Here is a 55,744-nt window from a genome sequence, read left to right on the forward strand (position 1 = left end):
GGCGCGCAGGTCGCCGTACTCGGCGTCGAACGCGTGCTGCACCAGCTGCGCGCGGTCGCGGACCACCAGTTCCGCCGACCGCTCGCCCGGCACCGCCGTGCGGACGGCTTCCTGCTCGGCGCGGGTGAGTCGTTCGTGGACCGCGCGGGCGAAGCCGTGCAGCCAGGTGCGCCGGTACGCGGCCAGGGACTCGCCGGGGAAGAAGCCGTCCGGCCGGACGCGGGTCAGCTGCGTGCTCGCCTGCAGCAGCAGGCTGGTGAACAGCAGCTCCACCCGGCCGAGGTCGGAGCGGAAGCCGAACACCGTGACGCTCTCGACCTTCTGGCCGAGGCGGTGCAGCAGGGTCCGGCAGCGCAGCGGGTACGCGACCGAGGTGAGCAGGCTCGCCTTGTCGCGGCTGTACGGGTCGTCCATCGGGATCTTCAGCGTGCCGATCTCGTCGGCCCGCGCCCCCGACGCGGCGAGCATCGCCTGGTCGATGCCGTACCGCGCGACGAGCTCGGCGGCCTTCTGGTTGTACGCCTCGGCTTCCGCCTCGGTGACCGCCGGGTCTTCGGCCTTGGCCAGCAGCTTGCGGATGCGCTCGAGCTGCGGGTCTGACTCGGTCATGCCGAGAGGGTATTCGATCAGATGTTCGGGCGCGCGGACCGGGTCGGCGTGTCGCCCACCCGCCGCCGCCCGCCACCCGCTAGGCGAGGTACGCGTCGAGGGTGACAGCCAGTGCCGCTTCCGGCGACGGCGCGAAGCTCGCGCCCGCGAGACCGCCCCACAGCCACAGCTGGGCCAGGCCGTGCAGCGCCGCCCACAGTGACGCGGCGACCAGCCGCAGGTCGGCGCCGGACCGCGCGACCGGTGTCGGCACCGCCGCCACCAGCACGGCGAAGGTGTCGAACACCGCGCTGGAGGCCGCTTTCAGCGCCGGGTCGTCCGGATCGATCAGGTCGCGGCGGAACATCAGCTCGAACATCGCCGGGTTGGTCAAGGCGAAGTCGAGGTAGCTGTGGCAGGCCGCGGTGAGCCGCTCCCGCGGGGAGGTTTCCGGCAAGCGCGTGCGGCGCTCCAGCAACTCGGTGAAGCCCTGGGTGGCCACGGCCGACAGCAGCTCGGCGCGGCCCGCGAAGTGCCGCAGTGGCGCGCCGTGGGAAACCCCGGCGGCCTTGGCGATCCCGCGCAGCGTCACCGCGCCGACGCCGTCGGCGGCGAGCAGTTCCGACGCCGTCGCGATCAGGCGTTGCCGGGTGCCCACGCCTCGTCCAGCGTCATCGGGAGCAGGTCCGGGCGCTTGGGGAGGAAGCCGTCGCCGGGCTGGCGGCCGATCAGCCGGTTGCGCGTGCGCGTCACGGCGACCGGGAGCACCTCCCGCAGCAGCCACTGCAGGTCGGCGCGCCGGCTGCCGGGCGCCGCGGTGCCGGGCAGCGGGGCGAGCCACGCGGGATCGTGGTCGACGCCGAGCCGGGCGAGGACGTAGGCGGCGAGCCGGCGGTGCCCGTGAGCGGACAGGTGGAGCCGGTCGGCGCCGAAGTAGCGCGAGTCCGTGACCGCCTGGTCCGGCCACAGGTCGATGAGCTGGGCCCCGTAGCTGACGGCCGCTTCCCGGATGGCTTCGTTGAGCGCGACGATCCGCGGCCGCATCCGGCTGCCGAGCGGCATCCGCCGGGAGACGTCGCTGAGCGTGAAGGTGACGACCACGGGCGAAATCTCCGTGCACGCGCGGATGGCGGCGTCGACCCGGCGGGCGACCGTGCGCGCGTCCCAGCCGCGGCTCATGACGTCGTTGCCGCCGCCGAAGAGGGCGATCAGGTCGGGTTCGAGCCGCGTCGCGGCCGGCACCTGCTCGGGCACGATCTGGTCGAGCCGGCGCCCGCGGACGGCGAGGTTGGCGTAGCGGAAGCCGGGCCGGTCCTCCGCCAGACGCGCGGCGACGAAGTCGGCCCAGCCGCGGTACTGGCGCTGATCCGGGTACGGGTCGTCGAGGCCTTCGGCGCAGCTGTCGCCGAGGACGACGAAACGGTGGTAGCTCATCCCGATCTCCGTAACCCGTGGTTCACCTGGTGGACACTGTCTATCAAACTGATGTAGACGGTGTCTACTCGACGGCCGCCGGAGTAGGCGAGGTCGAGCAAGTGCCGCCTGACGTTCCCGCGTGCTGCTTCGTCGAAGGAACCGAAGCCAACCGAACAGGGGAGAACGATGACCAAGATCGGGATCTTGCTGGCCAGCACCCGCCCGGGGCGCGTCGGAGACCAGGTGGCCCGCTGGGTCGAGGAGCGGGCCACCGCCCGGGGTGACGCCGAGTTCGCCGCGATCGACCTCCGCGACCACCCGCTGCCCCACCTCGAAGAGCCGCCGGGCTTTTCGGGGCGGTACCAGGACGAGCGCACCCGGGCCTTCGCCGCCGTCATCGCGTCGTGCGACGGGTTCGTCTTCGTCACGCCGGAGTACAACCACTCCGTTCCCGGCGTGCTCAAGAACGCCCTGGACCACGTCCACGTCGAGTGGAACACCAAGGCGGCCGGGTTCGTCTCGTACGGCGGGGTCGGCGGCGCCCGCTCGGTCGAGCAGCTGCGGCTGGTCTGCGGAGCCCTGCAGCTGGCCGACGTGACCCCGCAGGTCACCCTGCCGCTGACGACCGAATTCGAGAACCGCGCGGTCTTCACCCCGGGCGACCACCAGCTCGCCGCGCTGGACACCACGCTGGACCACGTCGTCGCCTGGAGCACCGCGTTGGCGCCGCTGCGGGGCGGGGACGTGGAAGCCGCGGTGCGCGGCCGGCTCGACGAGATCATCGAAGCGCTGCGGGCCAAGGACCTCGACGCGCTGCGGCGGGTCTACGCGCCGGACGTCGTGTCGTTCGACGTCGAACCGCCGTTGCAGCACGTCGGGGTCGACGCCAAGCTGAAGAACTGGGCGAAGGTGTTCACCATCTTCGAAAAGGTGGACTACGAGCTGCGCGACCTGACCGTCACCGCGAGCGGTGACCTCGCCGTCGGGCACGGCTTCGGCCGGGTCAGCGGCACGCTGCCGACCGGGCAGGCCGTCACCGGCATGTGGGTCCGGGCCACGTTCGTCTTCCGGCCCGTCGGGGGCGAGTGGGTGATCGTCCACGACCAGGCGTCCGTGCCGTTCGACCTGGCGAGCGGCCGGGGTGTGGCCGACCTCGAGCCGTGACGCGCGCCGCTCACCGGATCCCCCGCCGCCGGTGGGCCACGACCAGCGCCGCCACGCTCAAGCACGCCGTCAGTACCAGGTAGTACCCCGGCGAGACCGGCGAGCCCGTCGTCGCGATCAGGGCCGCCGCGATCGTCGGGGTGAAGCCACCGAAGATCCCCACTGTCGCGTTGTAGCCGAACGACAGTCCCGTCGCCCTGGTCTGCGGCGGGAACGCGTCGGCCATCACCGACGGCAGCGCCCCGAAGTACGCCGCCTTCAGCAGGCCCAGGATCGTCATCGCGACCGTCAGGGTCAGGAACGACGGCGTCTTCGTGACCCAGACGTAGAGCGGGACCGCGCTCACGCCGATCAGCACCGCCGCCGTCACCATGAGCCGGATCCGGCCGTGGCGGTCGGCGAACCAGCCGGCCACCGGGGTGCCCAGCGTCAGGACCACACCGGTGATCACCAGCGCCACGAACGAAAGCGAGTCGTCGAGGCCGAGCGTCTTGATCGCGAACGCCGGCAGCGACTGGAGGATGAAGTTCAGCGACGTCGACACCACGAGCGCGCCGCCGGCGACGAGCAGCCCGCCCCAGTGGTTCCGGAACAGCTCCTTGATCGGTGCCTTCTCCGCCGGCGCGACGGGCGATTCGTCGACGTGCCGGCGGATGTAGTAGCCGACCGGCCCGACGAGCAGGCCGAAGACGAACGGGACCCGCCAGCCCCACGACGTCATCGCGTCGTTCGAGAGCACCGCGGTCAGGCCGGCCGCGAACCCGGCCGAGAGCAGCGTCGAGAAACCCTGGCTGGCGAACTGGAAACTGCCGAGGAAACCCTTTCGCCGGTCGTCCTGCTCGATCAGGAACGACGTCGCCGCGCCGAACTCGCCGCCGGCGGCGAAGCCCTGCAGCAGCCGCGCGACGATCACGCCGAGCGGGGCGAGCACCCCGATCGTCGCGTAGCCGGGCATGATCGCGAGCAGCAGCGTGCCGAGCACCATCAGCCGGATCGTCAGCACGAGTGCCTTCTTGCGGCCGTGCCGGTCGGCGTACGCGCCGAGGACGAGCCCGCCGAGCGGGCGGATCAGGAACGTGATCCCGAAGACCGCGTACGCCTGGACCAGCTGGATCGCCGCGTTGCCGCCGGGGAAGAACGTCTTGCCGATGTAGGCGGCCATCAGCGCGTACGCGGCGAGGTCGAACCACTCGAGCGCGTTGCCGATGGTCGCCGCGGCGATCGCGCGCCGGTTCGTGACCGGGCGCCGGGTCTGCGTGTCCGTCATCGCCGTTCCCCCAGCGCGTGGAACAGCGCCGTGGCGAGCACGAGGCCTTCGCGGGCGACGGGCGCGAGCAGGTGCTCGTCCGGCGCGTGCTGCAGGCAGCCGGGGTAGGAGTGCGGCAGCCACAGCGTCGGGAGCCCGAGGACGTCGGTGAAGACGTGGTTGGGCAGGCCGCCGCCGAAGTTCGGCAGGATGGCGACCGGTGTCTCGGCGACGTCGTCCAAAGTGGACTTGGCCCAGCTCACCCACGGGTCGTCGACCGGCGTGCGGCTGGCCCGGAAGTTGCCGTCGATGGTCACCGAAACCATCGGGAACCCCCGCTCGGCCAGCCGTTTCGTGACGGCGTCCGCGACCCCGCCGACGTCGGTGCCCACGACGTACCGCAGCTGCAGCACCGCACGGGCCCGGCCGGGGATCGCGTTGACCGGGCGGTCGACGTCGGCCGCGCCGAGGGAGAGGACTTCGAGGGTGTTCCAGCCGTAGAGCCGTTCGGCCGGGGTCAGCCGCGGGTCGCCCCAGCCCTCGTCCGGCACCGGGTCGCCCGGGGTGTTCGCGACGACGACGCCCTCGAGCGCCGCGCGGACGGTGTCCGGCAGCGCGGGCGGCAGCAGTTCGGGCACCTGGATGCGGCCGTGCCCGTCGACCAGGCTCGCGACGGCCGCGGCGAGCGTCGTCGCCGGGTTGCGCAGGATCCCGCCCCAGTTCCCGGAGTGGTGGGAGCCCGGGCGCAGATCGACGTCGAGCGCGATCCGGACGCTGCCCCGCGCGCCGAGGAACAGCGTCGGGGTCGCGGCGTCGAGGCGCGGGCCGTCGGAGGCGATCAGGACGTCGGCGCGCAGCAGTTCCCGGTGCGCTTCGGCGAACTCCGGCAGCCCCGGCGAGCCGATCTCCTCGCCGGTTTCGAAGAGGAACTTCAGGTTGAAGCCCAGCGCTCCCTTCTCCGCCAGCAGCAGGCGCAACGCCGTGAGGTTGACCAGGTGCTGGCCCTTGTTGTCGGCGGTGCCGCGGCCGTACCAGCGCTCGCCGTCGGCGGTCAGGGTCCACGGATCCCGCCCGTCGCTCCACGTTCCGGCTTCCCCGACGACGTCGGCGTGGCCGTAGCAGAGCAGCGTCGGCAGCGCGGGCGACTCCGTGCGGGTGCCGACCAGGAACGGACCGCCCGCCGGGTCCGGGTTGGGGTACGTCTCCACGGCGCAGCCGAGCGCTTCGAGCATCGGCGTCAGCACGTCATCGAGGTATGCCTTGATGGCAATGCGGCCTTCGGGAGCGTCGCTCACCGTCGGATAGCCCACGAGAGTGGCGAGTTCGGCGAAGAAGGCACCGGAGTCGACGTGGGCCTGTGCTTTCGCGAGCAGTTCGGCAGGGATCACGGGGCCTCCCGGGTCGTGTCGGGAAAGCGTAAGGCGCTCTGAGGGCCGTGACCATTGCCGTTTCGGCCGTCGTGCGTTCTCATGAAGGCAAACCAGGAGGAACGATGCGCCTGCTGCCCACGGGGCTGACCTACTTCCTCGAAGTCGCCCGCACCGGCTCGGTGTCCGAGGCCGCCGTCGCGCTGACGGTCGCGCCGTCGGCGATCAGCCGCCAGATCGCCAAGCTCGAATCCGCGATCGGGGTGCCGCTGTTCGTCCGGCACCCGCGCGGCATGATCCCGACCGACGCCGGCAACCGGCTGCTCGACCACGTCCGCCGCAGCGAGGCCGAATCGGCGGCGCTGCTCGACGAACTGCGCACCGGGCGCGGGCTGCAGACCCGCTCGATCACGGTGGCGTGCTCGGAGGGGTTCGCCCGCCGGGTCGTGCCGCGGGCGATCGCCGAATTCCGGCGCGACCACCCGGAAGTGGCGTTCCACGTCGACGTCGTCCGCCGCGACGAGGCGACCCGGCGCGTCCTCGACGGCGAGGCGGACGTCGCCGTCACCTACACGACCGGTCCGCAGCACGGCGTGCGCGTGGAGAGCGCCGTGGTGGTGCCGGTGTACGCGATCGTGCCGGTCGGGCACGAGCTGGCCGGCCGGGCGCGGGTGAGCCTGGCCGAGCTGTGCGCGTACCCGGTCGCGCTGCCGACCACGGGCCAGAGCCTGCGCGAGCTGTTCGACATCGCCGCGCGGATCGAGAACCTGGCTGTGCAGCGGGTGCTGGAGTGTGACGAGCTCGCGCCGCTCTACGAGTTCGTCCGGCAAGGCGGCGGGGTCGCGCTGGTCGGCGGGCTCGGTGACGTCCACCGGGACGCCGAGGCGGAAGGCGTCGCCTACGTCCACCTCGGCAACCGCGCGTTCCGGCAGCGGGAAGCGCAGGTCCAGACGATGGCGGGGCGGACGCTCTCGCTCTCGGTGACGCGCTTCACCGCGATCCTGGTTTCGCTGGTCCGGCCCGCCGAGCCGGGAAATTGAACGAACGATCGTGCTATCTTCGGGTCATGAACGTCGACGGCGTGTTTGTGGGGGAACCGAGCGTCCTGGGTCACCGCCGGGACCGGCCGGTGCTGAGCGCGATCACGAAGGCGCGGGTCACGGCGCCGGAGCTGAACCTGACCGAGCTGAACCTCGACGGCGACCGGCAGGCCGACCTGACCGTGCACGGCGGGGTCGACAAGGCGGTCTACGTCTACCCGGCCGAGCACTACCCGGCCTGGGTGGCGGAGGGTTTCGACGCCGAGCCGGGTGGCTTCGGCGAGAACGTCTCGCTGACCGGCGTCACCGAGGACGACGTCCGGATCGGGGACGTCTGGGCCTGGGGCGACGCGCTGGTCCAGGTCTCGCAGCCGCGGCAGCCGTGCTTCAAGCTGGCGATGAAGACCGGCCGCAAGGACGTCACGCCGCTGATGATCGACAGCGGGCGCAGCGGCTGGTACCTGCGCGTGCTGCGGCCCGGCACGGTCCCGACGTCCGGGCCGGTCGAGCTCGCCGAGCGCGCGGACGGCCCGACGATCACCGAGGTGTACCTCGTCTCCTTCGCCAACTACGGGCAGCTGCCGGAGGACAAGGTCGAGGCCGCGCTCGACCTGGCCGACCGCGTGCTGGCCGCCCCCGCGCTCTCGGCGTCCTACCGCGACGGCGTCCAGTCCACTGTGGACCGCTGGCGGGCGCGGCGTGCCGGGTGACGGTCGCGTCGCCCGCGGCGACGCGACCCGGCGGCTGGTGCTGCGCCGGGCCGTCGACGTCGCTTCGGTCGACGGCCTCGAGGGCCTGTCCCTCGGCAGGCTGGCCGCCGAGCTGGAGCTGAGCAAGAGCGGCGTGTTCGCGTTGTTCGGCTCCAAGGAGGAGCTCCAGCTCGCGACGATCGACGCCGCCTGGGAGATCTTCGCGTCCGCCGTGACCACCCCGGCGCGGGCGGCCGCGCCGGGCCTGCCGCGGCTGCGCGCGGTGTGCGAGAAGTGGCTGGACTATTCGGAGCAGCGCGTCTTCCCCGGCGGGTGCTTCTTCTTCAACGTCGGCGCGGAGTTCGACGCGCGCCGGGGCCGGGTGCACGACGCGGTCGCGGCGGCGAGCGGCTCGTTCGCGGAGTTCATCCGGGAAGCCGCGGTGGAAGCGGTCGCGCTCGGGCACATCGGCGCGGACGCCGAGGTGCTGGCGTTCGAGCTGCACGCGCTGGGGCGCGCGGCCAACGCGGACGCCGTCCTCCACGGCGGGGGCCGGCCCTACGCGCTGGCGCGGCGGGCGATCCGGGCGCGGCTCGACGGTGCCGCCGTGCGTTAGCAGCCGTGCTGTCGGGTTTCTGTTGACTTCGCCGGTGTGTGCTCCGTAAGATCGGTTTCGGATCGGGGATTCGGGGCGGCCGAGGCTGCCTTTTCAGGGGGATGAAACTGTGAAGAAGTTGGCGCGCCCGCTCGTCGCGGGTGCTCTTTCCGCTGCGGTTCTGCCTTTCGTTTCCGGAACCGCGGTGGCGGACGACGTCCCGCCGCCGATCGTCGAGGAATACGACTACCCGGGTGCCGACGCGATCTACGCGCAGTACCACATCCGGCTGCTCAAGGGTGACGGGCACATCCTGTTCACCGACTGCGCCGCGACCGGCCCGCTCGTCAAGGTGTGGAGCCGGATCGCCGAGCGTTCCTACTTCTGCTTCCGCATCACCGGGGAATCCGGCTACCTGACCATGGACGTCCCCGACGTGTTCGCCGTCACCGGCGACACCCACGAGCTCAAGGCCACCGTGATGATCAAGGGCACCGCGACGCCCACCGACGTCATCAAGAACACCTACACGCCGGTCGGCGAGGGTGTCGACCCGCAGAACGGATTCACCCCGCTCGTCGAATTGCGGTCCGGCCGGTCCTGATCCGGCCGGAAATCGATACTACATCCATTTACGCGGTTCGGCCGCGGGCAAATCACCGCGGCCGGGACCGCGATTTCGTCGCGCCCAGGGGGCAACGAGATGCTGTGTCGTTCCTTGCCAATCCGGCCACAGTCACGGCCGAATGGCTTTGTCGCAACGGTTACGTGCCGTGCTGGGGTCGGCCTGCTTTTGGCCGGATTGGCAAGATCGTTCCGCAGACCCGTGGCCGCCGTGCTCGCCGCCGTCGGTTTCCTGTCCGGGGTGACCGCGTTGCCCGCGGCCGCCGCCGAACCGGCGCCGCCGAGCGAGCGGCAGCAGGCCCTCGAACAGCTCCGGACCGGCGGGCCCGGCGTGCAGGTCGCCGCCGAGCGGGCCCTCACCGGCTCCGACGCCGACGTGCACGCCTTCCTCACCACCGGGCTCGCCGTCGCCGCCGAGCAGGACCTGCGCGTGCGCCTTTCGCAGCTCGTCTCGCGCGCGGGCCCGGGGTTGCGGCGCGCCCTGCAGACCGCGTCCGGCGGCACCGTCCCGCAGATGCAGGCCTTCCTCGACACCGGCTGGCAGCAACCCAGCCTCGACGACCTGCGCGTACAGGTCACCCAGGCACTGGCCGCGGGCGGCCCCGGCGTCAAGCGCGCCGCCCAGACGGCACTGGCCGGCACCCCCGAGCAGCAGCGCGCATTCCTCACCACCGGCCGGGCACGGGCCCAGGCCGGCGACGACCGGGTGCGTGTCACCCAGCTGATGGCGGCGGGCGGTCCCCAGGTCAAGCGGGCCGCCCAGATCGCGCTGGACGGCACCGACGAAGACATCTCGCGCTTCCTCACCGCCGGCTACCCGGTCGCGGTCGCGCAGGACCACGAAACCCTGACCGTGGCCCAGCTCGCGGACCTCGCCGCGGACGCGCAGGCACGGGCCGCGACGCAGACGGAGACGGCGAAAGAGGCTGCCGCCCAGGCCCTGCAGGCCGCGGAGCTCGCCAAGCAGGCGGCGCAGCGGGCGGCCCAGGAGACCGAGGCGGCCCGCAACGACTCCCTGACCGCGGCCGCCGCGGCGGGCCGGGCCGCGGACGCGGCGAGGCGTGCCGCCGACGCGGCCAGGACGGCGATCCAGGCGGCGTCCGCGGCCACCGAGTCGGCACGGATCGCCGCGAGCGCGGCGTCCCAGGCCGCCACCGCGGCCGTGCAGGCCGGCCAGGCCGCGACCAACGCGCGCAACGCGGCGGCCGCGGCCGCGTCCGACGCCGGTCAGGCGGACCGGGCGCGGCAGGCCGCGGTCGAGGCCCGTCAGGTCTCGTGGAACGCCCGCAAGGCCGCTGACGCCGCGCGCGGTGCGGTGGCCGCGGCGCTCGCCGCGGCCGGGGCCGCCAGCGCGGCCGCGTCGGCCGGGCAGAACGCCACCGCGGCCGGCGATGCCGCCAACGCCGCCGGCGGGTTCGCCGAGCAGGCCGGCGCGCAGGCCGACCGCGCCCGGCGCGCGGCCCAGCAGGCGAAGCGCCAGGCCGCCGAAGCGACCCGGGCGGCGAACGCCGCCACCGCGCTGGCGAACGAGGCGGTCGGGGCGGCCAACCAGGCCGCCGCGGCCGCGGATTCGGCCGCCGCGCACGCCGATGCGGCGGCCACCGCCGCCGAGGAAGCCGCGGCGCACGCCGGGGAAGCCGCCCACGCGGCCGAACGAGCCGAAGCCGCCGCGCGTGAAGCGGACAACGCCGCGAAGGACGCGAAGACCGCGGCCGACACCGCCGCGGCCGTGGCCGAGACCGCGCGCAAGGCCGACGACGAGCGGCTGGCCCAGCAGGAAGCGCAGGAGACGGCCGAAGCCGAAGCCGCGAAGGACGCCGAAGCGGACGCCCAGGCGGACGCGAGCTGGACCGCCGGCGAAGAGGCCAAGCTCGACGCCGAAACCCAGCGGCTGCTGACCGAAGCGCGGACGCCGGGCGCCGACGCGGCCGTGGTGGTCCGCAACGGCCGCAAGGCCGCGGCCGCGCTGCGCAAGCTCGGCGGCCCGTTCACCCGCACCGCCGCGGACACGGCGCTGACCGGCGACGACTACGACGTCAAGGCGTTCGTCACCACCGTCCAGCCGGCCACCGAGCGCAAGGACGACCGGGCCAGCGTCGCGGCCATCGCGGCGTCCACGGCTCGCCCGGCCGAGGCGACGACCGCGCGGACCGCGATGGTCGGCACCGACGCGCAGGTGCAGGACTTCCTGCGCAACCGCAAGTACCCGGGCAGCGAAACCGACGACCGGGTGCTGGCCACCCAGATCATCGCGGCGGGCGGGCCCGGCGTGCAGGCCGCGGGCCGGCGTGCCCTCGACGGCACCGCCGACGACGTCCGGGCGTTCCTGCGGACCGGGCAGTACACCGCCCGCGAGGCCGACGACCGGGTGCTGGCCACCCAGGCCGTCTCGACCGGCGGGCCGGAGGTGCGCGCCTCCGCGCGGGCCGCGCTGGCCGGGCCGGCGAGCGTCGTCCGGACCTTCCTGGAGTCCGGGCTGCACCGGGCGCGGCAGCGGGACGCGCTGACCGCGACCCACCGGGCCGAGGTCGCCGGGTACGTCGCCGGCGCCGCCCGCTCGGCGGCGCTGGCCCGGCAGAACGCGGCCGAGGCGGCCAAGGCCGCCGCGGTGGCGCGGGGCGCGGCCGACGACGCGGCCCGCTACGCCCAGCAGGCCAAGGACTCCGCGGACCTGGCCAAGACCTACGCCGCGCAGGCCGAGGCGTCGGCCCAGGACGCCAAGAGGTCGGCGGACGCGGCGGTGCAGTCGGCGAACCAGGCCAAGCAGGCCGAGGCCGCCGCCCAGCAGGCGGCCCAGCAGGCCCAGCAGTCTGCGAACCGGGCCCAGGCGTCCGCTTCGGACGCGGCGGCGTCGGCCTCCGACGCCCGGGCGGCCGCCGACGCCGCGGCTGCCTCCGCCGCGGCCGCCAACCTCAGCCGCGACCAGGCCGTGCAGGCCGCGGCCGACGCCTTCCAGCGGACGATCGAGCTCTACCTCCGGGAGATCGCCGAGGCCGCGGGTGGCAGCCGTCCGGACATGACCGACCCCGACGGGCACCCCTACCAGGACGACCAGGCGGGCCACCCGGCCTACCACGAGCCGACGCCGTGGGAACGGGCCGCGCTGCGGGAGTACATCCAGATGCTCTCCATGCAACAAGGCGCGGCCGCGCTGTTCGTCTGCAACAACCGGCCGATCACCTGCGCCCTGTTCAACCACTGGGCGCGGGCGAGCGGCGACGACTACGTCCTCAGCGCCGACCAGATGAGGAGCTTCTACAACGATCCGCAGTGGCAGGCGGCGCTCAACCGCAAGCTGGCGGCCTACGCCAACCAGGCGGCGGCCAAGTGCACCGGGCCGGTCGGCTTCACGTGCTCGCTGAAGCTCGACACGAACTGGCTCGGCGAGCAGTTCACCCAGGTGCCCGACCACATCTTCTCGTTGCACTCGTTCGAGTACCGGGTCACCGGCGACCTCACCGCCCGGGTGACCGGCGACGGGACGGTGCAGCTGACCGGCGGCTACCGCGTGGACCTGAAGAAGGCGTACAACTTCGACCCCGAGAAGCCGCCGATCACCGTGCACGGCGTCGACTACGATGTGAAGGCGCTGTCGCAGATGCCGACCGTCGGCCTCGCGCAGGACTTCACCGTGCAGGGCAGCACCAACCAGAACCTCGACATCGTGGGGCACCGATGAATCCGCCGGATCCGCGAGGAGTGCGATGCGCGCACGGCCGCTGACGGCCGTTCTCGGGCTCCTTGCCGCGGCCGCCGTGCTGGCCGGCTGCGGCAAGGAGCCCGACCCGCGGGCCTACCCGGGCAGCGAGAGCGGGGTGAGCTGGGAGGACGCCGCGGCGCGGTACCGGATCTCGCTCCCGTCGTGCCCGGTCGAGGGCTTCCGCTTCGACGTCCAGCCGCCGCTCACCGACCGGCTGGCCGTCACCTTCACCGCGGCCAAGTCCTGTGTGGACGGTTACCTGAAGCAGTACGGGGTCGACCCCGCCACCCCGTCGGGCCACTGGCCGTCGGGGGCGTCGGGGACCGCGGGCGGGGCGGCGATCCGGCCGGACGACCCGCCGTTCGACCCGGCGGAGATGCGGCAGTTCGGCTGGGTGCTCGACCCCGGCGTGCGGTACGACCTCTACTTCGGCTTCCACTCGCCGGACCGGTGGTCGACGTTCTGGGTGCTCGTCAAGCCCGGCCCGGACCGGGAAGTCGTCTACCTGCGCAGCAAGACCCTGGGCTGAGGCCTCACTTCCAGTCGACCTGCGGCGAGCGGTAGAAGTCGATCCCCTGCGCCACCCAGCGCGGGGACTGCTTCGCCAGCCGGAGCCGGTAAGCGTCCCAGTCGTGAGTGCTCCGCGGCGACCAGCCGATCTCCGCGATCCCCGGCAGCCGCGGGAACGCCATGTACTCGATGTCGTCGCTGGTCCGGATCGTCTCGGTCCACAGCGGCGCTTCGACGCCCGCGACCTGGCTCTCGCCGACGCCGTTGACCAGCGTCGCCGGATCCCAGTCGTAGCCGTCCCGCACCTCGATCAGCGCGACCCAGTCCTGGCCGAGCGGCGTCTGCGGGGTGTACTTCATGTCGAGGTAGGCGTAGTTCGCCGGCGACATGAGGATCTTGTTGCCGCGCGCCGCGGCCGCCGCGACGTCCGGGTCGTCGCCCCCGAAGCCCCAGTACTGCGGGACCGCCGACACCGGCGGGACCGACTTGGCGATCTCGTGCCAGCCGGTGACCTTCTTGCCGTACTTGGCGACGATCGGCTGCACCTTCCGCTCGAACGCCAGGTAGTCCGCGGGCGGCGTCGAGTGGGCCTCGTCGCCGCCGATGTGCAGGTACTCCCCGGGCGTGAGGGCCGCCAGCTCGCGCACGACGTCCTCGACGAACCGGTAGGTGATCGGCGAGGAGATGCACAGCGAGCTGTAGCCGACCTCGGTGTCCGTGCGCGGCGGCACCGCGACGCCGTCGCAGTTCAGCTCCGCGTACGTCGACAGCGCCGCGTTCGTGTGACCCGGCATGTCGATCTCCGGGATCACCGTGATGTGCCGAGAAGCGGCGTACGCGACGATGTCCTTGTACTGCGCCTGCGTGTAGTAGCCGCCCGGGTCGCCGCCGACGGCCGTCTGCCCGCCCACCGTCGCCAGCTTCGGCCAGCTCTTGATCTCGATCCGCCAGCCCTGGTCGTCGGCCAGGTGCAGGTGCAGCGTGTTGACCTTGTACTGGGCGATCTGGTCGATGTACCGCTTCACCTGGTCGGGCTTGAAGAAGTGCCGGGCGACGTCGAGCATCGCGCCGCGCTGCGCGAAGCGCGGGTAGTCGAGGATCGTGCCGCCGGCGACGGTCCACGTCCGGTGCTGCACGCGCGGGGACTCGATGGCCGACGGCAGCAGCTGCCGCAGCGACTGCACGCCTTCGAAGAGCCCGTCGGCGGTGTTGGCGGTCAGCGTGACGCCGTCGCGGGCGACCTTCAGCAGGTAACCCTCGGTGCCGATGCGCGGGTCGTGGCCCAGCTCCAGCGAGATCGCGGGCAGCCCGGCGGCGCGCGGCACGACCGGTAGCGGGTAGCCGGTGGCCGGGCGCAGCAGGCCGCGCAGATAGTCGGCGACCTGGCCGGCCCCGCGGCCGGCGGTGATCACGGTGAACGGCGTGAGCCGGAAGCCGCCGCGGGGGTCGGCCTGCGCCGAGACGGGCGCCGGGACGACGTCGGTCACACTGCGTTCGAGGGCGGCCGGGGCGGCCGCGGCGGAAGCGGGCAGGCCGGCGGCCGCGAGACTCACGACGGCCGCGGTCAGGACGGCTCGGGACAAGCGCATCGAAGCACCTCCGGTCGGGGACTCCCTGCAAAGGTACAGACCAGCCGGTGCATTTGGAACAGTTCTTAACGAAGGGCGGCGCGGATGGCCTCCAGGACGCTGGGGTCCTCGATCGTCGAGGGCACCGCCTCGTCGCGGCCGTCGGCGATCGCGCGCATCGTCTTGCGGAGGATCTTCCCCGACCGCGTCTTCGGCAGCGCGTCCACAATGGACACGTCGCGGAACGCCGCGACCGGGCCGATGTCCCGCCGGACCATCGCCACGAGCTCGTCGCGCAGCTGCTCCGGGGCGATGTCCGCGCCCGACTTCAGCACCACGAACCCGCGCGGCAGCTGGCCCTTGAGCTGGTCGGCGACGCCGATCACGGCGCATTCGGCGACCGCCGGGTGCGCGGCCAGGACGGCTTCCATCGACCCGGTGGAGAGCCGGTGCCCGGCGACGTTGATGACGTCGTCGGTGCGGCCCATGACGAAGAGGTAGCCGTCTTCGTCGAAGTAACCGGAGTCGCCGGTCAGGTAGTGGCCCTCGTAGCGGGAGAGGTAGGCCTCGCGGTACCGCTCGTCGGCGCCCCAGAGCGTCGGCAACGACCCGGGCGGGAGCGGCAGCTTCACGGTGATGGCGCCTTCACGCCCGGCGGGCAGCTCGCCGCCGGCCTGGTCGAGGATCCGGACGTCCCAGCCGGGGACCGGCTTGGTCGCGGACCCGGCCTTGACGGCCATCGGCTCCAGGCCGCGGGGGTTGGCGGCGATCGGCCAGCCGGTCTCGGTCTGCCACCAGTGGTCGACGACCGGGACGCCGAGCTTCTCGTGGGCCCAGTGGTAGGTCTCCGGGTCGAGCCGTTCGCCGGCCATGAACAGCGTCCGGAACTGCTCGAGGTCGTACTTCGCCAGCTCACGGGCGTCCGGGTCGACCTTCTTGACGGCCCGCAGCGCGGTCGGCGCGGTGAACAGCGCCTGGACGCCGTGTTCGGCGATGACGCGCCAGAACGCGCCGGCGTCGGGCGTCCCGACGGGCTTGCCTTCGTACATGACCGTGGTCGCCCCGACGAGCAGCGGCGCGTACACGATGTAGGAGTGGCCGACGACCCAGCCGACGTCGGACGCCGTCCACCAGACGTCGCCGGCGTGGACGTCGTAGACGGCGGCCATCGAGTAGGCGAGCGCGACGGCGTGGCCGCCGGTGTCGCGCACGACGCCCTTCGGCTTCCCGGTCGTCCCGGACGTGTAGAGGATGTACAGCGGGTCGGTGGCCGCCACCGGCACCGGGTCGGCGGGCTCGGCGCCCACCGCCAGCTCGCGCCAGTCGAGGTCGCGCCCGGTCAGCACGGCAGGCGCCTGCTCGCGCTGCAGCACGACGACGTGGTCGGGCTGGTGCTCGGTCATGCCCAGCGCGGCCTCGATGATCGGCTGGTACTCGACGACCCGCGTCGGCTCGATGCCGCAGGACGCGGCGAGGATGACCGTGGGCTTGGCGTCCTCGATCCGCGCGGCCAGCTCCTTGGGCGCGAACCCGCCGAAGACCACCGAGTGCACCGCCCCGATCCGCGCGCAGGCCAGCATCGCGATGGCGGCTTCGGGCACCATCGGGAGGTAGACGATCACCCGGTCACCCTTGGTTACCCCGAGTGAGTGAAGCGCCCCGGCGAAGCGCGCGACCGTGTCCCGCAGCTCCTCGTACGTGTACGTACGTTGCCGCCCGGTCACGGGAGAGTCCCAGATCAGCGCGGCCTGGCCGCCGCGGCCGGCCTCGACGTGCCGGTCCAGCGCGTTGTACGACGTGTTCAGCTCGGCGCCGGGGAACCACCGGTAGAAGGGCGGGTTCGAGTCGTCCAGTGCCCGCTCCGGCGGCTTCGTCCAGCTGATCGACTCCGCCGCGGCCAGCCAGAACGCGTCCGGCTCGGTCAGGCTGCGCCGGTAGGCTTCGGAGTACGCGGCCATGCTCCGCTCCTTCGCGTCGGACGTTGCGCCGATCCCCATCATGGCGCGGGAGCGGCGGGCGCGCCGGATTCCCCGGCGGAAAGACCCGGCAACCTCACGGAGCCCGGGAGCGTCCTAAGCTGGACCGCGGGAAACGCCGCGCGACGGCTACATGGCGAACACGGACAGTGAGGGGAGCCCGGCGGTGAACGGACTCGCGAGCGCGTTGCTCTCGCTAGCCCATTCCTTGTTCGGCCCGGGTTTCTGCCCCGGCGACTGGGTTTGGGCCACGAGTGCGGCCGGCGCGCTCGTCGCGCTGCTCCCGCCGATCGGCGCGGTCGCCGTGTCGATCATCCGGAAGGGCACCGGCAACCGCTACGACGCCACGACGCTGTCGGTGTTCGGCGCGATCGGCCTGTTCAGCGCGCTGGTGCTGCCGTGGCTGCTGTCCAACGGCGTCTCGGGCGTCTACCGGGCGGCGTGGGCGGGCGAGAAGACCGGCCTGAGCAAGGTCGAACTGGCCACGCTCAACGGCCCCGGCGGCTGCTGGGTCGACAACCAGAAGGACTACCTCGGCGGCGGCCAGACCGTCTACGACGTGCTGTTCGCCAAGAACGGCAGCGACCTCCCGTTCTTCGTCTACCTGCTGGCCTTCGCCGTGCTGGGCGCCGGCTCGCTGTTCTTCGTGATCCTGCAGGGCCGCACGGCCTTCCGCCGCGGGCCGAAGTGGCCGTCGCGGTTCTTCTGGATCCCGTTCGCCGCGATGCTGGTGTTCAGCGTCGGCATGGAGGCGAACACCGCGCTGCACTTCTGGCTCGGCTTCCTGCCGTTCAGCGTGCTGGGCCTGATCCCGGTCGCGATGGTCGGCCCGCCGCCGTGGTCGGTGATCAACCGGTCGGACCGGTCGGACGAGCCGCCGCCGCGCCGGCCGGAGCAGGGGCCGCCGCCGTCGCAGGTCCAGCCGCGCCCGACCCCGCCGCCTCCGCCACCGCTCCCGGCCAACCGCCCGTACCCGAAGACGGCCCTGGCCTCGGCGCCCGAGCCGCCGTCCCCGCCGGCCGGCGCGCTGGCGGCGGCCCCGGGCCCGATCCCGCCGCCGCCGGGTTCCCGCAACGCCGGCGGCAGCCGCTACCGCCGCGTCAAGCAGCTGGGCGCGGGCGGGTTCGGCACGGTCTGGCAGGCCGTCGACACCCAGCTCAACCGCACGGTCGCGCTGAAGATCGCGCACGCGCCGGACCGCGACACGGCCGAGCGCATGCAGCGCGAGGCCCGCGCGCTGGCCGTGGTCAGCCACCCGAACTGCGTCAAGGTGTACGACCTCGCCGAGGAGCCGGACGGCCTGGCGCTGGTGATGGAGTACCTGGAGGGCCGTCCGCTGGCCGAGCTGGTCGACGGCCAGGGCCCGATCGACGACGTCGCGGCGGGCCGCCTGTGGGCGACGATGGCGGGTGCCCTGGCGGCGGCCCACGAGAAGGGCGTCCTGCACCGCGACATCAAGCCGTCGAACATCGTGCTGGACCCGAGCGGCCTGGCCCACCTGATCGACTTCGGCATCGCCCGCAGCCAGGGCGACTCGAAGATGACGGCCACCGGGATGATGATCGGCACGCCGGACTTCGTGGCCCCGGAGCAGGCGATGGGCTCCCCGGCCTCCCCGGCGTCGGACGCCTGGCAGCTGGCGGCGACGATCAGTTACGCGCTGTCCGGCCAGCCCCCGCGCGGAACGCGGGAGACCCCGATGGCGGCGCTGATGGCGGCGGCCCGGGCCGAGCCGGTTTCGCGGTTGCCGCAGCGCAGCGCGCACGCCCGGCTGCTGGCGGCGTCCCTGGACCCGGAGCCCCGTCGGCGTCCGACGTTGAACGCCGTGCGGCGCGAGGTGGAGGGCTGGCTGTCGCGGGCGGGCAAGTCCGCCGACGGCCCGGTGACGCGGGTGGTGCCGCGGCAGCCGGGGAGCGGGCTGCCGCGTCGCTAACCGGGCTTGACGGCCGAGAAGCTCACGATCTCCTTCGGGCGGGCCTTGACCTCGACCTGCTCGAAACCGGCCCGCTCCAGGCGCCCGGGCAGGGTCGCCGCGTCGAGCACGTTCATCGTGTCGCCGATGTGCAGGAGCCGGAAGCGGAAACTGAGCTGGCTGTCGGTGCCGCAGAACCGCCCGCCCGGCCGCAGCACCCGGGCGGCCTCGGCGAAGATCGCGTCCTGCAGCGACACCGTCGGGACGTGGTGCAGCATCGTGAAGCAGACGACCGCGGAGAAGCTCCCGGTGCCGAACGGCATCTCGGCGCCGCTGCCTTCGCGGACGTCGGCGCGGTCGCCGAACTTCGTGCGCAGCAGCTCGGTCGACGCGGGATCGATCTCCAGGATCGTCAGCTTCGGGACGACGTCGAGCAGCACCTTCGTGGTGGCGCCGAAGCCGGGGCCGATCTCGAGGACGTCGTCGCCCAGGTCGTGTTTCGCGAGCCAGCCGGGCAGCACGTCCTCGACCATCGAAGCCCACTTGGCCGAGCTGCAGATCTTGCGGTGGATCAGGTTCATCGGCATGCGTCCGACGCTATTCCGGCCCGCCGGTGACTGGTAGCCGATACGCTGCCAACCAATGTCGTCAAACAGCCAAGCCATGCTCCTCGGCGCCTTCGACCTGCCCGCCGGTACCTGGTTCCCGTGGCACGAGCACCCGGTGCACCAGCTGGTCTGGTCGGCCCGCGGCGTCGTCGCGGTCAAGGCGGGCGACGCGGCCTGGGTGCTGCCGCCGACACGCGCCCTGTGGATGCCCGCCGGCGTCCGGCACCGCACCGGCGCGCTCGGGCGGGCGGCGCTGCGGGGCATCTACGCCGACCCGTCGCTGTCGCCGGTGTCCTGGCCGGAGCCGCGGATGGTGGTCGTCCGGCCGCTGCTGCGGGAGCTGCTGGAGTACCTGACCGGCGACGGCGTCGCGCCCGCGGCCCGGCTGCGCGCCGAAGCCGTGGCCTTCGACCTGCTGGAACCCCTGGACGTCGTGCCGATCGTGGTGCCGTCACCGGCCGACCCGCGCGCCCTCGACGTGGCGACGGCGGTGCTCGCGAACCCGGCGGACCCGCGCACCCTGGCCGAGTTCGGCCGGGACGTCGGGGCCGCGGAGCGCACGCTGGCGCGGATCTTCGTCCGCGAGTGCCGGATGCCGTTCGGGACGTGGCGCACGCAGGTGCGGCTGCGTGCGGCGTTGCCGTTGCTGGCGCAAGGGACGCCGCTGGAGCCGGTGGCCTACCGCGTGGGCTACAGCTCGGCGAGCGCGTTCGTCGCGGCCTTCCGGCGCGCGGTGGGTGTCACGCCGGGCGCCTACTTCGCCGGCTGAACCCCGCCCCCGCCCCAAGCGCCCCAATGTGGCCTTCGGTGCGTTGAACGCACCGAAGGCCCCATTGGGTGCGGTGAACGCAACCAAGGCCACATTGGGGCGCGCGCCCGGGGCTGGCTACCGCCAGGAGGGCAGCCAGCGCTCGGCTTCCCACTGGCCGTTCGTGATCGCGATGCCGTTCAGGATCGGCCACAGCCAGGCGAAGTTCGCCACCACCAGTCCGACGTACAGCGACACCACCAGCAGCCCGGTCCCGCGTCTCTCGAACCCGCGCCGGGCGCTGCCCAGGATCTGGCCCAGGCACAACGTCAGCCCCAGCACCAGGAACGCGGCCAGCGGCGTCGCGTAGAAGAAGTACATCTGGCGGTCGATGTTGGTGAACCAGAAGACGTACCCGCCCAGGTACCCGACGAGCACGGCCGCGTAGCGCCAGTCCGCGCGGAAGATCGAGCGCCACGCCGCCCAGCCGAGCATCGGGATCGCCAGCCACCACATCGCCGGCGTGCCGATCAGCATCGTCGCGCTGATGCAGCGGGCCTCGCCGCAGCCGGTGACTTCGCCGTTGTAGCTGTAGAGCATCGGGCGCAGCCCCATCGGCCACGTCCACGGCTTCGACTCCCACGGGTGCGGGCTGTCCTTGGGCGTCACCAGCGTCTCGTGGAAGTGCAGGACGTTCGCCGTGTAGTCGCCCAGCGAGCGCAACGCCGGCGGCATCCACGCCCAGAAGCCCGGCGCGATGTCCTTGATCTCGGTGTAGTGCCGGTCGGTGGCCGTCTCGCTGGCGAACCAGGCCCAGTACGCGGCGAAGTACATCAGGAACGGGATGACCAGGATGGCCCACAGCGCGGGGGCCACGTCCCGGCGGATCGTGCCCAGCCAGGGCCGTTCGACGCCGGCCGCGCGCCGGGCCGCGACGTCGAAGAAGACGGTGAGCAGCCCGAACGCGACGATGTAGTACAGCGCCGACCACTTGACGCCGAAGGTGAGCCCGATCATCAGCCCGGTCGCGAACCGCCACCAGCGGAAGCCCAGCTTGGGGCCCCAGACCGACTCGTTGACCCAGCCCTCGCGGACCGCCGTCGCGAGCCGTTCGCGCACCTGGTCGCGGTCGGCGAGCACGCAGGCGAACGCGGCGAGCACGAACAGCGCGATGAAGATGTCGAGCATGCCCATGCGCGACTGCAGGTGCAGCACGCCGTCGCTGATCACCAGGATGCCGGCGATGCCGCCGAGCAGCGTCGAGCGCGTCAGGCGGCGGGCGATGCGGATGGTCAGCAGCACGATCAGCGTGCCGGCCAGCGCGGGCATGATGCGCCAGCCCCAGCCGTTGTAGCCGAACAGCCACTCGCCGATCGCGATCAGCTGCTTGGCCAGCGGCGGGTGGACGACCAGCTCGTAGCCGTAGTTGTCCTCGTAACCGCCGTTGCGCAGCACCTGCCACGCCTGGGGCACGTAGTGCTTCTCGTCGAAGACCGGGCTGCCCTTGTCGGTCGGCACGCCGAGGTTCTGCAGGCGGACGATGCCGCCGATCACCGTCAGCACCAGGGTGACGACCCAGCCGCGCAGGCGGTCGGCCGGCATGCCGCGGCCGAGCAGCGTCAGCTCGCGGTCGGTGGGCGGCCGGAGCGCCTCGACCGGGTCCGGCCGGACGCTTTCGTCGTCGGGACGGGTCAGCACGGCGGTCACGGGGGCGATCCTACGGGCGAGGCAGGGCGTGCGTCGTGGCGGATCCGCTGATCAGCCTAGGCTGGTGGGGTGACCCAGGGCCGCCTCATCCTCGCCGCCACCCCGCTCGGCGACGTCCGCGACGCTTCCCAGCGCCTGGCCACGGCCCTGGCGGAAGCCGACGTCATCGCGGCCGAGGACACGCGCCGGTTTCGCGCGCTGGCGACGGCGCTGGGCGTGACCCCGCGCGGCCGGGTGGTGAGCTTCTACGAAGACGTCGAATCCGCGCGCCTGCCCAAGCTGCTCGAAGCGTTGCAGGCGGGCGAGACGGTGGTCCTGGTGACGGACGCCGGCATGCCGAGCGTGTCCGACCCGGGCTTCCGCCTGGTGGCGGCTTGTGTCGCGGCGGCCCTGCCGGTGACGTGCCTGCCGGGCCCGTCGGCGGTGACGACGGCGCTCGCGTTGTCCGGGTTGCCCTGCGACCGGTTCTGTTTCGAGGGCTTCGCCCCCCGCAAGCCGGGCGAGCGCACGCGCTGGCTGACGGCGTTGCGCGACGAGCCCCGGACGGCGGTGTTCTTCGAGTCCCCGCACCGGCTGGAGTCGCTGCTGGCGGACGCGGTGTCCGTTTTGGGCGGTTCCCGGCAGGCGGCGGTGTGCCGGGAGCTGACGAAGACGTACGAAGAGGTGAAGCGGGGGACGCTGGCGGAGCTGGCCGCGTGGGCCGAGGAGGGCGTCCGCGGCGAGATCACGGTGGTCCTGTCCGGAGCGGCCCCGCGGGCGGTTTCGGTGGCGGACCTGGTGGCCGAGGTATCGGACCGCGTGGCGGCCGGCGAGCGCCTGAAGTCGGCGGCGGCCGAGGTCGCGGAGGCCGCTGGGGTGTCCAAAAAGGAGCTGTACGACGCCGTGCTGGCGTCCCGGGTCAAGTGAGCAGCGCCGTCACCGCGGCATGCGCCTTCGCCGCGTCCGGCGCGTCCCCGGTGATCACGTCCGTGTACACGAACGACTCGCCGATGCGGACCAGCAGGTAGGCCAGGTCCGGCACGGGCAGCGGTGGCACCAGCCGGCCGGCCGAGACCTCCGCGGCCAGCAGCGTCTCCAGCTCCGCCGTCGTCCGGCGCTGGCACACGCTCGCGCGCGTGGTCAGCAGCCGCAGTGCCCGCTCCGGCTCGCGGCGGAGGAAGTCGCGGAACGGTGGTGCGTCGTTCGCCAGCCGGACGTACCCGCTCACGAAGTCCGCGATCCCCGCCGCGCCGCGGCCGGCGCACGAAGGGAGCAGGCGGGCGATCGTGGCCGAGGACAGCGACCAGAGGATCTCGCCCAGCAAAAGATCGCGGGACCCCACCCGGCGGTGCAGCGTCGCCCGGCTGATCGACAGCTCCTGGGCCAGTTCCCCCATGTCGACCCGGCGGCCGGCGAGGAACCACTCGCGGGCGAGCTCGAACTCCTGAGACATATGTCAGAATGTCTCACAACCACGACGGAGAGGGAACGCGACATGCGCGCAGTGCAGGTGACCGAGTTCGGCGGACCCGAGGTGCTCACGCCGGTCGAGCTGCCCGACCCGGTGGCCGGGCCCGGCGAGGTCCTCATCGACGTCGACCGCGTCGGCGTCAACTACGCCGACACCCACCAGGCCGAGAACAGCTACCTCGCGCCGAGCAAGCTGCCGCTCGTCCCCGGTGGCGAGGTCGTCGGGCGCACGCCGGACGGCAAGCGCGTGGTCGCCCTGCTCAACGGTGGCGGGTACGCCGAGCGGGCCGTCGCCCCGGCGGCCATGACCTTCCCCGTGCCCGACGGCATCGACGACCTGACCGCGCTGTCCATGCTGGTCCAGGGCACCACCGCCTGGGTCCTGCTGCGCAGGAACGCCCACCTCGAAAAGGGCGAGTCGGTCGTCGTGCACGCCGCCGCCGGCGGGGTCGGGACCGTTGCCGTGCAGCTCGCGAAGGCCTGGGGCGCCGGCCGCGTCATCGCCACCGCGAGCAGCGACGAGAAGCGCGCGCTCGCCCTCGAGCTCGGCGCCGACGTCGCCATCGACTCCCGCGCCGAGGACATGACGGCCGCGCTGAGCGAGGCGAACAACGGCCGCCGCGTCGACATCGTGCTCGACATGGTCGGCGGGAAGACGACCGACCAGAGCATCGCCGCGCTCGCCCCGTTCGGCCGCCTGGCCTTCTACGGCATGGCGGGCCGCGAAAACCCGAAGCCGGTCGAGCTGCGCAACGTCCTCGGTCACAGCACCACGATCAGCGGCATGTGGCTGCCGCACGTCTTCCGGCTGCCGGGCAACGTCTTCGGGACCGCCCTCACCGAGCTGTTCGACCTGGTGCAGGCAGGCAAGCTCAAGGCCGTCCCGGGTGGCGAGTACGCGCTGTCGGACGCCCGCGGCGCGCACGAGGCCCTGCGGTCCCGCAAGACCGTCGGCAAGCTACTGCTCGACCCCGGCAAGTAGCGGGTTCGCCAGGAGGTGTTCCAGGGGTGCCGCCTTGTGGAGGCACTCCTGCCACTCCGCCTCCGGGTCCGAATCCGCCGTGATCCCGCCACCCACGCCGAGCGCGATCTCGCCGCCGGCGATCTCGAACGTCCGGATCGCGACGTTCAGCTCCAGGCCCGCCGCCGGTGACACCAGCCCGATCGCGCCCGTGTACACCCCGCGGCCGCAGGTCTCCAGCGACGCGATCAGGTCCAGCGCGCGGATCTTCGGCGCGCCCGTCACCGAGCCCGGGGGGAACGTCGCCGCCAGCAGGCCGGCGTCCGAAACCGACGGCCGCAGCACGCCGGTCACCGTCGAGTCCAGGTGCCAGACCCCCGGCGCCGGCCGGACCTCCAGCAGCGACGGCACCGTCACCGAGCCCACTTCGCACACCCGGCCGAGGTCGTTGCGGACCAGGTCGGTGATCATCACGTTCTCCGCGACGTCCTTCTCGGACCGGCGCAGCAGCGCGGCATTCCCGTCGTCCGCGGGCCCGCGGCGGGGGAGCGTCCCCTTGATCGGCGTCGACCGCACCGCGCGGCCGTGGCGGGCGAGGAACAGCTCCGGCGAAAACGAGACCACCGACCCCCACGAGCCCGACAGGAACGCCGCGCGCCGCGGGGCCAGCCGGGAGACGCCCGCCGCGAACAGAGCCGACGGCGAGCCGGTGAACGACCCGGTGAACCGGCCGCAGATGTTGGCCTGGAACAGCTCGCCCGCCTCGATCGCGTGCACGCACGCCTTCACCGCGTCCCGGTGCTCCGAGGGCAGCGGCCGCCGCAACGGCCCCGCGGTCCAGGACGAAGCAGGCGCCGGAGCCGCCAGCAGGGATTCCATTGTGGACACCGAGGGGCCGCCGCCGTCGAGGGACTCCAGGTAGCACGTCCCGGAAGCGGACCACCGCAGCACGTGGTCCGCCCAGCCCCACGCGGACGCGGGCAGCGCGCCGGTCCGGCCGGACGGGTCGGCCAGGTCGTAGGCCAGGTACCCGAACCAGCCGCCGCCGATCACGCCCGGCGGCGCGTCGAGCTCCGGCGCACCGGCGGGAAACGCGCCCGGAGCCACCGTCAGCGACGGCGCGATCACCGCCCGCGCCCCGAACCAGTCGCCGGACAGCATCGCCGGCGGCGGCAGGCCACGGGACGCGGCGTGGCGGGCCAGCACGGAAAGCGCGCGCGACGGCGTCACGTCCGTCCGGAGTGGCCTGCTCGTCACGCGCATGGCGACATTGTCGCCGCTCCTACAGCAAAAGGTCGCCCAATGTGAACGGGTACACGACGGCGTTCTGCTCCACCGGCCCGGCGATGCCGGGAACGTCCGGCGTGAGCGCGTGCTGGTGCACGCCGAGCCGCGAGTGGAACCAGCCCGCCCGGCCCGGGATGCCGTTGTGCCGGACCAGCCACAGCACGACTTCGCTGTCGGCCCAGCGGTCCGGGTGCAGGCGGTGTTGCCAGCAGTCGTAGTCGGCGTAGACCAGCACCCGCTCGATGCGGGCCGCGTGCCGGACGTGCTTGATCCACGCCTTGACGAACCGGTCGTCGACGCTCGGCGCCGCCACCTCCAGCGCCGGCGCGAGGGAGCCGGGCGCGAACGCGCCGAGCCTGCTTGCCGTGCGCACGAAGAAGTCCGCTTGGTCGTGGACCGCACCGGGCCGCGCGTAGTGCCGCCCGCCGGCGTGCAGCCCGGCTTCCTGCGCGCCGGCCAGGTTGCGTTCCGCGGCGGAGTTGCTCCAGTTGACGTTCTCGCTGATCGTCACCGACACGAACCGGGTGTGCGCGGTGCGCACGGCCTGCCAGTCCGTCACGTGCTCGCGGTGCGACAGCGAGATGCCGAGCTCACTCTCCGGCTCTGTCACGGTCCGCCCCCGGCGCGTCGGTGGAGAGCACACCATACGTCGCCGGAGGCGGACCCGCAGTGACACACGCGCGGTTGATCAGGCGTTTTCCTTTTGGAACGTCCGGGTGCCCCACCACACGGACAACACCGCCATCACCAGCACCACGACACCGCCGGTGAACAGGGCGTCCATCGTGAAGTCGCCGCGGAAGGTGTTCCGCTCGATGTCCACCACGTGCCGGAAGGGGTTGATCTGCGAAATCGTGTACAGCCAGTCCGGCGCGACGCCGGACGTGATCGGCAGCAGGATCCCCGAAAGCAGCAGCAGCGGGATGAGCACCGCGTTGAGCAGGGCGGGGAACGTCTCCTCGCTCTTGAGCGTCAACGCCAGCGCGTAGGAGCAGGACGCCAGCGACACCGCCAGCAGGAACACGATCAGCAGGCTCAGCAGCACGCCGCCGACCGGTGCGTTCAAGTCGAACGCCAGGTACGCCAGCGCGATGATCAGCAGCGCCTGGACCACCGCCTGCAGCGCGCTGGCCAGCACCTTGCCCAGCAGCAGCGCGACCCGGCTGACCGGCGTCACCCGGAACCGCTCGACGACGCCGGAGCGGTACTCGGCGAGCAGGCCGAAGCCGACGAACGAGCTGCCGAACAGCGCCAGCTGGGCGATGAGCGCCGGGGTGAGCAGCATCCAGCCGTCCACTTCGGACAGGCCCTGCGCCTGCATGGCCTTGACCATCAGCGGCCCGAACAGGAACAGGTACAGCAGCGGCTGCATGATCCCGATCAGCACCCAGGTCGGGTTGCGCAGCGCCGCCGTCATTTCGCGGCGGAAGATCAGCCAGGTGTCACGCAGCACGGCCGGCCTCCTCCGCTTCCCGCAGCGAACGCCCGGTCAGGGTCAGGAAAACGTCGTCGAGCGTCGGCCGGTGGACCTGGACCGACAGCATCGCGATGCCCTTGGCGTCCAGCGCGCGCAGCAGCTCCGGCAGCGCGACGTCGCCGCGCGGCACCCGGAACCGGACCTCCCCGCCGTCGACGGACAGCTCCTGCGCGCCGGTGAGCCGCCCGGCGATCTCGGCGGCGTCCGTGGCCTGGCCCGGCTCGACGCCGACCTCGACGCGGTCGCCGTTGACCCGCGCCTTCAGCGCGTCCGGGGTGCCCTCGGCGACGATCCGGCCGTCGTCGATGACGATCAGCCGGTCCGACAGCGCGTCCGCCTCGTCGAGGTAGTGGGTGGTCAGGAAGACCGTGACGCCCTGCTCGGCGCGCAGCCGGCGGATGTGGTCCCACAGGTTGGCGCGGCTCTGCGGGTCGAGCCCGGTCGACGGCTCGTCGAGGAACACCAGGCCCGGTGAGTGGATCAGCCCGAGCGCGATGTCGAGCCGGCGACGCTGCCCGCCGGACAGCGTCTTGGTCAGCCGCTGGTCCAGCCCGGCCAGGTCGAGCTGCTCGGCGAGCTCGGCGCCGCGCGCGATCGCGTCGGCCTTGCTCATCCGGTAGAGCCGGCCCTGCAGCTCCAGCTCGTCGGCGACCTTGCTTTCGGGAGCGCTGCCGCCGCCCTGGGCGACGTAGCCGATGCGCTTGCGCACGCCCAGCGGGTCGGACAGCAGGTCGCAGCCGCCGACGGTCGCGGTGCCCGCGGTCGGCTTGAGCAACGTGGTCAGCATGCGCAGCGTGGTCGTCTTCCCGGCGCCGTTGGGCCCGAGGAAGCCGACCAGCTCACCCGCTTCGACGTCGAGGTCGACGCCCTTCACCGCGTGGACTTCGCCCCCAGTGCGGCCCTTGCGGCGGAACCGCCGCTCGAGACCGCGTGCCGTGATCATGAGATCCCCTCTCGAGAGTAGTCAAGCTCGACTAGTTGTAGCTCGACACCTTGCTCGAGACATCGTTCACTAGTCAAATTTGATTACGGGGGCGGATCGCCGAACGCCCGGCCGGCGTCGTCGGCCATCTCGTACTCGCCGGCCGCCAGCCGCGCGATCAGCGACCGGGCCCACTCCCGGCCGGTGCGGGCCTGCGCCGATTGTCCGCCGACCAGGTCAGCAGCTCACGCCGCACCTGGTAGCCGTGCGCGCGGCCGTACATGCGTACGACTCCGAGCACGAGCAGCCGTGTCGCCGACAACCGGACCTCCCTCTGGAATACGCGCGTGACGCCCTCCGTAGGCTAATAAGGTATGAGCACCCCTGTGTTGACCGCGGTGGCCTGGCCCTATGCCAACGGCCCCCGCCACATCGGCCACGTGTCCGGATTCGGCGTCCCGTCCGACGTCTTCTCCCGCTACCAGCGAATGGCCGGCAACCGGGTGCTCATGGTGTCCGGGACCGACGAACACGGCACGCCGATCACCGTCCAGGCGGACAAGGAGGACTCGACCCCGCAGCAGACGGCGGACAAGTACACCCGCCAGATCGGCACCGACCTGCAGGGCCTCGGCCTGTCCTACGACCTGTTCACCCGCACCACGACCGGGAACCACGCCGAGGTGACGCAGCAGATCTTCCTCGCGCTGCACCGCAACGGCTACGTCGTGCCCAAGACCACGCGCGGCGCGATCAGCCCCTCCACCGGCCGCACGCTGCCCGACCGCTACGTCGAGGGCACCTGCCCGATCTGCGGGTACGACGGCGCGCGCGGCGACCAGTGCGACAACTGCGGCAACCAGCTCGACGCCGCGGAGCTGATCAACCCGAAGTCGCGGATCAACGGCGAGACGCCGAAGTTCGTCGAGACCGAGCACTACTTCCTCGACCTGCCGGCGTTCACCAAGACCCTCGGCGACTGGCTGGGCACCAAGACCGACTGGCGCCCGAACGTCCTCAACTTCACCAAGAACCTGATCGACGACATGCGGCCGCGGCCGATCACCCGCGACCTCGACTGGGGCGTCAAGATCCCGCTCGACGGCTGGCGCGACCAGCCGCTGAAGCGGTTCTACGTCTGGTTCGACGCGGTGATCGGGTACTTCTCGGCCAGCGTCGAGTGGGCGCGCCGCTCCGGCAACCCGGAGGCGTGGCGTGAGTGGTGGGACAACGCCGACGCGCGCTCCTACTACTTCATGGGCAAGGACAACATCACCTTCCACGCCCAGATCTGGCCGGCCCTGCTGTTCGGGCACAACGGCGAGGGCGATCGCGGTGGTGAGCCGGGCAAGTACGGGAAGCTGCACCTGCCGGACGAAATCGTCTCCAGCGAGTTCCTCACCATGAGCGGCTCGAAGTTCTCGACCTCGCGCGGGCGCGTGATCTACGTCGAGGACTTCCTGCGCGACTTCGGCCCGGACACGCTGCGGTACTTCATCTCGGTCGCCGGCCCGGAGACCCAGGACACCGACTTCACCTGGGACGAGTTCGTCCGCCGGACCAACTTCGAGCTGGCCAACGAGTGGGGCAACCTGGTCAACCGGTCGATCTCGATGGCGCACAAGAACGTCGGTGCCATCCCGCGCCCGGAGGCCCCGACCGCGGCCGACGAAGAGCTGAAGGCGCTGTCGCGCAAGGCGTTCGACACCGCGGGCGCGCACCTGGCCCGGTCCCGGTTCAAGCTGGCGGCGGCCGAGGCGATGAAGGTCGTCACCGCGGCGAACAAGTACATCTCCGACCAGGAGCCGTGGAAGCTCAAGGACGACCCCACGCGGCGCGACACCGTCCTGCACACCGCGCTGCAGGTCGTCTCCGACGCCAACACGCTGCTGACGCCGTTCCTGCCGCACTCGGCGCAGAAGGTGCACGAGGCCCTCGGCGGCACCGGTGTCTGGGCCGCCCAGCCGGAGCTGAAGGAGGTCGACGACCTCGACATCGACGGCCGGGTCAACCCGATCCTCACCGGCGACTACGCGGCCGAGCAGGCGAAGTGGGAGTCGACGCCGATCGAGGTCGGCAGGCCCCTGCGGAAGCCGTCGCCGCTGTTCACCAAGCTCGACCCGGCGCTCGGCGAGACCGGTCCCGAGTGGGCGCCGATCATCAAGGAGTAAGAAGAACGCATGGGTGATCAGAAGCGCGAGCTGCCGCCTGTCCCGGACCGGCTCCCGGTGTCGGTGGTCGACGCGCACACCCATCTCGACGCGTGCGGCGCGGTCACCGCGGCCGATGTCACGGCCATGGTCGACCGCGCCGAGCGCGCCGGCGTCGCGCGCGTCGTCACGGTCGCCGACGACCTCGCCTCGGCCCGCTGGGCCGTCGAGGCGGCGGGCTGGGACCGCCGGGTGTTCGCCGCCGTCGCGATCCACCCGACCCGGACCAAGGAGTTCGGCGAGGCCGAGCGGGCCGAGGTGGAGCGGCTGGCGGCCGCGGACCGCGTGGTCGCCGTCGGCGAGACCGGCCTCGACTACTACTGGGACTACTCGCCGCACGACGCCCAGCAGGAGGCGTTCCGCTGGCACATCGACCTCGCGAAGCGGCTCGGCAAGCCGCTGATGATCCACGACCGCGAGGCCCACGACGACGTGTTGCGCATCCTGGCCGAAGAGGGTGCGCCGAATGCCGTAATTTTCCATTGTTTTTCCGGGGACGCGGAAATGGCGCGCAAGTGCGTCGACGCGGGCTTTGTCCTTTCCTTCGCGGGCACGGTGACGTTCAAGAACGCGAAGGACCTCCACGAGGCGGCCCGGCTCTGCCCGGCCGGGCAGTACCTCGTCGAGACGGACGCGCCGTTCCTGACCCCCCACCCGTTCCGTGGGCGGCCGAACGAGCCGTTCGGCGCCGCCTACACCGTCCGTCACCTCGCGGCGCTCAGGGGCGAAGCTGTCCACGAAGTCGCCGAATCGGTCCGGACCACCGCCGAGCGGATCTACCGACTCCCCAGTGTCACAACGGGTTGAACGCATTGCGACATAAGGGGTCTGGTGTACGCCACCTGATGGAGTGACCCAGATCACGACACTCCGGGGGGTGTTTGCGCAACCCGCCGCGACCCGTTACTGTCCCGTGATCGTGCCGATTGGGTCTGCGCTCAGCAGCTTCCGATCGTCACGCCCAGTCGTAGAGACGGCGCCCCCGACCGTCGTCTCGTGAAAGGGAACGATCCCCGGTGACAGGTAGCAGACAGGCTGGAGCGCGCTCCGCGGCCGTCCTCGACCGCAATTTCGAGGACACTGCGTACGGCCAGCTCGACTTCTCCGACGACCCGAACATCACGCAGCAGGACATCCTCGCCGCGCTCGGCCCCGATGCCGACGCGATGATGGCCGAGATCGACGTCGACGTCGACGAACTGATCCGCCTCATCAACGCCGAGACGACGTATCTGCCGCCGATCGTCATCCCGGACGGCCTCGAGGAGGACCGCACCGCTTCCCCCGAAGCGCGTCGTGCGGCTCTGGACGAGGGCCTCCGCCAGACCACCAAGGTCTGGAAGCGCCGGTTCCTCAAGGGCGCCGTCCTCAGCGTCATGATCAGCGTCGCCGGCGGCGGCGCGGCCGCGCTGGCGATGAACAAGAGCATCACCGTCGACGTCGACGGCCACCAGCAGACCGTGCACTCGTTCGGCGACACCGTCGGCGAGGTGCTCGAGGACGCGGGCCTGTCCGTCGGCGAGCACGACTCGCTGTCCCCCTCCCCGCAGGCCGAGGTCGGCGACGGCGGGGTCATCAAGCTCGAGCGCGGCCGCCAGCTGAAGCTGATCGTCGACGGCGCCGAGCGCACCTCCTGGGTCCGCGCGACCCACCTCGGCGACGCGCTGAGCCAGCTCGGCATGGCCGAGATGGACAAGCCCGGCACGTGGATGTCGATGCCGAAGGACGGCGAGCTGCCCCTGCAGGGCGCCACCGTCGAGATCAAGACGCTGAAGAACATCACCCTGTACGACGGCGGCAACGCGCCGAAGCAGGTGCAGACGACGGCCGTCACGACGAAGGAGTTCCTGGGCGAGTACAAGCTCACCCTGGGCCCGGAGGACAAGGCCGAGGGCGGCCTGGACGTCAAGCTGACCGACGGCGCCGAGGTGCACATCAGCCGCACCGGCGTCTCGACGGTCGTCCAGAAGGAGGCCATCGACCCGCCCGAGCAGCGCGTCGACGACCCGAACCTGGCCAAGGGCAAGACACAGGTCGAGGACCCGGGCACGCCCGGTGAGAAGGAAGTGACCTACAAGGTCACGCAGAAGAACGGCAAAGAGGTCGGCCGGGAGAGCATCTCCGAGAAGGTCATCACCCAGCCGAAGCCGAAGATCATCCACGTCGGCACCAAGGAAGCCCCGGCCCCGAACATCGGCGACGCTTCGGCGTGGGACCGCATCGCGCAGTGCGAGTCGGGCGGCAACTGGGCCATCAACACCGGCAACGGCTACTACGGCGGCCTCCAGTTCGACAAGCGCACCTGGGACGCCTACGGCGGCGACCAGTACGCGGCCCTCCCGCACCAGGCTTCGCGCGAGCAGCAGATCGCGGTGGCGGAGAAGGTCCGCGACGCCCGCGGCGGCTACGGCGCCTGGCCGGTCTGCGGCAAGAAGGCCTGAGTTTCGCTCCGAACCGGCCCCCGTCCCCCGAGGACGGGGGCCGTTCCGCGTGATGCCCCTCCAATCACGCGTGATGCCCCTCCAATCACGTGAGATTCGCGCCCAATCACGTGAGATCCGCCGCTGATCACGCGAGTTCCGGGGTCAAGTAGGCTCGTCCGGTGGTTGAACTGCTGGGACCGGCCGAAATCCGCGGGCTGGCGGCCGAACTCGACGTGCGGCCGACCAAGAAGCTCGGGCAGAATTTCGTGCACGATCCCAACACCGTCCGCCGGATCGTCGAGCTGGCCGGTGTCCGCGAGGACGACGTCGTCCTCGAGGTCGGGCCCGGGCTCGGGTCGCTGACGCTCGGGCTGCTCGCCACCGGGGCGCGGGTCGTCGCCGTCGAGATCGACCCCAAGCTCGCCGAACGGCTGCCGAAGACCGTCGCCGAGCGGGGGCCGGAGGCCGCGGAAAACCTCACCGTCGTCGGGGCCGACGCCATGCGCGTCACCCGCGAAGAACTCGGCGAGCCGACCGCCCTCGTCGCCAACCTGCCCTACAACGTCGCCGTGCCCGTCGTGCTGCACCTGCTGGCCGAAATCCCGTCGCTGCGGACCGGCCTCGTCATGGTCCAGACGGAGGTCGCCGACCGGATGGCCGCCGGCCCCGGCAGCCGGATCTACGGCGTGCCCAGCGTCAAGCTCGCCTGGTACGGCACCGCGCGCAAGGTCGCCGCCGTGCCACGCTCGGTGTTCTGGCCCGTACCGAACGTGGATTCCGCGCTCGTCGCCTTCGAACGCGGCGACACGACGGCGTCCGCGGACCGGGATGTCCTCTTCGGCCTGGTGGACGCCGCCTTCTCACAACGCAGGAAGACGCTCCGCGCCGCGCTCGCGGGCTGGGCGGGCTCGGCCGAGCGCGCCGGCGAACTCCTGACGGCCGCCGGGATCGACCCCCGTACCCGGGGCGAACAGCTCGACGTGCACGACTTCGCCCGGATCGCCGCCGCCCGTTAGCCGCTCCACAGTGGAGGCGTGAAAATACGCCCTCTCCGCCCGTGATCCCGCGATTCGGACACCGCCACTCGTGTGATCTGGGCCAACAGGCTTGCTTTCGCTCCTCGGGATCGGTTTTACTCAATACGTCCATCCCGAGCGACTGAGAGACCTGGCTCGCCGAAGTCGCAGCAACCACCCTCCACAGGGCAGGTGCTACCGCCAGGACCGATGGAGGCCGTTTTCGATGAAGAGGGTAGCCCGCCCCCTGCTCCTCACCAGGCGTCGCGTCGTCGACGAAGGCCGCCGCTCCGTGACCGCGTGTCGACGCTCCAGCTGAGCTAGTCCGCGCCGGTCCACCTCTTCTTCACGCACCGTCCGAACAGGACGGAACTCGCTTGCGGCCGGGTGCTGCGCGCTGCGTGCACCCCGTTTTCTGGAGCCTTCGTGATCACCGTCGAAAACCTGTCCAAAACCTTTGCCACCAACGGAAACTCCGTCATCGCGCTGCGCGACGTGAGCGTCGACGTCCAGGCCGGCTCGCTCTTCGGCGTGGTCGGTCCCGCCGGGTCGGGCAAGTCCGTCCTCGCCCGCTGCATCGCGCTGCAGGAGCGCCCCGACCGCGGTGTCGTCCGCCTCGACGGCCTCAACACCGGCACCCTCGACGGCCGTCGCCTCCGCGAAATCCGCCGTCAGCTCGGGGTCGTGTCCACGAAGCCGGAGCTGATCGCCGAGCGCACCATCGCCGGCAACATCGCTTCCCCGCTGGAGCAGCTCGGCGTCGACGGCCCGCAGCGCCGCAGCCGGGTCGGCTCGCTGCTCGACCTCGTCGGCCTCACCCCGCGCGCCGCGCAGCGGCCCGGTGAGCTGTCCGCCGGCCAGCTCCGCCGCGTCGCGGTCGCGAAGGCGCTGGCGGCGGCCCCCGCCGTGCTGCTGGCCGACGACCCGACCGCCGGCGTCGACCCGGAGGAAGCCGGCGCGGTGCTCGCCGTCCTCGACCGGGCGCGGTCCGAGCTGGGCGTCACCGTCGTCGTCACGACGCCGGACGCGGGCGTGGTCCGCCGGGTCTGCGACGACGTCGCGGTGCTGGAGGACGGCACGGTCGTCGAGCGCGGCACGGTGCTCGACCTGATCTCGGACCCGGCCAGCCGCACCGCGCAGGCGTTGCTGCCGGCCATCGAGACCACCCGCGCGCAGACGGCCCGCTACGACCGCTCGGCCGACGTCGTGCTGGTCGGCTTCGCCTCGGTGGGCGCACTGCTGCCCGAGGCCGCGGGCCGCTTCGACGTCGAGTTCGCCACCATCGGCGGCGGCCTGACCCGCATCGGCGACACCCCGGTCGGCCGCTTCCGCCTCGGCGTCCGCGGCGAGCGGGCCGACGCGGCGCTGGCGTGGGTCGCCGAGCGCGGCGGCCACGTGACGTACGCCGCCCGCGGCCCGCAGGGTGTCGCGGCCGCCTGACCCCGGCTCCACAAGCGCCCCAATGTGGCCTTCGGTGCGTTCAACGCACCGAAGGCCACATTGGGTGCGTTCAGCGCAACCAAGGCCACATTGGGGCGCTTGGGCGGGCACGTAGGCTGGTCGGGTGCTCGCCGTAGTTCCGCCCCCAGTCACCGTCCGGGTCCCGGCCAAGGTCAACCTGCACCTTTCGGTCGACGACCTGCGCGAAGACGGTTACCACGAGCTGGTCACCGTGTTCCAGGCGCTGTCGCTGACCGACGAGGTGACCGTCGCGGTCACCGAAGAGCCCGGCATCGAGGTCTACGGCGAGGGGGAGGGCTCGGTCCCGACCGGCCCCGAAAACCTGGCCTGGCGGGCCGTCGAGGCGCTGGCTTCGCACGTCGGGCGCACCGAAGAGCCGAAGGTCCGGGTGGTGCTGCGCAAGGGCATCCCGGTGGCCGGCGGGATGGCGGGCGGCAGTGCCGACGCGGCGGCGACGCTGGTCGGCTTGGCGAGCCTCTGGAACCTCGACGTCACCCGCGACGAGCTGGCCGAGATCGCGGCCGGCCTGGGCAGCGACGTCCCGTTCGCGCTCTACGGCGGCACCGCGCTGGGCACCGGCCGCGGCGAGCAGCTCGTCCCGGTGCTGTCGCGGCACACGTTCCACTGGGTGCTGGCTTTTGCCGCCGAAGGGCTGTCGACGCCGAAGGTGTTCGGCGAGCTGGATCGCCTGCGCGCGGCGGGCAACCCGCCCCGGATCGGCTCGCACACGCCGGTCGTCGAGGCGCTGGCCTCCGGCGACCCGCGTCAGCTGGCCCTGCTGCTGGGCAACGACCTCCAGGCGGCGGCGGTGTCGCTGCGCCCCGACCTGCGCCGCACGCTCCGGGCGGGCGTCAACGCGGGCGCGCTCGCCGGCACGGTGTCCGGCTCCGGCCCGACGTGCGCCTTCCTCTGCGAAGACGCGCAGTCGGCGGTGGAGGTCGCGGCCGAGCTGTCGGGCGCCGGGGTGTGCCGGACGGTCCGCGTGGCCCACGGCCCGGTCCCTGGCGCCCGCGTGGTCGGCGGCGACGACGCGCCACGCCCGGCACCACCGCGGGTGCACGCGTGAAGCACGCCGAGTTCGCGTTCCCCGGCCCGCTGCGCGACAAGCTGGTCGCGGCGATCCTGCGCGGGGAGAAGACGTCGACCACCGGCCTGGTCGCCGAATACGAGAAGTACGGCGAAGAACTGCCCGTCGTCGGCGAGCGCGAGCTGATGATCGACTCGGCGGGCGAAGGGGTCGCGGTCCTCGAAACCACCGAGGTGCGCGTCCTGCCACTGTCCGAAGTAGACCTCCAGCACGCGCTCGACGAAGGTGAGGGCTTCACGAGCGTCGCCGAGTGGCGGGCAGACCACACGGCTTACTGGCAGAGCGCGGAAATGCGCGCCGCCATGGAGGATCCGGAGTTCACCGTGGACGACACGACGCTGGTCGTGGCGACCCGGTTCACTATCGTGGAAAGGATCGGCTGAGCGGATGGCCAACCTGGTCAACCTGGAGGCGGTGAGCAAGTCCTACGGGGTGAAGCCGCTGCTGGAGGGCGTGTCGCTGGGTGTCGCGGCCGGGCAGCGCATCGGCGTCGTCGGCCTCAACGGTGGCGGCAAGACCACCCTGCTGGAAGTCCTTTCCGGACTGTCCGAACCGGACACCGGGCGGGTGAGCCACGTGCGCGACCTGCGGATGGCCGTGGTCACCCAGCGTACGGAGCTCCCGGACGGCAGCACGGTCGGCGACGTCGTGCTCGAACGCTACGGCGCCGAGCACGAGTGGGCCGCCGACGCCCGCGTCCGATCTATTGTGGACGGGCTGGGCATCACGGCGATCGGGCTGGACACGCCGACGGCGAACCTGTCCGGCGGCGAGCGGCGCCGGGTCTCGCTGGCCGCCGCGCTGACCGGCGAGCTCGACCTGATCGTGCTCGACGAGCCGACCAACCACCTGGACGTCGAAGGTGTCCGCTGGCTGGCCGACCACCTGCTGGCGCGGAAGGTCGCCGTCGTGGTCGTCACCCACGACCGGTGGTTCCTCGACACGGTCGCGACGCTGACGTGGGAGGTCGCGAACGGCCGCGTCGAGCAGTACGAAGGTGGCTACGCCGACTGGATCTTCGCGCGTGCTGAGCGCGCGCGGCTGGCCGCGACGGCCGAGGAGAAGCGGCAGAACCTGGCCCGCAAGGAGCTGGCGTGGCTGCGCCGCGGCCCGCAGGCGCGCTCGTCGAAGCCGCGCTACCGGGTGGAAGCGGCGGAAGCGCTGATCGCCGACGTCCCGCCGCCGCGCGACTCCGTCGAGCTGCAGGCGTTCGCCAAGCGCCGGCTCGGCAAGACCGTGCTGGAGCTGGAAGACACGACGTACCAGGTCGGCGAGCGGAAGCTGCTCGACCACGTCACGTGGCGGATCGGCCCGGGCGACCGGATCGGCCTGGTCGGCGTCAACGGCTCGGGCAAGACGTCGCTGCTGAAGCTGCTCGGCGGCGACGTCGAGGGTTCGACCGGCCGCCGGATCGAAGGCAAGACGGTCGCGCTCGCGCACCTGCGCCAGGAGCTCGACGACCTGCCCGGCGACCTGCGCGTGCTGCAGGCGATCGAGCAGGTGGCCGGGCGCGTGGTGTTCGGCAAGCAGGAGATGACGGCGTCGCAGCTGGGCGAGAAGCTCGGCTTCCCGGCGGCCCGCCAGTGGACCCCGGTCGCGGACCTGTCGGGCGGCGAGCGGCGCCGGCTGCAGCTGTGCCGGCTGCTGATGGCCGAGCCGAACGTGCTGCTGCTCGACGAGCCGACGAACGACCTGGACATCGACACGCTGCAGCAGCTGGAGGACCTCCTCGACGGCTGGCCGGGCACGATGGTGGTGGTGTCCCACGACCGCTACCTGGTGGAGCGCGTGTGCGACACGATCGTCGCACTCTTCGGCGACGGCCGGATCACCCACCTCCCGGGCGGCATCGAGGAGTACCTGAACCGCCGCGCGGCAGCGCAGCCGGCTTCGGCCGCGGCGCCCTCGGTGGAGAAGGTCGAGGCGAAGAAGTCGGCGGCCGACCTGCGCGCGGCGCAGAAGGAGCTCGGCCGGCTGGAGCGCAAGCTCGACCAGCTGCACGCGAAGGAGGAGAAGCTCCACGCGTCGCTGCTGGAAGCCGCGACGGACCCGGCGAAGCTGATGGAGCTGAACGCGGAGCTGAAGGGCGTCCAGGGGGAGATCGAGGATGTCGAGGGCCGCTGGCTGGAGACCTCCGAGCTGCTGGAATGAGCGGGCCCAGCGGCCGCTTCGGCCGCGGTTCGGAGATCGCCGCGGGGAACGTCGAAGGCCCGCTTCGCACCGTCTTCACCGGTTACGAGCACATCCACCAGGTCATCGACGAGAACCGGCACCCCGGACTCGTCCGGCCGCGCGGCGCTGTTTCCGCTTTGGTCGGCGGACGTTGAGACCGAGACAGTAGTGTTCCCGCTATGAGCAGGTTCGTGGACACGCTCGTCGCCACCGCGACGGAGCGCGGGCAGCAGCGTGGCATGGTCACCGGGGAGCCGAAGGAGCCGGTCCGGCGGACCTGGGCCGAGGTGCACGCCGAGGCGCGGCGGATTGCCGGGGGCCTGGTGGCCGGGGGGTTCGAGCGCGGGGGTGCGGTGGCGGTGCTGGCCGCCGCGCCGGTGCTGATCGCGCCGACCGTGCAGGCCGTCTGGCTGGCCGGTGGCAGCGTCACCATGCTGCACCAGCCGACCCCGCGCACCGATCTCGCCGAGTGGGCCGAGGACACCATGCGGGTGCTCGGGATGATCGGCTCCGACCTCGTGCTGCTGGGTGAACCCTTCGACCAGCTCGCGCCCGTCCTGAGCGAGAAGGGCATCGGGTTCAAGCTCATCACGGAGCTGGCCGAGGCCGAGCCACTCGCCGACGTCGTCACCACGGACGAGGGCGACACCGCGCTGCTGCAGCTCACCAGCGGGTCGACCGCCGACCCCAAGGCCGTGCGGATCACCTACGGAAACCTGTACTCCAACGTCAAGGCCATGGTCGACCGCGCGGAGTTCGACTTCGACGTCGACGTGATGGTGTCCTGGCTGCCGACGTTCCACGACATGGGGATGGTCGGCTTCCTGACCGTGCCGATGACCTTCGGCGTCGAGCTGGTCAAGATCACGCCGGTCGAGTTCCTCTCCGGGCCGTTGATCTGGCCGGAGCTGATCACGAAGTACCACGGCACGACGACGGCGGCGCCGAACTTCGCGTACGCCATCGTCGGGCGCCGGATGGCCCGCGTCGACGACGACGCCGCCTACGACCTCTCGAAGCTGCGCATCGCGCTGAACGGCGCCGAGCCCATCGACGAGACCGCCGTCCAGACCTTTGTGGACGCCGGGGCCCGGTTCAAGATGCCCGCCGAGTGCGTTTTCCCGGCCTACGGCATGGCCGAGGCGACGCTCGCGGTGTCGTTCGCGCCGCTGTTCACCGGCCTCACCCTCGACGTCGTCGAAGCCGAAGCGCTGGAGGCGGACAACCGTGCGGTGCCGGTCCCCGAGGGCGACCCGCGGCGCGGCACCGAAAGCGTGCGGTCGTTCGCGGTGCTCGGGCCGCCCCTCGACGGGCTCGAGGCGGAGATCGTCGACGACGCCGGTGCGCCGCTGGGCGAGCGTCAGGTCGGCGAGATCCGGCTGCGCGGCGAGGCCGTGACACCCGGCTACCTGACCATGGACGGCCCGCTCGCGACGCAGGACGAGGCCGGGTGGCTGAACACCGGCGACCTCGGGTACCTGGTCGACGGCCAGATCGTCATCTGCGGCCGCCGCAAGGACGTCATCATCATGGGCGGCCGCAACCTGTACCCGACGGACATCGAGCGCGCGGCGACCTCGGTCGAGGGCGTGCGCGCGGGCAACGCGGTGGCCGTCCGGCTGGACGCGGGCAGCCGGCGCGAGCGGTTCGCGGTGGTCGTGGAGTCGAAGCTGGCGGGCGACGCCGAGGCCGAGAAGAACCTGATGAAGCAGGTGTCGGCCCGGGTCCGCGACGCGGTGGACATGCGGCCGTACGCGGTGGTCGTGCTCCCGGCGGGGAGCCTGCCGAAGACGCCGTCGGGCAAGGTCAAGCGCGCGGCCACAGCGAGCCAGTTCGCCGACAGGATCAGGAAGAACGCCGACGCCTGACCAATGCGCCCCAATGTGGCCTTCGGTGCGTTGAACGCACCGAAGGCCACATTGGGTGCGTTGAACGCAACCAAGGCCACATTGGGGCGCTTGAGGCGAGGGTCAGCGCTGCTGGACGCGGACCGCGCGCAGGGTCGGCGGGGCGGCCCGCTCGGCGGTGGCTTCCGAAGAACTGCGGGCACCCGGGAGGTCGGGGGCCTGGCCGGTGCGGGCGGCGAGCTGGTCCTCCACCGCGTCGAGGAACTCGTCGACCTCGCGCTCGTCGTAGCCGCGCTTGCCGATCAGCGGCTTCGCGAACATCACGTGGTGCACTTCCGCGGCGGTCAGGTCGTCCTCGTCGGCGAGCGTCTTGGCGATCCGCCGGACGAACGCGTCGACCTCGTGCTTCGCGTAACCGCGGCGGCCGATCGGGGCGTTACCGAAGGTGACCTCGGCGAGGTCTTCGGCGGTGAACGACATGGAACTCTCCGATTCCGGGGTTGGGCGGGTGCGAACTCCCGTACACCGTCCTAACCCGTTGACGGGCTCCCCCGGAAGAGGCCGCCCCCAAGCTCACCCCGACGGGCAGCCGCGCGCCCGCCTTCGGGTGAGCTTGCGCTACCCAGCGCTGTGTGGCCGGGTTCACACGCCCGTCAACTGCGCCCGAACCACTTCCGGGTGCCCTGCGGCCGCTCCGGCTCCTCGACGACGACCGGCTTCGGGTTGCGCAGTTCCACCAAAGCCGCCTCGGCTTCGTCGAGGAACAGGTCGACCTGAGCCTGGTCGTAGCTGCGCATGCCGACCGGCATGATCGTGAACTCGACGTAGTGGATGTCGTCGGGAGTGAGGATGTTCCGCCCGGCCAGCGCCTCGGCGATGAGGTCGAGGAACGCGTCCACTTCGTCCTCGTTGTAGCCGCGGCGGCCGAACCGGGGTTTGCCGAAAGCGATCGCCCGGACGTCGTCGGGGGTCATGGCTTCACCTTGCCACCCATGTCAGCCCGCGTGGAAGGCGTTCTGCGCGGCCGCGAGGCCGGTGCCGATCAGCGCTTCGGTCGCGTCCGCGCACCGGTCCACCTCCAGCGGGAGTTCCTTGCGCTCGACCGTCGAAAAGTCCTTCAGCACGAAGTCCGCCGGGTCCTGGCGGCCGGGCGGGCGGCCGATGCCGAACCGCACCCGGTAGTAGTCGCGGGTCCCCAGAGATTTCGTGATCGAGCGGAGTCCGTTGTGCCCGTTGTCGCCGCCACCCAGCTTCAGCTTCAACGCGCCGAAATCGACGTCGAGCTCGTCGTGCACCACGACGATGCCGGACGGCTCGACCTTGTAGAACCGCGCCGCCCCGACCACCGGCCCGCCGGAGAGGTTCATGTACGAACGCGGCTTCACCAGCACGACGCGGCGGCCGGCCAGCCGGCCTTCGAGCACCTCGCCGCCGGTCTTGTGCGTCTTGAACTTGCCGCCGATCCGGGCGGCCAGCTCGTCCAGCACCATGAACCCGACGTTGTGCCGGTTTCCGGCGTACTGGGGTCCGGGATTGCCGAGGCCGGCGAGCAGAACTAGCTCGCCGGCCCCGGGCACATCTTCGGTCATGCGGTGATGCTATTCGGCCGAGTCGGCAGACTCTTCGCCACCTTCGGCGTCGTCGCCGGACTCTTCACGCTGCGGCTCGTTGACGGCCACGACGAGGGACTCGGGGTCGGTGACCAGGGTGGCGCCCTGCGGCAGCTGGACCTGGCCGGCCAGGATCTGGGTGCCGACCTCGAGGCCCTCGATCGAGACCTCGACCTGCTCCGGGATGTGCAGCGCCTCGACCTCGACCTGCAGGGTGTCGACGTCCTGGTTGACCAGGCCGCCCGGGCCGGGGGTGCCGGTCACGACGACGGGGACGTCGACGGTGACCTTCTCGCCGCGCTTGACGACCAGCAGGTCGACGTGCTCGATGTAGTTCTTCAGCGGGTGCACCACGATGGTCTTGGTCAGGGCCAGCTCGCTGGCGCCCTCCAGGTCCAGGGTGATGACGGCGTTCGAGCCGTTCTCACGCACCACGCGGGCGAACTCGATCGCCGGCAGCGCGAAGTGCCGCGGGTCCGACCCGTGGCCGTAGAGGACGGCGGGGATCTTGCCGGCGCGACGCGTGCGGCGCGCGGCGCCCTTGCCGAACTCGGTGCGCGGCTCGACGGACAGACGTACCTCGGACACGGTGTTGCACTCCTTCAAATCAAAGACAGCATGCTGCGGCGGGGGAAGCCGATGTGTGTTCTGTTCAAGGAAGTTCCGGCGGCGAGTTTCCGGGCGTGCACGACGACGGGGGCTACTCGAGCCGCCGCGTCGATCACGCCGGGCACCCCAGAAGGGCCCCGCCTCGCCGAGACAACCTCAAGAGTGTAAACCAACCTCATCACGGTGGGTTGCGGCGGGTGCCCGGCCCAGGCTAGAACCCTCCTGGAACCCCGGTACGTGACGACACAAATCCGGTGGCGGGTCGACGCCGGCCGAGGTGTGCTCGGTAGCGGGAGAGCAGGGGGCGGGAAAATGCGCGCTCGGTGGAGCGAGGTGGCGGCGGTGCTGCTGCTGGGTGGGTTGCTGGCCGGCTGCCAGGTGGCGGTCGGCGGCACCGCCGGTGTCTCCGCGGCCGACCAGGCGGTGGCCGACCGGCGCGCGGAGCAGCGCGCCGCGGTCGACGCGGCCCTCACCGCGCTGGGCCAGGCGCCCGCGGTGGCGCTGAAGGCCACGGTCAAGGGCGCCGAGCAGCAGTTCCGGATCACCCGCGGCGGCTACGCCGTCGGCGGGCTGCCGCTGGAAGGCCGGTTCGTCCAGGTGACGGCCGCCGCGAACCAGTTCTACCTGCAGGCCGACGCCGACTACTGGAAGGCGCACGCCATCGACGAAGGCACGCAGTTCGGCACGAGCTGGGTGCGTTCGCTCGGCACCGAACTGCCCTTCGACCCGGCGGCCCGGTTCGCGCCGCCGGCGCTCGCCGAAGGGCTGCGCAAGGCGCTGGCCGGTCTCGACCGGATGGGCGAACCGGTCAAGGCGAAGCTGCCGGACGGCACCGAGGTCTACCAGCTCGGCACCGCGCCGAGCGTCCTGCGCGTCACGACGGCCAAGCCGAACCGGGTGGTCAGCTTCGCCCCGGCGCTGCTCGACCCGCAGAACGGCCCGAAGTACGGCGCCGAGTTCGGCGTCGCCGCGCTCACCGGCGACGCGGTCAAGGCGTTCCGCACCGATCTCGACGCCGCGATCGGCGGGCTGGGGCAGCCGTTCGAGGGGCTGGTGCAGGCGAGCGCCGTCGTCACCAACGACAAGCTCGACTGCAAGGACTTCGTCGGCTCCTGCACCACGACGGTCGACGTCTCCAACAGCGTGGTCGGCACGCCGGCGTCGGGCGAGAAGAGCGTCGTGCGCATCACCCTCACGGTGGAGGTCAGCGCCGAGTCGCTGGGCGCCCAGACGTGCACGGCCGCCGGGGACGCGGAGCCGTACAAGACGATCCAGCTGTCGTGCGAGGTGAAGTTCAAGCTGCCCAACCGCACGGCCAGCTACCAGGTGCTGTCGAAGCCGAACGCGACGGCGGAGGTCCGGGCGGGCCTCGACGTCAACGCCGTCAAGCAGAAGGTGGCCGCGGAGTTCGCGGGTCTCGGCGGCTGACCTGGACACCTACCCCCGGGTGTGTTGCTTCCGTTGAAGTAGGTGATCTTCCGTTCCTAGCATCGGCTGCGCACAGCCGAGTCCGGACGGGAGAAGAAGATGGCCAAGCTGGTGGTTTTCGGGGCGACGGGGTACGCCGGTGGCAAGATCGGCGCCGAGGCGCTGCGGCGCGGGCACGAGGTCGTCGGCGTCGCGCGCAACGCGGGTTCGGTCCCCGAAGGCGTCGAGGCACGGCAGGGCTCGCTGCACGACGAGGAGCTCGTGGCGCAGGTCGCGAAGGACGCGGACGTCTTCGTGGTGGCCACCCCGGCCCGCGAGATCGAGGGCAGGAAGCTGATCGACGCGGTGCCGGCCCTGGCCCGCATCGCCGCCGGGAACGGCGTCCGCCTGTCGTTCGTCGGCGGCGCGGCCAGCCTGCACGTGGCCGAGGGCGGCCCGCGGCTGTTCGACACCCCGGAGTTCCCGGCCGAGTACAAGGAGGAGGCCGGCAACCACGCGGAGGTACTGGGCCTGCTGCGCGAGCAGGACGAGAGCCTCGACTGGTTCTACGTCAGCCCGGCCGCGGAGTTCGGCGCGTGGGTCCCGGGCGAGCGCACGGGCGAGTTCCGCCTCGGCGGCGACGTGCTGGTGACCGACGAGAACGGCCGGTCGTTCATCGGCGGCGACGACTTCGCGATCGCCTACGTCGACGAGATCGAGCAGGCGAAGCACCGCCGCGCCCGCTTCACCGTCGCTTACTGAGCCCCTAGGGGTAACTGCCTCATCGATGAGGCAGTTACCCCTAGGGTCGGCGAGCCGACTTTCCGGGCGACTGCCGGGAGCGGGCTTTCCGCGGGAAACCTCAGGCGTTGCCGTCGAAGAGGGACGTGACCGAGCCGTCCTCGAAGACCTGCTGGATGGCTTCCGCCAGCATCGGCGCGATCGACAGCACCGTCAGACCCGGGAAGCGCTTCTCCTCCGGGATCGGCAGCGAGTTCGTCACGATGACCTCGCGGGCCTTGCACGACGACAGCCGCTGGGTCGCCGGGTCGGACAGGATGCCGTGGGTCGTCGCGATGACGACGTCCGCCGCGCCCTCTTCGATCAGGGCCTCGGTGGCCTTCACGATCGTGCCGCCGGTGTCGATCATGTCGTCGATCAGGACGCAGAGCTTGCCCTCGACCTTGCCGACCACCCGGTTGGCCACCGCCTGGTTGGGCTTGTCCGGGTCGCGCGTCTTGTGGATGAACGCGATCGGGCGGTCACCCAGCTGGGCCGCCCACTTCTCGGCCAGCCGCACCCGGCCCGAGTCCGGGGAGACGACCGTGATGTCCGCGTTGCCGTAGGTCGCCTTGATGTGGTCGGCCAGCACCGTCTGGGCCATCAGGTGGTCGACCGGGCCGTCGAAGAAGCCCTGGATCTGCGCGGTGTGCAGGTCGACCGTCATGATCCGGTCGGCGCCCGCGGTCTTGAACAGGTCCGCGATCAGCCGCGCCGAGATCGGCTCGCGGCCCTTGTGCTTCTTGTCCTGGCGCGCGTACGGGTAGAACGGCATCACGACCGTGATCCGCTTCGCGCTCGCCCGCTTGAGCGCGTCCACCATGATCAGCTGCTCCATCACGAACTCGTTGATGGGCGTGGTGTGCGCCTGGATGACGAAGGCGTCGGTGCCGCGGACGGACTCCTCGAACCGGACGAACAGCTCGCCGTTGGCGAACGTGTGCGCCGTCTGCGGGGTGATCTTCACGCCGAGGTGGAGAGCGACCTCTTCGGCGAGCTCCTTGTGTGCGCGCCCGGAGAAGAGCATGAGGTTCTTCTTCGGTGTGCCCTGCTTCTGGCTCATGCTCGCGACTCCCCGTCGGTTCCTGCTGCTGAATCGGCGTCGAGGGCGGCCTGGGCCGCCTCCGCCGCGGGCGTACCCGGCCGGCGCCGGATCGCCCAGCCTTCGATGTTGCGCTGCGGCGGCGCCGACACCGCGAGTGTGCCTGGCGGGACATCTTCGCGGATCACGGCACCCGCACCACTGTAAGCGCCATCACCGATGTGCACCGGGGCGACGAAGGTGTTGTCCGCGCCCAACCGGACATACGACCCGATAACGGTCCGGTGCTTGTTCACGCCGTCGTAGTTCACGAAGACGCTGGAGCAGCCGATGTTGCTGTGCTCACCGATCGTGGCGTCACCCACGTAGGTCAGGTGGGGCACCTTGGTGCCGGCGCCGATTTCGGCGGCCTTCGTCTCGACGAACGCGCCCAGCTTCGCCTTGACGCCCAGCTTCGTGCCCGGCCGCAGGTAGGTGAACGGGCCGACGTTGACGCCGTCGCCGAGCTCCGAGTCCGAGCCGTGCACCCGGACCACGCTCGCGCCGGCGCCGATCGTCACGTCGGTCAGCGTGCTGTCCGGCCCGACCGTGCTGCCTTCGCCGACCGACGTCGTGCCCTTGAGCTGGACACCGGGCTCGATGACGACGTCACGGGAGAGGGTGACGCCGGCGTCGATCCAGGTCGACGCCGGGTCGGTGATCGTGACGCCTTCGCGCTGCCAGCGCCGCACGATCCGGCGGTTGAGCTCGGCGCCGAGCGCCGACAGCTGCACGCGGTCGTTGACGCCCTCGGTCAGCCACGGGTCGTCGACGATCAGCGCGCCGACGTGCAGGCCGTCGCCGTTCGCGATGCCGAGCACGTCGGTGAGGTACAGCTCGCCCTGGGCGTTGTCGGTCGAGAGGCGCGAGAGGCCGTCGCGCAGCACCGCCGCGTCGAAGGCGTACACACCCGAGTTGATCTCGGTGATCTCCGCCTGCTCCGGGGTGGCGTCCTTGTGCTCGACGATCCCGGTGACCTTGCCCGCGCTGTCGCGCACGATCCGGCCGTAGCCCGTCGGGTCGGCGACCACCGAGGTGAGCACGGTGACGGCGTTCTTGGCCTCGGTGTGCTCGTCGAGCAGCGCGCCCAGGGTCGCGGTGTCGAGCAGCGGGACGTCGCCGTAGCTGACCAGCACGGTCCCGGTGAGGTCGGCGGGCAGCGTCGCGAGCGCGCAGGACACGGCGTGGCCGGTGCCCTTCTGCTGGTCCTGCACCGCGGTGCCGACACTGCGGCCGAGGGCTTCCCCGACCGCGTTCAGGTGGGCGCCGACCGCTTCGCGGCCGTGCCCGACGACCACCACGAGGTGTTCGGGGTTCAGGCCGGCGGCGGCCCGGACGGCGTGCTCGACCAGGGGCCGCCCGGCGATCGGGTGCAGCACCTTGGGCGTCGAGGAACGCATGCGGGTGCCTTCACCCGCGGCCAGGATCAACGTGCTCAGCGGGCCGGTCAACGGCGCTCCCAACGGTTACCAAAAGATGGCTTCTGTCGGGCACCGATCCTAACTGTGCTCTTCGGCGTCCCACGCGGGGTCGGTCGGAGGTGCCTCGCTCGCCCACGCGGCCGCCGGGTCCGCGGCCATCGAGTTCGCCGACGCCACCTGGTTGCCGCCGCCGCGTTTTGCCTGGTACATGGCCGCGTCCGCGCGCGCCAGCACCTGCTCGCCGCGTTCCTGCGGCCGCAGCGACACGAGGCCGATCGACAGCGTCACGCCGTGCGAAAGGTGGTGCGGCAGGTTGGAGACGGACTTCACGGCGCGGCCGAGCGCCATCTTCGCCGCCGACGCCGGGGTGCCCGGCAGCAGGACGATGAACTCGTCGCCGCCGTAGCGGGCCACCAGGTCGTCGCCGCGCAAGGCGTCACGAAGCGTGCTCGCCACGACACGCAGGACGTTGTCGCCTTCGGCGTGGGACTGCTTGTCGTTGACGCCCTTGAAGCCGTCGAGGTCGACCAGGGCGACCGCCAGCGGTTGCGCGTCGGCCGACGACGCCAGCTGACGCAGCTTCTCGTCCAGCGCGCGCCGGTTGGGCAGGCCGGTGAGCGGGTCCTGCAGGGCCTGCTGGGTGATCGCGCCGTGCTCGGCCGACAGCCGTTCGTGCTCGCGGCGGGCGTTCAGCGTGGCGATCTGCGACTCGCGCAGGCTCCACATCTCCGACTCCAGGCGCCGCGCGTAGTCGATCAGCGACTCGCTGGCGCCGGAGGCGTAGTCCGGGCTCGTGTCGAGCCGGGCCAGCTCGCGCGCGATGTTCAGGCGCATCGACGGCTGCGAGGTGTCGTCCGAGATGGACTGGCGGGTCTCGCGCAGGATCGTGAGGGCCTCGTCGCGGCGGCCCTCCTTGTCGAGGCAGCGCGCCAGCGCGATCGCGACGATCTCGCGGTCGTGCCCGAACGCGCGCTCGGTGTAGAGGTTGTGCAGCCGCTCGATGTGCTCGGCGCCCGGCTGGTTCAGCGCCGGCGCCGCGGCCAGCACGCCGACCTGGTCGATCGCCTTGACGTCCGCCTTGCGCGGGAACAGCGACTCGGCGAACGGGCCCTCGGCGGCCGCGCCCATCGAGGCCGCGGTGCGGAACTTCTCGGCGCTCTCGTCGTACTCGTCGATGCGCTCCAGCCGCAGGCCCCAGCCGAGCAGCATCTTGATGCGGTTGATCAGCTGCAGGGCGATGTCGTGCGGGCTCGCGCTCTCGCGGATCGCCGCGGCGGCCCGGCCGATCACCTCCTCGGCCGCTTCGTAGACGCCGAGCTGGTTGAGCACCAGCCAGCAGTCGATCAGCGTCGAGGACAGCAGCCGGTTCCAGTTGCGCAGCCCGACCTGCCGGTCCGGGATGGTGGAGTCGTCCAGGATGGCCAGCGCCCTGGCGATCTCGGTGAGCGCGGCGTCCTCCTGCGCGGCGATCACGAGCCGGCGCCCGCGCAGCGCGTGCGCGTCGGCCCGCAGCAGGGCGATGCCGTGGCGCCGGGTGTGCGCGAGCATCTCGTCGAGGCGGGGTTCGGCCTCCGCGGCCAGGCCCTTCGTGGCCAGCCGGGCGAGGGCGGACGAGCGCAGCAGCTGGGCCACCAGCAGGGGCTCGCCGCGCCGCTGGGTCTCGTCGAGCAGCTCGTCGAGCATCGCGACGATCTCGAGCTGCTGGGTGTACTCGTGCCGCTGGACGGCGGCGTTCAGCTCCCGCGCGCGCCCGACGATCCAGGCGTCGGACATCTCGGCCAGCGCGGGCCGCCTGGCCGTCACCGGGTCGGTCGCCTCGTCGGTCAGCGCCAACCTCCCGGTGTCGTGGGTTTCCGGTTCCTTCTGCTGCTCCGCCGCCAGGATTCGAACCTGAACTGTCAGAACCAAAATCTGAAGTGCTGCCGATTACACTACGGCGGATCGATCCTGGTCAGGATAGCGACGATCGGGTGTCGTCCGCGCGGGGGATGCGTTAGACGCGCCGTGGGCGGGTACGCAGGTGTGGGTTCGGGCACTCCCCAGCCGCCCGAACCTCCTGTACCGTAACTTACGGAAACGTAGGTTAGGGCGCCCTTGGTAGGAAGGCGTGCCCGTGTAGGAAGAAGTGAAGCGTATGACGGCCACGCTCGACCGTTCTCAGCCCGCCGGGGAGCCTTCGGCTCCCAAGGGGCCCAAACCTGTCATCGACGGCAAGCGCGGCATCGGCGTGCAGCTGTCGGTCTACTTCGGCGTGATCGCACCGCTGGTGGCCCTGCTGGTCGCGGTGCCGTTCGCGTGGGGCTGGGGACTGAGCTGGGTCGACGTCGGCATCTTCGTGGCGTTCTACGCGATCAGCGGGCTCGGCATCACGGTTTCGTACCACCGCTACTTCACGCACGGGTCGTTCAAGGCCAAGCAGTGGCTGCGCGTCTTCATGGCCATCGCGGGCAGCATCGCCCTGCAGGGCCCGGTTATCACCTGGGTCGCCGACCACCGCCGCCACCACGCGTTCTCCGACCGCGACGGCGACCCGCACTCGCCGTGGGCGTTCGGCACCTCGCCGTGGGCCATCGCCAAGGGCTTCTGGCACGCGCACATGGGCTGGCTGTTCGAGCGCGACCAGACCAACGCCGAGCGCTTCGCGCCGGACCTGGTGAAGGACCCGGCGATCAAGAAGGTCGACGACCTGTTCTGGCTGTGGGCCCTGGTCAGCCTGACGCTGCCGGCGCTGCTGGGCGGCCTCATCTCGTGGTCGCTGTGGGGCGCGGTGACGGCGTTCTTCTGGGCCGGGCTGGTCCGCATCTGCGTGCTGCACCACGTGACCTGGTCGGTCAACTCGATCTGCCACATGATCGGCGAGCGCCCGTTCGCCGCCCGCGACAAGTCGGCGAACTTCTGGCCGCTGGCGATCTTCTCCTTCGGCGAGTCGTGGCACAACCTGCACCACGCCGACCCGACGTCCGCGCGTCACGGCGTCAAGCGCGGCCAGATCGACATCTCCGCGCGGCTCATCTGGATCTTCGAGAAGTTCGGCTGGGTGCACGACGTCCGCTGGCCGACGCCGCAGCGCCTGGCCCGTATCGCCACCGAAAAGGGCTAGTCAACTAGGCTGCCCCGATGGCGGGGAGACGACGTTCGAAGCGGGAACAGGTCACCGGGGCGCGTCCGGCCGCCCCGGTGACTCGCGTCCGGATGACCGGGACAGAGCGGCGTCAGCAGCTGCTGAACGTGGCGCGGGCCCTGTTCGCCGAGAAGGGCTTCGACGGCACCTCGATCGAGGAGATCGCCCACCGCGCCAACGTCTCGAAACCCGTGGTCTACGAGCACTTCGGCGGCAAAGAAGGCATTTACGCGGTGGTCGTCGACCGGGAGACGCAGCTGCTGCTCGACCGGATGGTCTCGACCCTCCACGGCGGTCACCCGCGGGCGATGCTGGAGCAGGCGGCGACGGCGTTGCTGTCGTACGTCGAGGATTCCCACGACGGCTTCCGCATCCTGGTCCGCGACTCCCCGGTGGCGAGCTCCACGGGGACGTTCTCCACGGTCCTGAACGACATCGCGAGCCAGGTCGAGCACATCCTCGCCCAGCAATTCGCGGCCCGCGGCTACGACGAGAAGCTGGCCGCGCTGTACGCGCAGGCCCTGGTGGGCATGGTGGCGCTGACCGGCCAGTGGTGGCTGGACGCGCGCAAACCCAAGCGCGACGAGGTGGCGGCGCACCTGGTCAACCTGGCCTGGAACGGGTTGTCGCACCTGGAGCACAAGCCGAAGCTCCGGCTGGGCTAAAACGGCTCGACAGCTCCGGCACAGTGGTGGGTATGGCCGATTTTTCGACCTTGCGGCTCATGCAGGGCCTGGCGCAGCGGATCACCGCCACCCACCCGGAGCTGGTCAACAGCGACGCGTCGTTCGGCGAGCTGGCCTGGAACTGGGGCCGGACCCGCGGCGAGGGCGAGAGCCGGCTCTGGTTCGCGGACGGCGAGCTCGTCGCGTGGGGCCGCGCCGAGCTGCCGCGCCGCGTCCGGCGCAACGACGGTTCGGTCAAGGACATCACCGGCGCGTACCTGGCGTACCAGGTGGATCCCGGGCACGCGGAGCTGGTCGACGAGGTGATCGGCTGGTTCGAGGCCACGGCTCCCGGCGTTTCCCGCACGGTGCTCCCGGCGGCGGCCGACTCGTTCGGGTTGCAGCGCTGGGCGGCGCACGGCTACGAACCCGACGCGCCCGACGCGTGGTCACAGCTCAACGAGCGCGACCTCACCGACGTGGCGGAGCCGTCGCTCCCGGCCGGGTTCTCCTTCCGCACGGCGGCGGAGGTCCCGGCGGAAGCCGTGGTCCAGGCGCACGTGGACGCGTGGGCCCCGACGTCGTACACGGCCTCGTCGTACGACGGTGTCCGCCGGGCGCCGGGTTATCGCGCCGATCTGCACGTCCTGGTCGAGGCCCCGGACGGAACGATGGCGTGCTCGGCGATCATGTGGCTCGACGAGGTGAACGAGACGGTCGAGTTCGAGCCGGTCGGCACCCACCTCGGCTACCGGCGCCAGGGGCTGGCCCAGGCGATGTTGCGGCACGGGATGCGCCTGGCCGCGGCGGCGGGCGCCCGGCACGCGACGGTCGCGTGCATGGGGGTGCCGGAAGCCGCGCGGGAGCTGTACTACAGCGTGGGGTTCCGCGCCTTTTCGCGGGACGCGCCGCTCATCAAGCGCGCGTGATCGGGCGGCCGCTCGGCGATCAGCCCGCCCCGGTCGTCACCGCAGCTGTCCGGCCTCGTGCAGGTGGTCGAAGATCTGCTGGGCCACCAGGGAAACCCGCGGCCGGTCCGCGTAGGCGAGCCAGGCGATCTCCTCGATCTCCGCGCAGGCCCGCGGTGTCCCCCGCTATTCCGCCGAGTAGGCCGTCGTGTGGACGATCGTGCCCTCGGGGTGGCCGTGGGCCTGGCCTTCGAACGTGCCCGCCGGGGTGATCGACGCGGGGTCGATCTCCACGCCGAGTTCCTCGCGGATCTCCCGGACCAGCGTTTCGGCGTCGCTCTCGCCGGGCTCGCGTTTGCCGCCGGGGAGGTAAAACTTGTCCTTGCCGCGCGAACGGGCCGCCAGGACGCGGCCGTCCGTCAGGTGGATCCAGGCGATCTTGTCGATCACGCCAGCGCCGCCAGTGCCTCTTCGGTCGTCAGGACCGTGCCCAGCCGCGGGAAGATCTTCGTGATGGCGTTTTCGTGCGAGATGTCGGAAAGCGCTGTCATCGCGTCCGACACCGCGACCGTGTCGTAGCCGTGGTCCGAGGCCGCGCGCAGGGTCGACTCGACGCCGAACTCCGTCGCGATGCCGCCGAAGACGACCGTGCGGACGCCCGCGCCGCGCAGGTACTCGTCGAGGTCCGTGCCGGCGAACCCGCCGATCGTGTACTTCGTGACGATCTTGTCGTCGCCGGCGTCGAAGACCAGCTCGCTGCCGGGCGGGTTGTCCGGGCGCGACACCTTGACGATCACCACCGGCGCACCGGCTTTCCGGAACGCCTCCCGCAGCCGCAACGCGTTGGCGACGACTTCTTCGCCGCTGTATGGCGTGGTGGGTAACACAACGATGCGCTCCTGCAGGTCAACCAGCACGAGCACGGAGGTGGCCGGATCGATCTCGCTCATGCCCCGATCCTAGGCACTAGGGTCGGTTTCATGGCGAACAACAGGGAAATCGTGGTGACGGGCGGCGGCACGGGCATCGGGTACGCCGTGGCGGCGGCCTTCGCCCGGGCCGGCGAGCGCGTCACGATCACCGGGCGCCGGGAGAAGGTGCTCACCGAAGCGGCGACGCTCGCGGGCGCGCGGCCCGTCGTGTTCGACGCCGCCGACCCCGCGGCGGTCGAAGCCGCACTGGCGGAGTTGCCCGATCGCGTCGACGTGCTCGTCAACAACGCGGGTGGCAACACGGATTTCTCCGAAGGCGAAGGCGAACCGGGGCTGGCCGGCTTCGCGGCCGCGTTCGAGCGGAACCTCCGGTCCAATGTGGTCAGTGCCGCGCTGGTGACGCACGCGCTGCGCGACCGGCTCGCCGACGGGGCGCGGATCGTCACCGTCGGGTCGATCGCCGCGCACCTCGGCGCCGGGTCGTACGGCGCCGCGAAGGCCGCGGTCGAAGCGTGGAGCAAGAGCGTGGCCCGGGAGCTCGGGCCGCGCGGGATCACCTCGAACGTCGTCGCGCCGGGGCTGATCGGGGACACCGAGTTCTTCCACGGGCAGCTCAGCGACGAGCGTCGCGAAACGCTGATCGGCAACACGATGAACAAGCGCCCGGGCACCCCGGACGACGTCGTGGCCGCGGTGACGTTCCTGGCGAGCCCCGCCGCCGGCCACGTCACCGGGCAGGTGCTGCACGTCAACGGCGGTGCCTACCTGGGCAAATAGGGCGGGCGCATCGGCCGATCGGCCGATGTGTGCGCCGAACCCGCCCGGGTTGTCCGCCGGATGGTCAGAACAGCCCGGCTCATCGGGCGATCCCCGCGGTCCACCTCCGCCATAGCTTCGGATACCTCACGTATCCGGCGGAGGTGGACCGTTGCTCAGGCAGCTCGACAACGTCAAGGTGCGCGTGGCCCTCGCCGCGGTCCTCGTGGTCGGAGGCGTGCTCACCGCCGTCGCCCTCAACAGCGGCTCCGGCAGCGACAGCTGGCGCGCCGCGTGCGGCTCGGCGCCGGCCGGCCCGGCGGGCAAGCAGGCGAGCGTCGTCGCCGAAGCCCGGAAGGCGCTGCTGGACACCGGGAACGATCCGCGCCTCGGGATCGAAATCGTCGATCTGGCCGCCTGCGCGGTCGAAACGAGCTGGAAGGCCGACCAGCCCCAGCCCGCCGCGTCCGTCGTGAAACTGCTCATCGCCCTCGACCTGATCGACCGCTCCGGAATGCCGTCGGACAGCGAAGCGACGGCCGTCCGGGCGATGGTTTCGGCCAGCGACGATCGCGTCGCCAGCCGGCTGTGGCAGCAGAACGGCGGAGCGGAGATCGTCCGGCGGCAGGCCGCGAAGCTGGGGCTGACGCACACCGAGCCGCCCGCCGACCCGGGCAAGTGGGGCTCCACCCGGATGTCACCCACCGACGTCATCACGGTCTACCGGTACATCACCGCGGGACTGTCCGAAGAAGGACGCGAGTTCCTCACCGAAGCGATGGGCAGCGCGCCGCGCACCGCGGCCGACGGTTTCGACCAGCACTTCGGGATCCCGCGCGCGTTCCCGGGCGCGGCCTGGGCGGTGAAGCAGGGCTGGGGCAGCTCCGAATCGCGGCGGGTGCTCAACACGACCGGGCTCGTGCGGACCGCGTCCCGCACCTACGCCGTCGCGGTGATGGCCTCCTGGCGCGACACCATCGACTGGCCGACGGCGACGGCGGCCGTGACCACCGCCGTCGGCGCGCTGAAGGGTTCGCTCAGGGCCGCCAAGGTGTGAAGCGGCCGGCTTGGATGCCGGTCCCCGGGTCGCCAGGTCGGCGATGGCGCCCGGGGACCGGCGCGGTGCTGCCGCGGGAACGCTCTCTTCGGACCGCGTCAAACACGCGTCGGGGGCGGGCGAAAACTCTTGGTACACACCATGTTCCGCGATCCGCCCCCGCGGCGGAAGTGTCCACGGCACGCCACGGCCGTGCTTTTTTCATGGTCAGGCGGGCGTGACCTTCAGCAGCTTGTCGTCGCTGCCGTCCGACGTGGTCACGTACAGGGCGCCGTCCGGGCCGGTGCGCGCCGCGCGCAGGCGGCCGAACTGGTCGTCGAACTCGGGCGGCAGCGTGACGTCCAGGACCTTGCCCGCCGGATCCAGGTGGTACAGCAGCAGTTTCTGGCCCTTGAGCGCCACGACGACGAGCGCGCCGTCGTTCGGGCCCCACTGGGCTCCGGTCAGGAAGGCACCGCCGCAGATCGCCTCGGTGATCTTCCCGGACGTCCACAGTGGACTCACCGCGTCCGGGAAGCGCTGGAGGTCGGTCATCGGGACGCTCTCGTCGTAGTCGGACTCCGTGCCGCCCTTCGACGGGTCCCAGCCGTAGTTGCCGCCGGGCTTGAGCAGGTTGACCTCGTCGTCGAACGTGGGCCCGTGCTCGGCGGTGATCACCTGGCCGCTGCCCGGCCGGATCGCCACGCCCTGGACGTTGCGGTGGCCGTAGGTGTAGATCAGCCGTTCGCGCGGGTCGGTCGAGGTGATGAACGGGTTGTCCGGCAGCGGGTTCCCGGTCTTCGCGTCCAGCCGCAGCACCTTGCCGCCGAGGGACTGGCGGTCCTGCGCGACCGGTGCGCGCGCGGTGTCGCCGGTGCCGACGAGCAGCGCACCGTCCGGGGCGAACGTCGGGCGGCAGCCGGAGTGCCGTCCGCTCGGGTTGACCGGCAGGCCGGTGAGCAGGTCCTTGACCTTCGTCGCGCTCGCGCCGTCGCCGGCCAGCGTCCAGGTGACCAGCCGGATGTCGACGGCCTTGCCGCCTTCCTGGTGGTTCTGGCAGGTGATGAACTCGCGGCTGGTCGCGAAGTCCGGGCTGACGACCATGCCGAGCAGGCCGCCTTCGCCCCTGACGAGCACGTCGGAGAAGTCGGCGCGCACCTCGGCGGCCTGGCCGTTGCGGATCAGCGCGAGCTTGCCGGTCCGCTGCGGCACGAGGATGCCGCCGTCGGGCAGGAAGCCGACGTCCCAGCCGTGCTCCAGCCCGCCGGCCACCGTCTCGACCTTGAACTTCCCGCTCGCGGCGGCCGGGGTGGCCGCCGGCGGGACGCTCTGCACCGGCTCGCTCGCCGCGCCTGAGCAGCCCACGACCAGCAGGGACAGGACACCGATGAGACCGAGCGCACACCGCATAAGGACCATCCTGCCACCAAGCGGTGAAATCGCCGTTCGCGCGGCGCGCGCTCAGGAGCCCGGCCGCACCAGCCCGGACTCGTAGGCGAACACCACGGCGTGCACCCGGTCGCGCAGCCGCAGCTTGCCGAGGACCCGCCCGACGTGCGTCTTCACGGTCGTCTCGCCGATGTAGAGCTTCGCGGCGATCTCGGTGTTCGAGAGGCCGCGCGCGATGAGGCCGAGCACGTCTTTCTCG

At 71.7% G+C, this 55,744-nt stretch carries 52 protein-coding genes, 1 tRNA gene, 2 pseudogenes and 1 riboswitch (2 of these 56 only partly in view); of the genes and pseudogenes, 28 read left to right on the top strand and 27 right to left on the bottom strand.

Features of this window, described 5'->3' with window-relative positions:
- The 3 genes from I4Q55_RS30820 to I4Q55_RS30830 all read right to left on the bottom strand — a co-directional run.
- Positions 1-609 carry the 5' portion of a DUF2786 domain-containing protein gene (locus I4Q55_RS30820; RefSeq protein ID WP_206792630.1) on the bottom strand. 111 nt of this gene lie to the left of the window's left edge, so 609 of the gene's 720 nt are visible here — the first part of the coding sequence; its start codon is at positions 607-609; the stop codon falls past the left edge of the window.
- A gap of 79 nt (positions 610-688) precedes the next feature.
- Positions 689-1,246 carry a TetR/AcrR family transcriptional regulator gene (locus I4Q55_RS30825; protein WP_206792633.1) on the bottom strand — a complete coding sequence of 186 codons (558 nt, stop codon included), beginning with the start codon at positions 1,244-1,246 and terminating at the stop codon, positions 689-691.
- Positions 1,225-2,022, bottom strand: a complete 798-nt coding sequence (locus tag I4Q55_RS30830; protein ID WP_206792636.1) for an SGNH/GDSL hydrolase family protein — start codon at positions 2,020-2,022, stop codon at positions 1,225-1,227. The genes I4Q55_RS30825 and I4Q55_RS30830 overlap by 22 nt, the downstream gene beginning before the upstream one ends.
- A gap of 168 nt (positions 2,023-2,190) precedes the next feature.
- On the opposite strand from I4Q55_RS30830, the gene I4Q55_RS30835 reads away from it, so the two are divergent.
- Complete coding sequence (locus I4Q55_RS30835) at positions 2,191-3,168, top strand: NAD(P)H-dependent oxidoreductase (protein ID WP_206792638.1); 978 nt, start codon at positions 2,191-2,193, stop codon at positions 3,166-3,168.
- Positions 3,169-3,178: 10 nt separating this feature from the next.
- Here the strand turns inward: I4Q55_RS30835 and I4Q55_RS30840 are convergent, their stop codons facing one another.
- Entirely contained in the window at positions 3,179-4,435 is a 1,257-nt protein-coding gene (locus I4Q55_RS30840; RefSeq protein ID WP_206792641.1) for an MFS transporter, read from the bottom strand.
- On the bottom strand, positions 4,432-5,802 hold the full coding sequence (locus tag I4Q55_RS30845; RefSeq protein ID WP_206792644.1) for a M20 family metallopeptidase: 1,371 nt from the start codon (positions 5,800-5,802) through the stop codon (positions 4,432-4,434). Before I4Q55_RS30845 ends, I4Q55_RS30840 begins: the two co-directional genes overlap by 4 nt.
- Positions 5,803-5,906: 104 nt before the next feature.
- Here I4Q55_RS30845 and I4Q55_RS30850 point away from each other — a divergent pair, with 104 nt between their 5' ends.
- The 6 genes from I4Q55_RS30850 (at position 5,907) to I4Q55_RS30875 (ending at position 12,958) form a co-directional block, all read left to right on the top strand.
- Positions 5,907-6,821 (top strand): LysR family transcriptional regulator, encoded by a 915-nt coding sequence (locus I4Q55_RS30850; protein WP_206792646.1) that lies wholly within the window; start codon positions 5,907-5,909, stop codon positions 6,819-6,821.
- A gap of 26 nt (positions 6,822-6,847) precedes the next feature.
- The gene (locus I4Q55_RS30855) at positions 6,848-7,531 is read left to right on the top strand and encodes an MOSC domain-containing protein (protein WP_206792648.1); all 684 of its coding nucleotides are present in this window, start codon (positions 6,848-6,850) and stop codon (positions 7,529-7,531) included.
- A complete protein-coding gene (locus I4Q55_RS30860) occupies positions 7,521-8,126 on the top strand; it encodes a TetR/AcrR family transcriptional regulator (RefSeq protein ID WP_206792651.1) in 606 nt (201 codons plus the stop codon). Before I4Q55_RS30855 ends, I4Q55_RS30860 begins: the two co-directional genes overlap by 11 nt.
- A gap of 184 nt (positions 8,127-8,310) precedes the next feature.
- A complete protein-coding gene (locus I4Q55_RS30865; RefSeq protein ID WP_206792655.1) occupies positions 8,311-8,709 on the top strand; it encodes a hypothetical protein in 399 nt (132 codons plus the stop codon).
- 222 nt (positions 8,710-8,931) lie between these two features.
- Positions 8,932-12,408, top strand: a complete 3,477-nt coding sequence (locus I4Q55_RS30870; protein WP_206792658.1) for an ALF repeat-containing protein — start codon at positions 8,932-8,934, stop codon at positions 12,406-12,408.
- Between the two features lie 25 nt (positions 12,409-12,433).
- Positions 12,434-12,958 (top strand): hypothetical protein, encoded by a 525-nt coding sequence (locus tag I4Q55_RS30875; RefSeq protein WP_206792661.1) that lies wholly within the window; start codon positions 12,434-12,436, stop codon positions 12,956-12,958.
- A 4-nt stretch (positions 12,959-12,962) separates the two neighbouring features.
- Here I4Q55_RS30875 and I4Q55_RS30880 read toward each other — a convergent pair whose 3' ends face one another.
- Positions 12,963-14,528 (bottom strand): beta-N-acetylhexosaminidase, encoded by a 1,566-nt coding sequence (locus I4Q55_RS30880; RefSeq protein ID WP_206792663.1) that lies wholly within the window; start codon positions 14,526-14,528, stop codon positions 12,963-12,965.
- Between the two features lie 65 nt (positions 14,529-14,593).
- Positions 14,594-16,465: a propionyl-CoA synthetase gene (locus tag I4Q55_RS30885; protein WP_242547071.1), complete on the bottom strand. Its 1,872-nt coding sequence runs from the start codon at positions 16,463-16,465 to the stop codon at positions 14,594-14,596.
- Positions 16,466-16,649: 184 nt separating this feature from the next.
- On the opposite strand from I4Q55_RS30885, the gene I4Q55_RS30890 reads away from it, so the two are divergent.
- Entirely contained in the window at positions 16,650-18,416 is a 1,767-nt protein-coding gene (locus I4Q55_RS30890; protein ID WP_206792667.1) for a serine/threonine-protein kinase, read from the top strand.
- On the opposite strand, the gene I4Q55_RS30895 is transcribed toward I4Q55_RS30890, so the two are convergent.
- The gene (locus I4Q55_RS30895; protein ID WP_206792670.1) at positions 18,413-18,982 is read right to left on the bottom strand and encodes a class I SAM-dependent methyltransferase; all 570 of its coding nucleotides are present in this window, start codon (positions 18,980-18,982) and stop codon (positions 18,413-18,415) included. The two genes, I4Q55_RS30890 and I4Q55_RS30895, sit on opposite strands and share 4 nt — an antisense overlap.
- 76 nt (positions 18,983-19,058) lie before the next feature.
- On the opposite strand from I4Q55_RS30895, the gene I4Q55_RS30900 reads away from it, so the two are divergent.
- Positions 19,059-19,772, top strand: a complete 714-nt coding sequence (locus I4Q55_RS30900; protein WP_206792806.1) for a helix-turn-helix domain-containing protein — start codon at positions 19,059-19,061, stop codon at positions 19,770-19,772.
- 117 nt (positions 19,773-19,889) lie between these two features.
- Here I4Q55_RS30900 and I4Q55_RS30905 read toward each other — a convergent pair whose 3' ends face one another.
- A complete protein-coding gene (locus tag I4Q55_RS30905) occupies positions 19,890-21,458 on the bottom strand; it encodes a dolichyl-phosphate-mannose--protein mannosyltransferase (protein ID WP_206792672.1) in 1,569 nt (522 codons plus the stop codon).
- Between the two features lie 69 nt (positions 21,459-21,527).
- Here I4Q55_RS30905 and rsmI point away from each other — a divergent pair, with 69 nt between their 5' ends.
- Positions 21,528-22,364 (top strand): 16S rRNA (cytidine(1402)-2'-O)-methyltransferase, encoded by an 837-nt coding sequence (gene rsmI, locus I4Q55_RS30910; protein WP_206792675.1) that lies wholly within the window; start codon positions 21,528-21,530, stop codon positions 22,362-22,364.
- On the opposite strand, the gene I4Q55_RS30915 is transcribed toward rsmI, so the two are convergent.
- Positions 22,357-22,890 carry a QsdR family transcriptional regulator gene (locus I4Q55_RS30915; protein ID WP_206792677.1) on the bottom strand — a complete coding sequence of 178 codons (534 nt, stop codon included), beginning with the start codon at positions 22,888-22,890 and terminating at the stop codon, positions 22,357-22,359. The genes rsmI and I4Q55_RS30915 overlap by 8 nt on opposite strands.
- Before the next feature lie 42 nt (positions 22,891-22,932).
- Here I4Q55_RS30915 and I4Q55_RS30920 point away from each other — a divergent pair, with 42 nt between their 5' ends.
- On the top strand, positions 22,933-23,889 hold the full coding sequence (locus I4Q55_RS30920; RefSeq protein WP_206792680.1) for an NADPH:quinone oxidoreductase family protein: 957 nt from the start codon (positions 22,933-22,935) through the stop codon (positions 23,887-23,889).
- On the opposite strand, the gene I4Q55_RS30925 is transcribed toward I4Q55_RS30920, so the two are convergent.
- The 5 genes and pseudogenes from I4Q55_RS30925 to I4Q55_RS49545 form a co-directional block, all read right to left on the bottom strand.
- Positions 23,866-25,131, bottom strand: a complete 1,266-nt coding sequence (locus tag I4Q55_RS30925; RefSeq protein WP_206792683.1) for an aminodeoxychorismate synthase component I — start codon at positions 25,129-25,131, stop codon at positions 23,866-23,868. The genes I4Q55_RS30920 and I4Q55_RS30925 overlap by 24 nt on opposite strands.
- A gap of 19 nt (positions 25,132-25,150) precedes the next feature.
- Positions 25,151-25,765, bottom strand: coding sequence for a glycoside hydrolase family 25 protein (locus tag I4Q55_RS30930; protein WP_206792685.1), 615 nt, complete (start codon positions 25,763-25,765; stop codon positions 25,151-25,153).
- 78 nt (positions 25,766-25,843) lie between these two features.
- Positions 25,844-26,608: an ABC transporter permease gene (locus I4Q55_RS30935; RefSeq protein WP_206792688.1), complete on the bottom strand. Its 765-nt coding sequence runs from the start codon at positions 26,606-26,608 to the stop codon at positions 25,844-25,846.
- Complete coding sequence (locus tag I4Q55_RS30940; protein WP_206792691.1) at positions 26,598-27,575, bottom strand: ATP-binding cassette domain-containing protein; 978 nt, start codon at positions 27,573-27,575, stop codon at positions 26,598-26,600. The genes I4Q55_RS30935 and I4Q55_RS30940 overlap by 11 nt, the downstream gene beginning before the upstream one ends.
- A gap of 202 nt (positions 27,576-27,777) precedes the next feature.
- Positions 27,778-27,876: pseudogene (locus I4Q55_RS49545) on the bottom strand (PadR family transcriptional regulator); the annotation flags it as partial.
- Between the two features lie 52 nt (positions 27,877-27,928).
- Here I4Q55_RS49545 and metG point away from each other — a divergent pair.
- The 10 genes from metG (at position 27,929) to I4Q55_RS30990 (ending at position 39,791) form a co-directional block, all read left to right on the top strand.
- Positions 27,929-29,725, top strand: a complete 1,797-nt coding sequence (gene metG / locus I4Q55_RS30945; RefSeq protein WP_206792694.1) for a methionine--tRNA ligase — start codon at positions 27,929-27,931, stop codon at positions 29,723-29,725.
- A gap of 9 nt (positions 29,726-29,734) precedes the next feature.
- Positions 29,735-30,571 (top strand): TatD family hydrolase, encoded by an 837-nt coding sequence (locus I4Q55_RS30950; protein WP_206792697.1) that lies wholly within the window; start codon positions 29,735-29,737, stop codon positions 30,569-30,571.
- A 209-nt stretch (positions 30,572-30,780) separates the two neighbouring features.
- A complete protein-coding gene (locus I4Q55_RS50285; protein WP_206792699.1) occupies positions 30,781-32,205 on the top strand; it encodes a resuscitation-promoting factor in 1,425 nt (474 codons plus the stop codon).
- Positions 32,206-32,366: 161 nt separating this feature from the next.
- On the top strand, positions 32,367-33,203 hold the full coding sequence (gene rsmA, locus I4Q55_RS30960) for a 16S rRNA (adenine(1518)-N(6)/adenine(1519)-N(6))-dimethyltransferase RsmA (RefSeq protein ID WP_206792701.1): 837 nt from the start codon (positions 32,367-32,369) through the stop codon (positions 33,201-33,203).
- Between the two features lie 126 nt (positions 33,204-33,329).
- Positions 33,330-33,420, top strand: a riboswitch (SAM riboswitch).
- A 209-nt stretch (positions 33,421-33,629) separates the two neighbouring features.
- Positions 33,630-34,643: a methionine ABC transporter ATP-binding protein gene (locus I4Q55_RS30965; protein ID WP_206792703.1), complete on the top strand. Its 1,014-nt coding sequence runs from the start codon at positions 33,630-33,632 to the stop codon at positions 34,641-34,643.
- A gap of 124 nt (positions 34,644-34,767) precedes the next feature.
- Positions 34,768-35,730, top strand: a complete 963-nt coding sequence (locus I4Q55_RS30970; RefSeq protein WP_206792705.1) for a 4-(cytidine 5'-diphospho)-2-C-methyl-D-erythritol kinase — start codon at positions 34,768-34,770, stop codon at positions 35,728-35,730.
- Positions 35,727-36,134 (top strand): ASCH domain-containing protein, encoded by a 408-nt coding sequence (locus I4Q55_RS30975; protein ID WP_206792707.1) that lies wholly within the window; start codon positions 35,727-35,729, stop codon positions 36,132-36,134. The genes I4Q55_RS30970 and I4Q55_RS30975 overlap by 4 nt, the downstream gene beginning before the upstream one ends.
- A 4-nt stretch (positions 36,135-36,138) precedes the next feature.
- Entirely contained in the window at positions 36,139-37,902 is a 1,764-nt protein-coding gene (locus tag I4Q55_RS30980; protein WP_206792709.1) for an ABC-F family ATP-binding cassette domain-containing protein, read from the top strand.
- Complete coding sequence (locus tag I4Q55_RS30985; protein ID WP_242547074.1) at positions 37,899-38,078, top strand: hypothetical protein; 180 nt, start codon at positions 37,899-37,901, stop codon at positions 38,076-38,078. Before I4Q55_RS30980 ends, I4Q55_RS30985 begins: the two co-directional genes overlap by 4 nt.
- A gap of 24 nt (positions 38,079-38,102) precedes the next feature.
- Entirely contained in the window at positions 38,103-39,791 is a 1,689-nt protein-coding gene (locus I4Q55_RS30990; RefSeq protein ID WP_206792712.1) for a fatty acyl-AMP ligase, read from the top strand.
- Between the two features lie 102 nt (positions 39,792-39,893).
- Here I4Q55_RS30990 and I4Q55_RS30995 read toward each other — a convergent pair whose 3' ends face one another.
- From I4Q55_RS30995 to I4Q55_RS31010, 4 genes are all read right to left on the bottom strand, one after another.
- Complete coding sequence (locus tag I4Q55_RS30995) at positions 39,894-40,250, bottom strand: DivIVA domain-containing protein (protein ID WP_206792714.1); 357 nt, start codon at positions 40,248-40,250, stop codon at positions 39,894-39,896.
- 173 nt (positions 40,251-40,423) lie between these two features.
- On the bottom strand, positions 40,424-40,744 hold the full coding sequence (locus tag I4Q55_RS50290) for a DivIVA domain-containing protein (RefSeq protein ID WP_206792716.1): 321 nt from the start codon (positions 40,742-40,744) through the stop codon (positions 40,424-40,426).
- 21 nt (positions 40,745-40,765) lie between these two features.
- Positions 40,766-41,359 (bottom strand): aminoacyl-tRNA hydrolase, encoded by a 594-nt coding sequence (gene pth, locus I4Q55_RS31005; RefSeq protein ID WP_206792718.1) that lies wholly within the window; start codon positions 41,357-41,359, stop codon positions 40,766-40,768.
- Between the two features lie 9 nt (positions 41,360-41,368).
- A complete protein-coding gene (locus I4Q55_RS31010; RefSeq protein WP_206792720.1) occupies positions 41,369-41,968 on the bottom strand; it encodes a 50S ribosomal protein L25/general stress protein Ctc in 600 nt (199 codons plus the stop codon).
- A gap of 354 nt (positions 41,969-42,322) precedes the next feature.
- On the opposite strand from I4Q55_RS31010, the gene I4Q55_RS31015 reads away from it, so the two are divergent.
- Positions 42,323-43,417, top strand: a complete 1,095-nt coding sequence (locus I4Q55_RS31015) for a hypothetical protein (RefSeq protein ID WP_206792808.1) — start codon at positions 42,323-42,325, stop codon at positions 43,415-43,417.
- 99 nt (positions 43,418-43,516) lie between these two features.
- Positions 43,517-44,158 (top strand): NAD(P)-dependent oxidoreductase, encoded by a 642-nt coding sequence (locus I4Q55_RS31020; protein WP_206792722.1) that lies wholly within the window; start codon positions 43,517-43,519, stop codon positions 44,156-44,158.
- Positions 44,159-44,258: 100 nt separating this feature from the next.
- Here I4Q55_RS31020 and I4Q55_RS31025 read toward each other — a convergent pair whose 3' ends face one another.
- The 4 genes from I4Q55_RS31025 to I4Q55_RS31040 form a co-directional block, all read right to left on the bottom strand.
- A complete protein-coding gene (locus I4Q55_RS31025) occupies positions 44,259-45,239 on the bottom strand; it encodes a ribose-phosphate diphosphokinase (RefSeq protein ID WP_206792724.1) in 981 nt (326 codons plus the stop codon).
- Complete coding sequence (gene glmU / locus I4Q55_RS31030; protein ID WP_206792727.1) at positions 45,236-46,708, bottom strand: bifunctional UDP-N-acetylglucosamine diphosphorylase/glucosamine-1-phosphate N-acetyltransferase GlmU; 1,473 nt, start codon at positions 46,706-46,708, stop codon at positions 45,236-45,238. The genes I4Q55_RS31025 and glmU overlap by 4 nt, the downstream gene beginning before the upstream one ends.
- A gap of 48 nt (positions 46,709-46,756) precedes the next feature.
- Positions 46,757-48,511, bottom strand: coding sequence for a diguanylate cyclase (locus tag I4Q55_RS31035; protein WP_206792729.1), 1,755 nt, complete (start codon positions 48,509-48,511; stop codon positions 46,757-46,759).
- A gap of 36 nt (positions 48,512-48,547) precedes the next feature.
- A tRNA-Gln gene (locus I4Q55_RS31040) sits at positions 48,548-48,619 on the bottom strand.
- Between the two features lie 193 nt (positions 48,620-48,812).
- On the opposite strand from I4Q55_RS31040, the gene I4Q55_RS31045 reads away from it, so the two are divergent.
- From I4Q55_RS31045 to I4Q55_RS31055, 3 genes are all read left to right on the top strand, one after another.
- Positions 48,813-49,778, top strand: coding sequence for an acyl-CoA desaturase (locus I4Q55_RS31045; RefSeq protein ID WP_206792731.1), 966 nt, complete (start codon positions 48,813-48,815; stop codon positions 49,776-49,778).
- 92 nt (positions 49,779-49,870) lie between these two features.
- Entirely contained in the window at positions 49,871-50,464 is a 594-nt protein-coding gene (locus I4Q55_RS31050; RefSeq protein WP_003062116.1) for a TetR/AcrR family transcriptional regulator, read from the top strand.
- Between the two features lie 32 nt (positions 50,465-50,496).
- Positions 50,497-51,393, top strand: a complete 897-nt coding sequence (locus I4Q55_RS31055) for a GNAT family N-acetyltransferase (RefSeq protein WP_206792733.1) — start codon at positions 50,497-50,499, stop codon at positions 51,391-51,393.
- Between the two features lie 36 nt (positions 51,394-51,429).
- On the opposite strand, the pseudogene I4Q55_RS31060 reads toward I4Q55_RS31055, so the two are convergent.
- Both I4Q55_RS31060 and I4Q55_RS31065 read right to left on the bottom strand, forming a co-directional pair.
- Positions 51,430-51,822 (bottom strand): annotated as a pseudogene (locus tag I4Q55_RS31060) (NUDIX domain-containing protein).
- A complete protein-coding gene (locus tag I4Q55_RS31065) occupies positions 51,819-52,322 on the bottom strand; it encodes an isochorismatase family protein (RefSeq protein ID WP_206792735.1) in 504 nt (167 codons plus the stop codon). The pseudogene I4Q55_RS31060 and the gene I4Q55_RS31065 overlap by 4 nt, the downstream one beginning before the upstream one ends.
- 30 nt (positions 52,323-52,352) lie before the next feature.
- On the opposite strand from I4Q55_RS31065, the gene I4Q55_RS31070 reads away from it, so the two are divergent.
- Positions 52,353-53,081 (top strand): SDR family NAD(P)-dependent oxidoreductase, encoded by a 729-nt coding sequence (locus I4Q55_RS31070; protein ID WP_206792737.1) that lies wholly within the window; start codon positions 52,353-52,355, stop codon positions 53,079-53,081.
- A 151-nt stretch (positions 53,082-53,232) separates the two neighbouring features.
- Positions 53,233-54,117, top strand: a complete 885-nt coding sequence (locus I4Q55_RS31075) for a serine hydrolase (RefSeq protein ID WP_206792739.1) — start codon at positions 53,233-53,235, stop codon at positions 54,115-54,117.
- Between the two features lie 207 nt (positions 54,118-54,324).
- Here the strand turns inward: I4Q55_RS31075 and I4Q55_RS31080 are convergent, their stop codons facing one another.
- Both I4Q55_RS31080 and I4Q55_RS31085 read right to left on the bottom strand, forming a co-directional pair.
- On the bottom strand, positions 54,325-55,506 hold the full coding sequence (locus tag I4Q55_RS31080; protein WP_206792741.1) for a sorbosone dehydrogenase family protein: 1,182 nt from the start codon (positions 55,504-55,506) through the stop codon (positions 54,325-54,327).
- Positions 55,507-55,557: 51 nt separating this feature from the next.
- Positions 55,558-55,744 carry the end of a response regulator transcription factor gene (locus I4Q55_RS31085; RefSeq protein ID WP_206792743.1) on the bottom strand. The gene runs 470 nt beyond the window's last position, so the window shows 187 of its 657 coding nt (coding positions 471-657); the start codon falls outside the window, past its right edge — the gene reads right to left on this strand; its stop codon occupies positions 55,558-55,560.

This window comes from Amycolatopsis sp. MtRt-6, from assembly GCF_017308975.1.
Lineage (GTDB): Bacteria > Actinomycetota > Actinomycetes > Mycobacteriales > Pseudonocardiaceae > Amycolatopsis.

What these genes read in the sequence shown, in the direction of transcription:
- I4Q55_RS30830 (WP_206792636.1), bottom strand. Translation starts at nt 2,022, where the DNA reads ATGAGCTACCACCGTTTCGTCGTCCTCGGCGACAGCTGCGCCGAAGGC.
- I4Q55_RS30915 (WP_206792677.1), bottom strand. Translation starts at nt 22,890, where the DNA reads ATGTCTCAGGAGTTCGAGCTCGCCCGCGAGTGGTTCCTCGCCGGCCGC.
- I4Q55_RS30995 (WP_206792714.1), bottom strand. Translation starts at nt 40,250, where the DNA reads ATGTCGTTCACCGCCGAAGACCTCGCCGAGGTCACCTTCGGTAACGCC.
- pth (WP_206792718.1), bottom strand. Translation starts at nt 41,359, where the DNA reads ATGACCGAAGATGTGCCCGGGGCCGGCGAGCTAGTTCTGCTCGCCGGC.
- I4Q55_RS31045 (WP_206792731.1), top strand. Translation starts at nt 48,813, where the DNA reads ATGACGGCCACGCTCGACCGTTCTCAGCCCGCCGGGGAGCCTTCGGCT.
- I4Q55_RS30925 (WP_206792683.1), bottom strand. Translation starts at nt 25,131, where the DNA reads ATGCGCGTGACGAGCAGGCCACTCCGGACGGACGTGACGCCGTCGCGC.
- I4Q55_RS31055 (WP_206792733.1), top strand. Translation starts at nt 50,497, where the DNA reads ATGGCCGATTTTTCGACCTTGCGGCTCATGCAGGGCCTGGCGCAGCGG.
- I4Q55_RS30835 (WP_206792638.1), top strand. Translation starts at nt 2,191, where the DNA reads ATGACCAAGATCGGGATCTTGCTGGCCAGCACCCGCCCGGGGCGCGTC.
- I4Q55_RS30855 (WP_206792648.1), top strand. Translation starts at nt 6,848, where the DNA reads ATGAACGTCGACGGCGTGTTTGTGGGGGAACCGAGCGTCCTGGGTCAC.
- I4Q55_RS31020 (WP_206792722.1), top strand. Translation starts at nt 43,517, where the DNA reads ATGGCCAAGCTGGTGGTTTTCGGGGCGACGGGGTACGCCGGTGGCAAG.
- I4Q55_RS31025 (WP_206792724.1), bottom strand. Translation starts at nt 45,239, where the DNA reads ATGAGCCAGAAGCAGGGCACACCGAAGAAGAACCTCATGCTCTTCTCC.
- I4Q55_RS30900 (WP_206792806.1), top strand. Translation starts at nt 19,059, where the DNA reads ATGCTCCTCGGCGCCTTCGACCTGCCCGCCGGTACCTGGTTCCCGTGG.
- I4Q55_RS30980 (WP_206792709.1), top strand. Translation starts at nt 36,139, where the DNA reads ATGGCCAACCTGGTCAACCTGGAGGCGGTGAGCAAGTCCTACGGGGTG.
- I4Q55_RS30850 (WP_206792646.1), top strand. Translation starts at nt 5,907, where the DNA reads ATGCGCCTGCTGCCCACGGGGCTGACCTACTTCCTCGAAGTCGCCCGC.
- I4Q55_RS30885 (WP_242547071.1), bottom strand. Translation starts at nt 16,465, where the DNA reads ATGGCCGCGTACTCCGAAGCCTACCGGCGCAGCCTGACCGAGCCGGAC.
- I4Q55_RS30940 (WP_206792691.1), bottom strand. Translation starts at nt 27,575, where the DNA reads ATGATCACGGCACGCGGTCTCGAGCGGCGGTTCCGCCGCAAGGGCCGC.
- I4Q55_RS30840 (WP_206792641.1), bottom strand. Translation starts at nt 4,435, where the DNA reads ATGACGGACACGCAGACCCGGCGCCCGGTCACGAACCGGCGCGCGATC.
- I4Q55_RS31080 (WP_206792741.1), bottom strand. Translation starts at nt 55,506, where the DNA reads ATGCGGTGTGCGCTCGGTCTCATCGGTGTCCTGTCCCTGCTGGTCGTG.
- I4Q55_RS30950 (WP_206792697.1), top strand. Translation starts at nt 29,735, where the DNA reads ATGGGTGATCAGAAGCGCGAGCTGCCGCCTGTCCCGGACCGGCTCCCG.
- I4Q55_RS30895 (WP_206792670.1), bottom strand. Translation starts at nt 18,982, where the DNA reads ATGCCGATGAACCTGATCCACCGCAAGATCTGCAGCTCGGCCAAGTGG.
- I4Q55_RS30880 (WP_206792663.1), bottom strand. Translation starts at nt 14,528, where the DNA reads ATGCGCTTGTCCCGAGCCGTCCTGACCGCGGCCGTCGTGAGTCTCGCG.
- I4Q55_RS30875 (WP_206792661.1), top strand. Translation starts at nt 12,434, where the DNA reads ATGCGCGCACGGCCGCTGACGGCCGTTCTCGGGCTCCTTGCCGCGGCC.
- I4Q55_RS31065 (WP_206792735.1), bottom strand. Translation starts at nt 52,322, where the DNA reads ATGAGCGAGATCGATCCGGCCACCTCCGTGCTCGTGCTGGTTGACCTG.
- I4Q55_RS50290 (WP_206792716.1), bottom strand. Translation starts at nt 40,744, where the DNA reads ATGACCCCCGACGACGTCCGGGCGATCGCTTTCGGCAAACCCCGGTTC.
- I4Q55_RS31050 (WP_003062116.1), top strand. Translation starts at nt 49,871, where the DNA reads ATGACCGGGACAGAGCGGCGTCAGCAGCTGCTGAACGTGGCGCGGGCC.
- I4Q55_RS31070 (WP_206792737.1), top strand. Translation starts at nt 52,353, where the DNA reads ATGGCGAACAACAGGGAAATCGTGGTGACGGGCGGCGGCACGGGCATC.
- I4Q55_RS30990 (WP_206792712.1), top strand. Translation starts at nt 38,103, where the DNA reads ATGAGCAGGTTCGTGGACACGCTCGTCGCCACCGCGACGGAGCGCGGG.
- I4Q55_RS30985 (WP_242547074.1), top strand. Translation starts at nt 37,899, where the DNA reads ATGAGCGGGCCCAGCGGCCGCTTCGGCCGCGGTTCGGAGATCGCCGCG.
- metG (WP_206792694.1), top strand. Translation starts at nt 27,929, where the DNA reads ATGAGCACCCCTGTGTTGACCGCGGTGGCCTGGCCCTATGCCAACGGC.
- I4Q55_RS30920 (WP_206792680.1), top strand. Translation starts at nt 22,933, where the DNA reads ATGCGCGCAGTGCAGGTGACCGAGTTCGGCGGACCCGAGGTGCTCACG.